The 56,126-nt window shown below is 64.5% G+C and carries 52 protein-coding genes (1 of these 52 running past the window's edge); 26 read left to right on the forward strand and 26 right to left on the reverse strand.

What is annotated here, in order from left to right; genetic code table 11:
* Positions 1-930, forward strand: a 930-nt coding sequence (locus tag WH303_RS22280; protein WP_339521146.1) for an N-acetylmuramoyl-L-alanine amidase, incomplete at its 5' end; no start/stop codon positions are given.
* Positions 931-1,002: 72 nt separating this feature from the next.
* Here the strand turns inward: WH303_RS22280 and WH303_RS22285 are convergent.
* The gene (locus tag WH303_RS22285; RefSeq protein WP_043340888.1) at positions 1,003-1,647 is read right to left on the reverse strand and encodes a VTT domain-containing protein; all 645 of its coding nucleotides are present in this window, start codon (positions 1,645-1,647) and stop codon (positions 1,003-1,005) included.
* Between the two features lie 193 nt (positions 1,648-1,840).
* Between WH303_RS22285 and mutL the strand changes: the two genes are divergently transcribed.
* The gene (gene mutL / locus WH303_RS22290) at positions 1,841-3,946 is read left to right on the forward strand and encodes a DNA mismatch repair endonuclease MutL (protein WP_339521147.1); all 2,106 of its coding nucleotides are present in this window, start codon (positions 1,841-1,843) and stop codon (positions 3,944-3,946) included.
* A gap of 80 nt (positions 3,947-4,026) precedes the next feature.
* Here the strand turns inward: mutL and WH303_RS22295 are convergent, their stop codons facing one another.
* The 4 genes from WH303_RS22295 to WH303_RS22310 form a co-directional block, all read right to left on the reverse strand.
* On the reverse strand, positions 4,027-5,595 hold the full coding sequence (locus WH303_RS22295) for a DHA2 family efflux MFS transporter permease subunit (protein ID WP_021027661.1): 1,569 nt from the start codon (positions 5,593-5,595) through the stop codon (positions 4,027-4,029).
* A 52-nt stretch (positions 5,596-5,647) separates the two neighbouring features.
* Entirely contained in the window at positions 5,648-6,886 is a 1,239-nt protein-coding gene (locus WH303_RS22300) for an HlyD family secretion protein (protein WP_312989783.1), read from the reverse strand.
* An 80-nt stretch (positions 6,887-6,966) separates the two neighbouring features.
* On the reverse strand, positions 6,967-8,502 hold the full coding sequence (locus tag WH303_RS22305) for an efflux transporter outer membrane subunit (protein WP_339521148.1): 1,536 nt from the start codon (positions 8,500-8,502) through the stop codon (positions 6,967-6,969).
* The gene (locus WH303_RS22310; RefSeq protein ID WP_339521149.1) at positions 8,499-9,125 is read right to left on the reverse strand and encodes a MarR family winged helix-turn-helix transcriptional regulator; all 627 of its coding nucleotides are present in this window, start codon (positions 9,123-9,125) and stop codon (positions 8,499-8,501) included. Before WH303_RS22310 ends, WH303_RS22305 begins: the two co-directional genes overlap by 4 nt.
* Positions 9,126-9,509: 384 nt before the next feature.
* On the opposite strand from WH303_RS22310, the gene gdhA reads away from it, so the two are divergent.
* The 4 genes from gdhA to WH303_RS22330 all read left to right on the forward strand — a co-directional run bounded on the left by gdhA (position 9,510) and on the right by WH303_RS22330 (position 14,601).
* Positions 9,510-10,856 carry an NADP-specific glutamate dehydrogenase gene (gdhA, locus tag WH303_RS22315; protein WP_339521150.1) on the forward strand — a complete coding sequence of 449 codons (1,347 nt, stop codon included), beginning with the start codon at positions 9,510-9,512 and terminating at the stop codon, positions 10,854-10,856.
* 131 nt (positions 10,857-10,987) lie between these two features.
* Entirely contained in the window at positions 10,988-12,859 is a 1,872-nt protein-coding gene (locus tag WH303_RS22320) for a M48 family metallopeptidase (RefSeq protein ID WP_339521151.1), read from the forward strand.
* Positions 12,860-13,017: 158 nt separating this feature from the next.
* On the forward strand, positions 13,018-14,043 hold the full coding sequence (gene miaA, locus WH303_RS22325) for a tRNA (adenosine(37)-N6)-dimethylallyltransferase MiaA (RefSeq protein WP_339521152.1): 1,026 nt from the start codon (positions 13,018-13,020) through the stop codon (positions 14,041-14,043).
* Between the two features lie 15 nt (positions 14,044-14,058).
* Positions 14,059-14,601: a DUF2867 domain-containing protein gene (locus WH303_RS22330; RefSeq protein WP_339521153.1), complete on the forward strand. Its 543-nt coding sequence runs from the start codon at positions 14,059-14,061 to the stop codon at positions 14,599-14,601.
* Here WH303_RS22330 and WH303_RS22335 read toward each other — a convergent pair.
* A complete protein-coding gene (locus tag WH303_RS22335) occupies positions 14,598-15,860 on the reverse strand; it encodes an MFS transporter (RefSeq protein ID WP_339521154.1) in 1,263 nt (420 codons plus the stop codon). The genes WH303_RS22330 and WH303_RS22335 overlap by 4 nt on opposite strands.
* A 97-nt stretch (positions 15,861-15,957) precedes the next feature.
* Between WH303_RS22335 and WH303_RS22340 the strand changes: the two genes are divergently transcribed.
* Entirely contained in the window at positions 15,958-16,389 is a 432-nt protein-coding gene (locus WH303_RS22340; protein ID WP_021027670.1) for a winged helix-turn-helix transcriptional regulator, read from the forward strand.
* Positions 16,390-16,417: 28 nt separating this feature from the next.
* Here the strand turns inward: WH303_RS22340 and cysE are convergent, their stop codons facing one another.
* Both cysE and WH303_RS22350 read right to left on the reverse strand, forming a co-directional pair.
* The gene (gene cysE / locus WH303_RS22345) at positions 16,418-17,197 is read right to left on the reverse strand and encodes a serine O-acetyltransferase (RefSeq protein WP_339521155.1); all 780 of its coding nucleotides are present in this window, start codon (positions 17,195-17,197) and stop codon (positions 16,418-16,420) included.
* 39 nt (positions 17,198-17,236) lie between these two features.
* Entirely contained in the window at positions 17,237-18,049 is an 813-nt protein-coding gene (locus WH303_RS22350; protein WP_339521156.1) for an RNA methyltransferase, read from the reverse strand.
* 162 nt (positions 18,050-18,211) lie between these two features.
* On the opposite strand from WH303_RS22350, the gene WH303_RS22355 reads away from it, so the two are divergent.
* The gene (locus tag WH303_RS22355; RefSeq protein ID WP_312989773.1) at positions 18,212-19,123 is read left to right on the forward strand and encodes an inositol monophosphatase family protein; all 912 of its coding nucleotides are present in this window, start codon (positions 18,212-18,214) and stop codon (positions 19,121-19,123) included.
* An 81-nt stretch (positions 19,124-19,204) separates the two neighbouring features.
* On the opposite strand, the gene WH303_RS22360 is transcribed toward WH303_RS22355, so the two are convergent.
* Positions 19,205-19,597 carry an RcnB family protein gene (locus WH303_RS22360; protein ID WP_339521157.1) on the reverse strand — a complete coding sequence of 131 codons (393 nt, stop codon included), beginning with the start codon at positions 19,595-19,597 and terminating at the stop codon, positions 19,205-19,207.
* 539 nt (positions 19,598-20,136) lie between these two features.
* On the opposite strand from WH303_RS22360, the gene mutS reads away from it, so the two are divergent.
* Both mutS and WH303_RS22370 read left to right on the forward strand, forming a co-directional pair.
* On the forward strand, positions 20,137-22,728 hold the full coding sequence (gene mutS / locus WH303_RS22365) for a DNA mismatch repair protein MutS (protein ID WP_339521158.1): 2,592 nt from the start codon (positions 20,137-20,139) through the stop codon (positions 22,726-22,728).
* The gene (locus tag WH303_RS22370) at positions 22,725-23,549 is read left to right on the forward strand and encodes a proteasome-type protease (RefSeq protein ID WP_021027676.1); all 825 of its coding nucleotides are present in this window, start codon (positions 22,725-22,727) and stop codon (positions 23,547-23,549) included. The genes mutS and WH303_RS22370 overlap by 4 nt, the downstream gene beginning before the upstream one ends.
* 43 nt (positions 23,550-23,592) lie before the next feature.
* Here WH303_RS22370 and WH303_RS22375 read toward each other — a convergent pair whose 3' ends face one another.
* Complete coding sequence (locus tag WH303_RS22375) at positions 23,593-24,393, reverse strand: IclR family transcriptional regulator (protein ID WP_339521159.1); 801 nt, start codon at positions 24,391-24,393, stop codon at positions 23,593-23,595.
* Between the two features lie 197 nt (positions 24,394-24,590).
* Between WH303_RS22375 and WH303_RS22380 the strand changes: the two genes are divergently transcribed.
* Together WH303_RS22380 and WH303_RS22385 are read left to right on the forward strand one after the other, a co-directional pair.
* Positions 24,591-25,526, forward strand: a complete 936-nt coding sequence (locus tag WH303_RS22380; protein WP_339521160.1) for a LysR family transcriptional regulator — start codon at positions 24,591-24,593, stop codon at positions 25,524-25,526.
* Positions 25,527-25,620: 94 nt separating this feature from the next.
* Positions 25,621-26,331 (forward strand): DNA/RNA non-specific endonuclease, encoded by a 711-nt coding sequence (locus WH303_RS22385; protein ID WP_339521161.1) that lies wholly within the window; start codon positions 25,621-25,623, stop codon positions 26,329-26,331.
* Between the two features lie 77 nt (positions 26,332-26,408).
* On the opposite strand, the gene WH303_RS22390 is transcribed toward WH303_RS22385, so the two are convergent.
* From WH303_RS22390 to WH303_RS22400, 3 genes are all read right to left on the reverse strand, one after another.
* Complete coding sequence (locus tag WH303_RS22390) at positions 26,409-27,551, reverse strand: CaiB/BaiF CoA transferase family protein (RefSeq protein WP_021026909.1); 1,143 nt, start codon at positions 27,549-27,551, stop codon at positions 26,409-26,411.
* A gap of 25 nt (positions 27,552-27,576) precedes the next feature.
* Complete coding sequence (locus WH303_RS22395) at positions 27,577-28,581, reverse strand: Bug family tripartite tricarboxylate transporter substrate binding protein (RefSeq protein ID WP_445228322.1); 1,005 nt, start codon at positions 28,579-28,581, stop codon at positions 27,577-27,579.
* Between the two features lie 90 nt (positions 28,582-28,671).
* The gene (locus WH303_RS22400; RefSeq protein ID WP_339521162.1) at positions 28,672-30,378 is read right to left on the reverse strand and encodes an acyl-CoA dehydrogenase family protein; all 1,707 of its coding nucleotides are present in this window, start codon (positions 30,376-30,378) and stop codon (positions 28,672-28,674) included.
* Between the two features lie 199 nt (positions 30,379-30,577).
* Between WH303_RS22400 and WH303_RS22405 the strand changes: the two genes are divergently transcribed.
* Positions 30,578-31,477, forward strand: coding sequence for a LysR family transcriptional regulator (locus WH303_RS22405; protein WP_339521163.1), 900 nt, complete (start codon positions 30,578-30,580; stop codon positions 31,475-31,477).
* Here WH303_RS22405 and WH303_RS22410 read toward each other — a convergent pair whose 3' ends face one another.
* Complete coding sequence (locus WH303_RS22410; protein ID WP_339521164.1) at positions 31,478-32,296, reverse strand: nucleotidyltransferase domain-containing protein; 819 nt, start codon at positions 32,294-32,296, stop codon at positions 31,478-31,480.
* Positions 32,297-32,505: 209 nt separating this feature from the next.
* On the opposite strand from WH303_RS22410, the gene bfr reads away from it, so the two are divergent.
* Entirely contained in the window at positions 32,506-32,970 is a 465-nt protein-coding gene (gene bfr, locus WH303_RS22415) for a bacterioferritin (protein WP_027010910.1), read from the forward strand.
* A gap of 99 nt (positions 32,971-33,069) precedes the next feature.
* Here the strand turns inward: bfr and WH303_RS22420 are convergent, their stop codons facing one another.
* On the reverse strand, positions 33,070-33,747 hold the full coding sequence (locus WH303_RS22420; RefSeq protein WP_021026915.1) for a 7-cyano-7-deazaguanine/7-aminomethyl-7-deazaguanine transporter: 678 nt from the start codon (positions 33,745-33,747) through the stop codon (positions 33,070-33,072).
* 268 nt (positions 33,748-34,015) lie between these two features.
* On the opposite strand from WH303_RS22420, the gene WH303_RS22425 reads away from it, so the two are divergent.
* Positions 34,016-34,309: a hypothetical protein gene (locus tag WH303_RS22425; protein WP_021026916.1), complete on the forward strand. Its 294-nt coding sequence runs from the start codon at positions 34,016-34,018 to the stop codon at positions 34,307-34,309.
* A gap of 116 nt (positions 34,310-34,425) precedes the next feature.
* On the opposite strand, the gene WH303_RS22430 is transcribed toward WH303_RS22425, so the two are convergent.
* The 6 genes from WH303_RS22430 to WH303_RS22455 all read right to left on the reverse strand — a co-directional run bounded on the left by WH303_RS22430 (position 34,426) and on the right by WH303_RS22455 (position 41,206).
* The gene (locus WH303_RS22430; RefSeq protein WP_339521165.1) at positions 34,426-34,875 is read right to left on the reverse strand and encodes a hypothetical protein; all 450 of its coding nucleotides are present in this window, start codon (positions 34,873-34,875) and stop codon (positions 34,426-34,428) included.
* A gap of 225 nt (positions 34,876-35,100) precedes the next feature.
* Positions 35,101-37,686, reverse strand: a complete 2,586-nt coding sequence (gene acnB / locus WH303_RS22435) for a bifunctional aconitate hydratase 2/2-methylisocitrate dehydratase (protein WP_339521166.1) — start codon at positions 37,684-37,686, stop codon at positions 35,101-35,103.
* 70 nt (positions 37,687-37,756) lie between these two features.
* Entirely contained in the window at positions 37,757-38,362 is a 606-nt protein-coding gene (locus WH303_RS22440) for a hypothetical protein (protein ID WP_021026919.1), read from the reverse strand.
* Between the two features lie 53 nt (positions 38,363-38,415).
* On the reverse strand, positions 38,416-39,402 hold the full coding sequence (locus WH303_RS22445; RefSeq protein ID WP_021026920.1) for an HpcH/HpaI aldolase/citrate lyase family protein: 987 nt from the start codon (positions 39,400-39,402) through the stop codon (positions 38,416-38,418).
* A 12-nt stretch (positions 39,403-39,414) separates the two neighbouring features.
* The gene (gene tam / locus WH303_RS22450) at positions 39,415-40,203 is read right to left on the reverse strand and encodes a trans-aconitate 2-methyltransferase (RefSeq protein ID WP_339521167.1); all 789 of its coding nucleotides are present in this window, start codon (positions 40,201-40,203) and stop codon (positions 39,415-39,417) included.
* Between the two features lie 16 nt (positions 40,204-40,219).
* Complete coding sequence (locus WH303_RS22455) at positions 40,220-41,206, reverse strand: malate dehydrogenase (RefSeq protein ID WP_339521168.1); 987 nt, start codon at positions 41,204-41,206, stop codon at positions 40,220-40,222.
* 277 nt (positions 41,207-41,483) lie between these two features.
* On the opposite strand from WH303_RS22455, the gene WH303_RS22460 reads away from it, so the two are divergent.
* The 8 genes from WH303_RS22460 (at position 41,484) to WH303_RS22495 (ending at position 49,466) form a co-directional block, all read left to right on the forward strand.
* Entirely contained in the window at positions 41,484-42,278 is a 795-nt protein-coding gene (locus WH303_RS22460; protein WP_339521169.1) for a GntR family transcriptional regulator, read from the forward strand.
* Between the two features lie 135 nt (positions 42,279-42,413).
* The gene (gene sdhC / locus WH303_RS22465) at positions 42,414-42,848 is read left to right on the forward strand and encodes a succinate dehydrogenase, cytochrome b556 subunit (protein ID WP_021026924.1); all 435 of its coding nucleotides are present in this window, start codon (positions 42,414-42,416) and stop codon (positions 42,846-42,848) included.
* A 43-nt stretch (positions 42,849-42,891) separates the two neighbouring features.
* Positions 42,892-43,257 carry a succinate dehydrogenase, hydrophobic membrane anchor protein gene (gene sdhD / locus WH303_RS22470; protein WP_021026925.1) on the forward strand — a complete coding sequence of 122 codons (366 nt, stop codon included), beginning with the start codon at positions 42,892-42,894 and terminating at the stop codon, positions 43,255-43,257.
* A gap of 22 nt (positions 43,258-43,279) precedes the next feature.
* On the forward strand, positions 43,280-45,085 hold the full coding sequence (gene sdhA / locus WH303_RS22475; protein ID WP_339521170.1) for a succinate dehydrogenase flavoprotein subunit: 1,806 nt from the start codon (positions 43,280-43,282) through the stop codon (positions 45,083-45,085).
* Between the two features lie 31 nt (positions 45,086-45,116).
* A complete protein-coding gene (locus WH303_RS22480) occupies positions 45,117-45,821 on the forward strand; it encodes a succinate dehydrogenase iron-sulfur subunit (protein WP_021026927.1) in 705 nt (234 codons plus the stop codon).
* 15 nt (positions 45,822-45,836) lie between these two features.
* Positions 45,837-46,130: an FAD assembly factor SdhE gene (locus WH303_RS22485; protein ID WP_021026928.1), complete on the forward strand. Its 294-nt coding sequence runs from the start codon at positions 45,837-45,839 to the stop codon at positions 46,128-46,130.
* Positions 46,131-46,150: 20 nt separating this feature from the next.
* Positions 46,151-47,461: a citrate synthase gene (locus tag WH303_RS22490; protein WP_021026929.1), complete on the forward strand. Its 1,311-nt coding sequence runs from the start codon at positions 46,151-46,153 to the stop codon at positions 47,459-47,461.
* Positions 47,462-47,579: 118 nt separating this feature from the next.
* Positions 47,580-49,466: a phosphoethanolamine transferase gene (locus WH303_RS22495; protein WP_339521171.1), complete on the forward strand. Its 1,887-nt coding sequence runs from the start codon at positions 47,580-47,582 to the stop codon at positions 49,464-49,466.
* On the opposite strand, the gene WH303_RS22500 is transcribed toward WH303_RS22495, so the two are convergent.
* Positions 49,463-50,656 (reverse strand): PA0069 family radical SAM protein, encoded by a 1,194-nt coding sequence (locus tag WH303_RS22500; protein WP_445228323.1) that lies wholly within the window; start codon positions 50,654-50,656, stop codon positions 49,463-49,465. The two genes, WH303_RS22495 and WH303_RS22500, sit on opposite strands and share 4 nt — an antisense overlap.
* Before the next feature lie 275 nt (positions 50,657-50,931).
* On the opposite strand from WH303_RS22500, the gene rnk reads away from it, so the two are divergent.
* A complete protein-coding gene (rnk, locus tag WH303_RS22505; protein WP_021026932.1) occupies positions 50,932-51,345 on the forward strand; it encodes a nucleoside diphosphate kinase regulator in 414 nt (137 codons plus the stop codon).
* A 33-nt stretch (positions 51,346-51,378) separates the two neighbouring features.
* Here rnk and WH303_RS22510 read toward each other — a convergent pair whose 3' ends face one another.
* Positions 51,379-52,563 carry an acyltransferase family protein gene (locus WH303_RS22510; RefSeq protein ID WP_339521172.1) on the reverse strand — a complete coding sequence of 395 codons (1,185 nt, stop codon included), beginning with the start codon at positions 52,561-52,563 and terminating at the stop codon, positions 51,379-51,381.
* Between the two features lie 210 nt (positions 52,564-52,773).
* Here WH303_RS22510 and WH303_RS22515 point away from each other — a divergent pair, with 210 nt between their 5' ends.
* Positions 52,774-53,358 (forward strand): GbsR/MarR family transcriptional regulator, encoded by a 585-nt coding sequence (locus tag WH303_RS22515; protein WP_339521173.1) that lies wholly within the window; start codon positions 52,774-52,776, stop codon positions 53,356-53,358.
* Positions 53,342-53,845 (forward strand): hypothetical protein, encoded by a 504-nt coding sequence (locus WH303_RS22520; protein WP_339521174.1) that lies wholly within the window; start codon positions 53,342-53,344, stop codon positions 53,843-53,845. Before WH303_RS22515 ends, WH303_RS22520 begins: the two co-directional genes overlap by 17 nt.
* On the opposite strand, the gene WH303_RS22525 is transcribed toward WH303_RS22520, so the two are convergent.
* From WH303_RS22525 to WH303_RS22535, 3 genes are all read right to left on the reverse strand, one after another.
* Complete coding sequence (locus WH303_RS22525) at positions 53,842-54,486, reverse strand: hypothetical protein (protein ID WP_339521175.1); 645 nt, start codon at positions 54,484-54,486, stop codon at positions 53,842-53,844. The genes WH303_RS22520 and WH303_RS22525 overlap by 4 nt on opposite strands.
* Positions 54,487-54,572: 86 nt before the next feature.
* Positions 54,573-55,562, reverse strand: coding sequence for an NAD(P)H-dependent flavin oxidoreductase (locus WH303_RS22530; RefSeq protein ID WP_133858571.1), 990 nt, complete (start codon positions 55,560-55,562; stop codon positions 54,573-54,575).
* A 107-nt stretch (positions 55,563-55,669) separates the two neighbouring features.
* Positions 55,670-56,126, reverse strand: the final stretch of a protein-coding gene (locus tag WH303_RS22535) for an acyl-CoA dehydrogenase (RefSeq protein WP_339521176.1). The gene runs 1,337 nt beyond the window's last position; 457 of the gene's 1,794 nt are visible here — the last part of the coding sequence; its start codon lies off the right edge, out of view; its stop codon occupies positions 55,670-55,672.

The following is a 56,126-nucleotide window of genomic DNA, read 5'->3' on the forward strand; positions in this document are numbered from 1 at the left end:
GCCCCACCCTCGCCAGCAGCCGCCGCCCAGGCTGCCGACCCGCTGGCCGAGCTGATTGCCAAGAGTGGCAACCGCCCGGTGGCACCCCCCGTTGCACCGGTCGCGCCGCCGCCCACCGTCGTGGCTGCAGCACCTCCTCCGCCCCCGCCGCCGCCTCCTCCTCCACCGCCCGCACGCGGCCGCCCGGCATCGCGCACCGACCGCCTCATCATCGTCGCGCTCGACCCCGGCCATGGCGGTGAAGACCCTGGCGCCACCGGCCCCAGCGGTATCCGCGAAAAAGACATCGTGCTCAAGATCGGCCACATGCTGCGCGAGCGCATCAACAACAGCAGCGTGGGCGGCAACCCGATGCGCGCGTTCATGACACGCGATGCCGACTTCTTTGTGCCGCTCAACACCCGGGTCGAAAAGGCCCGCCGTGTGCAGGCCGATCTGTTCATCAGCATCCATGCCGATGCGTTCACCAAGCCATCGGCCAATGGCGCCAGCGTGTTTGCGCTGAGCGAGCGCGGCGCGACCAGCTCGGCCGCGCGCTGGCTGGCCAACAAGGAGAACCAGGCCGACATGGTGGGCGGCCTGAACGTGGCCGGCGTCGGCAGCAGCGACGCCCATGTGCAGCGCGCACTTTTGGACATGAGCACCACCGCCCAGATCAATGACAGCCTCAAGCTCGGCACCCATGTGCTGGGCCAGTTGGGCCAGTTCGCCCGCCTGCACAAGCCCCGCGTGGAGCAGGCCGGTTTTGCCGTGTTGAAGGCGCCCGACATCCCCAGCGTGCTGGTCGAGACCGCCTTCATCAGCAACCCCGAAGAAGAAGCCAAGCTGCGCACCACCGCCTACCAAAACCAGCTCGCTGACGCCATCATGCGCGGCATCCAGGCCTATTTTGCGAAGAACCCGCCGCTGGCGCGCAACCGCACGGTATAAGCGTCAATCCAGCTTTGCAGCCACAAAAAAGGGACCGCCTCGGCGGTCCCTTGCTCATCGTGCAGTCGCTGCTCAGACGGTGCCAGCGGCCTTCTCGTTCCTGCCGGCGCGCCAGGCACCAAAGATGGCCAGCAGACCGGGCACGAGGATCAGGCCCCAGATGATCTTCTCCAAGTTGGCCTTGACCCAGGGCAGGTTGCCAAAGAAGTAACCCGCCGCGCAAATGCCAAACACCCAGATGGCCGCGCCAATCAGGTTGTAGGCAATGAACTTGGCACGGTTCATGTTGGCCACGCCCGCCACAAAGGGCGCAAAGGTGCGCACAAACGGCATGAAGCGCGCCAGGATGATGGTGATGCCGCCATAGCGCTCGTAGAACGCATGGGCCTTGTCAAAGGCCTTGCGGTTGAACCAGCGCGAGTTCTCCCACTTGAACACCTTGGGCCCCAAATGGTGGCCGATCTGGTAATTGCACTGGTCGCCGAGGAAGGCCGCCGCAAACAGCAAGCCGGTAGCCAGCGGAAAACTCATCAGCCCCGCACCGCACATGGCGCCGACGATAAACAGCAGCGAATCGCCGGGCAAGAAGGGCATCACCACGACGCCGGTCTCGACAAAGACGATCAGAAACAGCAGCGCATAGACCCACATGCCATAGGTCGTTACAAAAGCTTCCAGGTACTTGTCGACATGCAAGATGAAGTCGATCAGATGCATGCCCGCATCGATGAACCAGCTGAAGAATTCCAAAACACAACCTCTCTACACAAAAACCGCAGCAGCCCTGAGGCCCTGCGGCAAACCATCTTGATCACCACTTAGGCAGGCTAGAGAACTGCAGCCCCAGGGCCCAAAGTGGCGATTGCACACTTTACCCCGAATGCCAGGCGGCTTTGCCTAAAATCCCTGCATGACCGCAGATACCGCACCCGCCTCCCTTGACCCGGCAGACGCCCCCAACGATGCTTTGACGCCTGCAGCCCACAGTGGCAGCAGCGCTGCGCCCACGCGCCGTCCCATCCAGGATCTGCCCGATGAGCTGGTCAGCCAGATCGCGGCCGGCGAGGTGGTCGAGCGCCCCGCCTCCGTCGTGCGTGAGCTGGTCGACAATGCGCTCGATGCAGGGGCCACCAGCATCACCGTGCGCCTGCTCGCCGGTGGTGTGCGGCTGATCACCGTCGAAGACGACGGCTGCGGCATTCCGCGCGAAGAGCTGCCCATTGCGCTGCGCCGCCACGCGACCAGCAAGATCCGCAACCTGCATGACCTCGAATCGGTGGCCACCATGGGGTTCCGGGGCGAGGCGCTGGCAGCCATTGCCTCGGTCTCGGAGATGAGCGTGCTCTCGCGCCCCGCCCAGCAAGAGAGCGCCTACCTGCTCGATGCCCGCAGTGGCGAGCTGCGCCCCGCCGCCCGCAACCCCGGCACGACGATGGAGGTCAAGGAGCTGTTCTTCAGCACGCCTGCGCGGCGCAAGTTTTTGAAGACCGACGCCACCGAGCTGGCCCATTGCGTCGAGGCCGTGCGCCGCCATGCGCTCACCCGCCCCGGCGTGGGCTTTGCGATCTGGCATGAGGGCAAGCTGGTCGAGCAATGGCGCGCCACCCTGCCGCCCCGCAGCGATGCAGACCTGCCCGACGACGCCGCCTGGCAGCAGCTGGAGCAGCGCGCGATGGACAAGCGCCTGGCCGATGTGCTGGGCCCCGATTTTCTCGAGCAATCGATTGTCGTGAACTACCAGGCCGGCCATGTGCAGGTACGCGGCCGCGCGGGTCTGCCCGATGCCGCGCGCTCGCGTGCCGACCAGCAGTTCTGCTATGTCAACGGCCGCTTTGTGCGCGACAAGGTGCTCACCCATGCGGCCCGCGCCGCCTATGAAGATGTGCTGCACGGCCACCGCCAGCCCGTCTATGCGCTCTATATCAGCCTCGATCCGATGCGGGTCGATGTGAACGTGCACCCGACCAAGATCGAGGTACGCTTTCGCGATAGCCGCGAGGTGCACCAGGCGGTGCTGCATGGCGTGGAGAACGCACTGGCCGCCCCGCGCGCCCAGCAGCTGCTGGACGCTGCGGCCGCAGTGCCCACACCGGCAACGGCCGGCCAGCCGACCGCCTTGCCAGGCCAAGCCTATGCGCCAGCCCCCCAGGCGCAGACTGCGATGCGCTTTGAGGCCCCGCCCCGCGTCAACGGCCTGCAGGCGCTGCAGCAAACGGCTGCGCTCTGGGGCCAAGGTGGGGGCGCTGCAACGCCAGATGCAACGCTGGCAGGCATGTCCAGCAACACAGCCACCAGCATCGATGCCACGCCCTGGCAGGTGCAGGAAGCCAGCCCGCGCTGGAGCCCGCAACCCGCTGCCGGTGCGATGGCCGCCGGCGCGCCGCTGGTGCCCACCCTGCCCCCGGAATCTGCCGACAACCCCTGGCCGCTGGGCCGGGCCGTGGCGCAGATCCATGGGGTCTATATCCTCGCGGAAAACGCCCAGGGCCTGGTCATTGTCGATATGCATGCCGCCCATGAGCGCATCGTCTACGAGCGCCTCAAAAGCCAGCTCGATGACGGCGATGCCAGCAGCGCCATTGCCAGCCAGCCACTGCTGATTCCTGCGACCTTCTCGGCCACACCCGAAGAAGTGGCCACCGCCGAAGACCACAGCGAGACCCTGGCCCAGCTGGGGCTGGAGGTCGTGCCCTTCTCGCCCAAGACCCTGGCCGTGCGTGCCACGCCCACCACCTTGGCCCAGGGCAACCCCGTGGAGCTGGCGCGCAGCGTGCTGGCCGAGCTGGCGCAGCACGATGCCAGCACCGTCGTGCAGCGCGCCCGCAACGAGATCCTGGGGACGATGGCCTGCCACGGCGCCGTGCGCGCCAACCGGCAACTCACCATCGACGAGATGAACGCACTGCTGCGCGATATGGAGCACACCGAGCGCTCCGACCAGTGCAACCATGGCCGGCCCACTTGGCGCCAGCTGAGCATGAAGGAGCTGGACGCACTGTTCTTGCGCGGCCGCTAAACCGCGCCCCAGCGCCCAGACCGAAAAAAAGGAAGCCGAGGCTTCCTTTTTCCATGTATGCAGCCGTGTGCAGTGCTGGATCAGTGCGCAGCCGATGCCGCCTCCGATCCGCCGCCGCCCTGGCCCTTCTTGGGGCCCTTGGCCAGCCAGACCAGCGGGATCAGCAGCAGGAACAGCATCGACGAGGCCCAGAAAATATCATTGGCCGCCAGCATAAAGGCCTGCTGGTTGACCAGCTGGTCGACCCGGGCGAGCGCCTGCTGCAGCGTAAGCCCGCTGGCCTGCAGGCCTTGCACCACTTGCGCGGTGGGGCCATCGCCCAGGCTGATGTGCTCGACCAGTTGCGCGTGGTGCAAGGTGGCGCGGCGCTCCCAAAGGGTAGTGGCGACCGAGGTACCGACGGCACCGGCAGTGATCCGCACAAAGTTCGACAGGCCCGATGCGCTGGGCATTTTCTCGGGCGGGATATCGCTCAAGGTGATGGTCATCAGCGGAATGAAAAAGCCTGCCATGGCCGCGCCCTGCACGATGGTCGGGATCATGATGGTCGTCAGGTCCACCTGGGTGTTGAAGCGCGAACGCATCCACATCACCAGACCGAACACGATGAACGAGGCCGTCGCATAGCGCCGGGGATCGACCTTGTGGATGGTCTTGCCCACCACCGGCGAGAGCACCAGCGCCAGCAAGCCCACCGGCGCCAACACCAGGCCCGCATCGGTGGCGGTGTAGCCCATGAACTGCTGCAGCCACAAAGGCAGCAGCACCACATTGCCAAAGAACAGGCCATAGCCCACCGAGATGGCCAGGGTGCCGGCCCAGAAATTGCGGTTCTTGAACAGGCGCAGGTCCACCACCGGGTGCTTGTCGCCCAGCTCCCAGATCAGGAAGTACAAGAGGCCAACGACCGCAATCACCGCACAGGCGACCACCATCGGCGACTGGAACCAGTCGTGCTCCTTGCCGATATCCAGCATGATCTGCATCGCCGAGACCCAGACCACCAGCAGCCCCAGGCCAATCGCATCGATCGGCAAGGCCTTGCGCACCGAATCCCGGTTGCGGAAGATCGCCCAGGTAGCGCCCACGGACAGCATGCCGACCGGCACATTGATGTAGAAGATCCAGGGCCAGGACATGTTGTCGGTGATCCAGCCGCCCAGCAAGGGGCCCATCACCGGCGCGATCAGGGTCGTCATCGACCAGAAGGCCATCGCCGTGCCCGCCATCGCGCGCGGGTAACTGGCCAGGAGCAGCGACTGAGACAGCGGAATCATCGGCCCGGCGACAAAGCCCTGCAAGATACGGAACGCGATCAGGGTCGTCATGTTCGGGGCCAGGCCGCAAAGCCAGGACGAGATCACGAACAAGGTCACGCTGAGCATGAACAAGCGCACCTGGCCAAAGCGCATAGACAGCCAGCCGGTCAGCGGCACCGAGATCGCATTGGCCACGGCAAAGCTGGTGATCACCCAGGTGCCCTGGTTGGCGCTGACGCCCAGGTCACCGGCAATGGCCGGCAGCGACACGTTCGCGATCGAGGTGTCCAGCACATTCATGAACACCGCAGCCGACAGCGCCAGGGTGCCAATGAGGCGCGCCGAGCCTTCGAGCGGCGGGTGGGGTAGCGAGGGATTGGAAGTTGCCATAACGCATCCTTGGGGCCGCCCAGCGGGCAGCCCTGGTCAAAAGAAGGGGCGCTTACAGCTTCTTGCCGGCATTGCTGGCGATCACTTGCGCAATCACCGCATCGGCGCCTTCGTCCTGCACGTCATAGACATTGGTCTGCACCAGCGGCTCCTTGCGCGGCACATCGGCCAGCAGCTTGCCATCCTGGTTCTGGATGTCCACATCCACCAGCATCGACAGGCCCACGCGCAGCGGGTGCTCCTGCACCTGCTTGGGATCGAGCGCAATGCGCACCGGCACGCGCTGCACCACCTTGATCCAGTTGCCCGTCGCGTTTTGCGCGGGCAGCAGCGAGAAGGCAGCGCCCGTGCCCACGCCCAGGCCTTCAACCGTGCCGCTGTACTCGACCTTCTTGCCGTAAAGGTCGGCCGTCATCTTGACGGGCTGGCCCAGGCGCAGGTTGCGCAGCTGGTTTTCCTTGAAGTTGGCCTCGACCCAGAGCTGGTTCATCGGCACCACGGTCATCAGCGGCGTGCCGGGGGCCACGCGCTGGCCCACCTGCACCGAGCGCTTGCCCACCACGCCCGAGACGGGCGAGACCAGCTCGTTGCGCTGCATCGCCAGATAGGCCTCACGTACCTTGGCCGCAGCGGTCAGCACATTGGGGTGGTCGTTCACGCTGATGCCTTCGGTCAGCGACTGGTTGCTGGCCAGCTGCTCGCGCGCCGTGTTGACGGCGGCCTGCGACGCATTGACGGCCGCCTGGGCGGCATCGACCTGGCTTTGCGCATGGCTCAGCTCTTCCTTCGATACGGCGCCATTGCCCGTCAGTGCCTGGCGGCGCTTGAGGTCGCTTTGCGCGCGCACCAGGTCGTTCTTGGCCTTGGCCACTTCGGCCTGGCGCTGCGCGATCTGCGCGGTGTAGGAGCCATTGTTCACATACAGGGTGCGCACCTGGCGCACCGCCTGGGCCAGGTTGGCCTTGGCCTGCTCGAAGGCCACCTTGGCATCGGCCGGATCCAGGCGCACCAGGGCCTGGCCTTCCTTCACATAGTCGGTGTCATCGGCCAGGATGGACTGCACGGTGCCGGCGGTCTGCGGCGCGATCTGCACCAGGTTGCCCTGCACATAGGCGTTGTCGGTCTCTTCAAAATGGCTGTTGACCATCCAGTCATAGATGCCATAGGCGGCGCCCAGCACGATGACGAGGCCCGTCAGGCGCAGCAGCCATTTTTTGCGCGGCTGGGCTGCCGGTGCCTCAGGGGCAGCGGGCGCGGCGGAGGGAGAAGCGGAAGTGTTGTTGTTCGACATGGTATTGCGTAGCGAGTTATGTGACGAGAGGCTGGGCCTTCAAGGTCTTGCTTATGTGTGTTGCACGCGAGGTGGGCAGGTCAGCTCTTGGCGCTGTCCATCGGGGCGTTGGTCTGGGTGGGTGTGGTGCTGTCCGGGTTGGCGTTGCTGTCACTGCTGTGGATCTGCTCCTGGTAGCCACCACCCAAAGCCTGGGCCAGTGCGGCATTGCTCGACAGAATGCGGGCCTCGACATCCACCATCTGCTGGCGCTGGGTCAGCACATTGGTCTCGGCCGACAGCACATTCAAATAGGTGCCCAGGCCAGCGGCATAGCGCTGGTTGGCAATATCGAGCGCGCTTTGCGCGGCATCGGCGGCGCGGCGCTGCTCGGGCAGCTGGGCATGGGCCGAGCGGGCACTGGCGACCTGGTCGGCCACATCGTGCACCGCCGTGATCACCGCCTGGTTGTAGGCCTGCACGGCCAGCTCATAGTCGGCCGATTTGCCGCTCAGATTGGCCCGCAGCCGGCCCGAGTCGAAGATCGGCAGGCTCAGCGCCGGGCCCACGCCCCATTCGCGCGCGCTGCTCTTGGCAAAGTTGTTAAAGCCAATGCTCGACAAACCCAGGAAGGCCGTCAGGTCGATATCGGGGTAGAACTCGGCCTTGGCCTGGCGAATGCCTTGCTCGGCAGCTTCCACGCGCCAGCGCGCGGCCACGATATCGGCCCGGCGCCCCAGCAGGTTGGACGACAGCTGCGACGGAAAACGCGGCAGGCTCAGTTGGGCGATCGGCGAAGCCACCAGTTCCTGGGCGCGTGCGGGCTGGCCCATCAACGCGGCCAGCGCGTTTTGTGCCAGCTGCTTTTGCTCACGCACTTGCAGCAGCTGCACCTTGGCCTGGGGCACGCCGCTCTCGCTTTGGCGCACTTCCAGGGTGGTGTCCAGGCCCGCGTCATAGCGGTCACGCACCAATTGCAGGGTGTGGGCGCGCTGGTCAATGGCGCGCACGGCCACCTCTTCCTGCGCCTGCAGGCGGGACAGCTGCACATAGGCCAGCACCATATTGCTGGTCAGCAGCACGCGGGCCGCGTCCATGTCGGCCTGGGCCGCACGGGCCGAGCCCACAGCGGCATCGAGCGCTGCGCGGTGCTTGCCAAACAGGTCCAGCGACCAGCTGCCGTTGATGCGCGCCTCGGCCGTGCTGTAGTTGTTGCCGGCCAGGGGCGGCGGAATCATGCCATTGGCCGGCGCATGGTTGCGAGAGGCATTGGCCTGGCCATTGAGCTGCGGGCCCAGGGCCGATTCACTGACCTGCGCCAGCGACCAGGCCTTGCGGATGCGCGCCTGCGCCGATTGCAGGTTGGGGCTGTCAGCCAGCGCGGTGTCGATCAGCGCATTGAGCTGCGCATCGCCCAGCGCCTTCCACCACTGCGCATCGACCGGGGCCACGGTCGCGGCCTGGTCCGCCGCGGAAGGCTCGGTGAGCAAGCCGACAGACTGCGGTGAGCGCAGCTGGGCATGGGTATCGATGCCGCGCATATCGGCGCATCCGGCGATGAACGTGGTGGCCGCCAGCGCAATGGCTGACAGGGCCAGCCGGCGGTCGGCGCCCACAAATGAAAAACTGCTGGTCATAGTGCCCTCTCCTTGCCGGGCTGGTGTGCTGTGTTGTCGGAGTTATCGGAGTTGTCGGAGTTGTCGGTGGCGTCACCGGCGCAGCCATCGGGGGGCAGGCACATGTCCACCGACAAGGTGTTGGGCATGGCCTCATAGATGCGGCGCAGGTAACCGTGGAACTGGGTCAATTCATCGGGGGACAAAGGGCTGAGCGCGGCGCTGTTGACGCCCTTGACGATGTCGGGCACCTGCATCGCAGCGGCCAGGCCCTCGTCGGTCAACCGCAGGCTGACCACGCGGCGGTCGTCAGTGGAGCGTTCGCGCTCGATGATGCCCTTGTCCACCAGGCGGTCGACCAGGCGCGTCATCGCGCCCGGGGTCTGCAGGGTGCGGCGTGCCAGGTCGGCCGAGGTATGGGCCTTGCCGCTGGCCAGGTGCAGCACCGGAATCCACTGGGCCTGCGTCAGGCCCAGCGGCTCCATGCGGCGGTCCACCTCGGCACGCACCACGGTGGAGATGATGCGCATCAGCCAGCAGGGGAAATCCACCGGCCGGATGGCTTCAATCTCGGGAAAGCCGCCCGCCAGCGCTTCTTGCTCCTCGCCAGCAGACGCGGGATTTTCCTGGTGCGAATCGGTCATGCCGCAGGCCCTTTCTGAAATGGTTTACAAGGCAATGATTATCCAATCATTCATTGCCTAGGCAATTGTTGAAAAGGCAAAGACCACAATCGGCACACAGATTTTTGGCACTGCAGTAGCCGGGGTGACAACCAGCCATCACCCCCGCACAGCCCCATTTCAGGGCATGGCAGCCGGCCCGCAAAGCCGCGTGCGCCCTCAGAAAAGCACTAAAGCAGTGCAATCCACGGACTTATCAGGGTCATCGCATGTGGGTTTTATGCATTAACGCATGCACATTCGGCATAATGTCGGTTTTCGGCGCGATGGCGCACCATCGCTGTGCACTCCTCGGCCCTCGCACAAAATCAGTGCAAGCCGGCTTTAGACCTTGAAAGTTTGTCCATGCAACACCAATCCCTGGCCCAGTTTCTCGCTTACGTCGAACAGCGCAACCCCGGCCAGCCCGAGTTCTTGCAGGCCGTGACCGAAGTCATGGAAAGCCTGTGGCCCTTCATCGAGAAAAACCCCCGCTACGCCCAACACAGCCTGCTCGAACGCCTGGTGGAGCCCGAGCGCGTGGTGAGCTTTCGCGTCAGCTGGGTGGACGACAAGGGTGTGGTGCAGGTCAACCGTGGCTACCGCATCCAGCACAGCATGGCCATCGGCCCCTACAAGGGCGGCCTGCGCTTCCACCCCTCGGTCAACCTGTCGGTGCTCAAGTTCCTGGCGTTTGAGCAGACCTTCAAGAACGCGCTGACCACGCTGCCCATGGGCGGCGGCAAGGGCGGCTCGGACTTCGACCCCAAGGGCAAGAGCGATGCCGAAGTGATGCGCTTTTGCCAGGCCTTCATCAGCGAACTGTTCCGCCATGTGGGCTCGGATACCGACGTGCCCGCCGGCGATATCGGCGTGGGCGGCCGTGAAGTGGCCTTCATGGCCGGCATGTACAAAAAGCTGGCCAACCGCGCCGACTGTGTGTTCACCGGCAAGGGCCTGGCCTTTGGCGGCTCGCTGATCCGCCCCGAAGCCACCGGCTTTGGCACCGTCTACTTTGCGCAGGAAATGCTCAAGACCCGTGGCAAGAGCTTCGAAGGCCTGACGGTCTCGGTCTCGGGCTCGGGCAATGTGGCGCAGTTCGCCATCGACAAGGCCATGGCACTGGGCGCCAAGGTGGTGTCGGCCTCCGACTCCTCGGGCACCATCTACGACGCGGCCGGTTTTGACGGTGACAAGCTGGTCAAGCTGATGGACATCAAGAACAAGCAGTACGGCCGCGTGAGCGACTACGCCAAGCAAGTGCCGGGCGTGGAGTACTACGAAGGCAAGACCCCGTGGTTCATCAAGGCCGACGTGGCCCTGCCCTGCGCCACCCAGAACGAGCTGGAACTGGCCGATGCCCAGACCCTGATCAGGAACGGCGTGCTCTGCGTGGCCGAAGGCGCCAACATGCCCTGCACCATCGAAGCGGCCAAGGCCTTTGAGAAGGCCGGCGTGCTCTACGCGCCGGGCAAGGCATCGAACGCCGGCGGCGTCGCCACCTCCGGCCTGGAGATGAGCCAGAACGCGCTGCGCCTGAGCTGGCCTGCTGCCGAAGTCGACCAGCGCCTCTTTGAAATCATGGAAGGCATCCACTCGGCTTGCGTCAAGTACGGCCAGCGCGAAGACGGCTCGATGAGCTACATCGACGGCGCCAATATCGCCGGCTTTGTGAAGGTGGCCGACGCCATGCTGGCCCAAGGCGTGTTGTAAAAACGCCCGGGCGTAGCGCCCGGTCAGCACCCACTGCACAATGCCCCCAGCGTTCAGCGCGCTGGGGGCTTTTTGCTGCGCGCCAGAACATTACAACGACAACCACTACGACAAGGTATGAGGGGCGGGCCATGGAGCAAGCGGACTTTATCCATCTGGTGCGCGAGAGCGAGATCGAAAGCGCCAAAGACAGCGCCGCCTACCGGCGCAGCGTCATCCGGTTTGCGCTGCTGGGCTACCTCTGGGTGGTGGGCTGCCTGGTCCTGAGTCTGGCCATCCTCGCATTTGTCGTGACCCAGGCTGTGCGCGGCCAGTTTCGCGGCGGCTATGTGCTGGCGCTGGTGTTTGCGCTGGGCCTGCTGTGGACCAGTTTCAAGGCGCTGTGGACGGGCCCGGCCGACGAGCCCGAGGGCATTGCGATTACCGAGGCCGACGCTCCGGATCTGTTCAAGGCGCTCGATCGCATCCGCCGCAAGGTCAAGGGCCCGGCCATCGATGCCGTCTACCTGCAAGATGATTGCAACGCCGCCATCTGGCAGCGGCCCCGCTTTGGCATGCTGGGCGGCTCGGTCAACTACCTGATGATTGGCCTGCCGCTGCTGATGGCGCTCGACAAGGCCAGGGTGATGGCGGTGCTGGCCCATGAATACGGCCATCTGCGCGAGAACCACAACCGCCTCAGCGCCTGGGTGTACCGCTCGCGCCGCGCCTGGCTCAAGCTCTACTACAGCATGCGCGAAGATGACGGACCGATGGCCGCAGCCACCCGCTCGTTCCTGAACTGGTACTTTCCGCGCTTTGCTGCCAAGACCTTTGCGATGGCCCGGCAGGACGAGTACGAGGCCGACCGCATCGCTGCGAAGCTGCTGGGGGCCGACGTGGCGGCTGCCACACTGACCGAGCTGGAGGTCAAGGCCGCCTGGCTGAGCGATGCCTTCTGGGGCCAGCACTGGCGCAGCGCAGCCCAGCACCCGCTGCCCCAGGGGCCGTTCAGTGCCATGCAAGACATGCTGCGCCTCAAGCCCGAGCCGGCATTTGCGCAACAGGCCCTGCGCCAGGCGCTCGCGCGGATCAGCGATGTGGACGACACCCACCCGGCCTTGCGCGACCGGGTGAAGGCCATCAGTGGCGAGCGCCCAGGCCTGCCCAGCTGGTCCACCAAAGGTGCCGTCAGCCTGCTGGGCCCCAAGGCTGCGGAATGGATGCAGCAATTCGACGCCCGCTGGTGCAAGGACAATGCCAGCACCTGGAAGCAGCACCATGCACGCATGGCGCGCTGGCAGCTGCACGCCCAGCAGCTGCGTGCCAATGCGGCCCACTCCAGCAATGCAGAGCTGATCGAGCGCGCGCGCATTGAGCGCATGCTGGACCGCCAGGCCCCCGTGCGCCAGCTCTACGAGCAGGTGCTGGCCCGTGATGCGCAGCATCCCGGCGCGCTGGCCGGACTGGCCGCCTGCCTGCCCACCAGCGATACCGCCTTGCAGCAAAAATGCCTGGAGGCGCTGTGGCAGACCGCGCCCAGCTACCGTCCCTATGCCACGCGGGCAATGGTGGGCATGCTAGAAGCCCAGGCCAAGCAAAGCAGCTACGACGCTGGCGCAATGCGCCTGTGGCGTGACCGCGCCCGCGAGGCCGAGCTGCAGCAGCAAAGCTTTTTCGACAGCGTGCAGCAGGCCCCTGTGTTCCAGGGCACGCGCGTGAACGATTTGAGCGCGTTCGAGCTGGCCGATCTGCGCGGCGAGCTGGCGCTGTTCAAGCCCATCAGCCAGGCCTGGCTGCTCAGCAAACCAGAATCAAGCATGCCCGAGCTGCGCATCCATCTGCTGCTGGTGCAGGCACCTCGGCTGAATGAAGAACAACGCAGCGAGCTGCGCCGCGCGCTGTATGCCGATATCGACCTGCCCGGCATGCTGCTCGTGGTCTGCGTGGGCCCGGACGAGCCTGCCAGCGAAGAAAAGGCACGGCGCCATGCGCGCCAGCCCATTTACCTCGCCACCCTGTAGAACGAGCGTCAACCCTGCATCGAAAACTCCCGCCCAGCCTGTTGGCTTCGCTTTGGCCATACACTGGCGGGCAGTCATCACTCCTGTATTGATAGCTGTCTGCGCCAGCCCCCATGCCTGCATGGGGCCCTGCGTGACCAGCTCACCGCTTCTTTACCGTGCCATCCGCCGCAAGCTCTCCCCTCTGCCTGGGCCTGGCCGGCCCCACCGCCTCCGGCAAGACCGGCGCTGCCATTGCGCTGGCGCAGCAACTGGGCGCGGCGCGGCCCGTCGAGATCATCAGTGTGGACTCGGCCCTCATCTACCGGGGCATGGACATTGGCTCGGCCAAACCCAGCGTGCAGGAGCAGGCCGGTATTGTCCACCACCTGCTCGATATCCGCGACCCGCTGGACGCCTACAGCGCGGCCGAGTTTGTGCGCGATGCGCTGGCGCTGGTCGCGCAAATCCATGCGCGGGGCGCCATCAGCTTGCTGGTGGGCGGCACCATGCTGTATTTCAAGGCGCTGATGGATGGCATCGATGACATGCCTGCGGCCGACCCGGCGGTGCGCGCCCAGCTCGATGCCGAGGCCGCCCTCCATGGCTGGCCCCATATGCATGGGCTGCTGGCCCAGGTTGACCCGGTGACCGCGCAGCGTCTGGCGCCGGGCGACAGCCAGCGGGTGCAGCGCGCACTGGAGGTCTGGCGCATCAGCGGCCAGCCGCTGTCGCACTTCCATGCGCAGCAAAAGCGGCCGTCGCCACTGCTGCAGCTGGCGCCCAGTTTTCAGCTTTTCAGCCTGGAGCCCAGCGACCGCGCCTGGCTGCATGCGCGCATTGCGCTGCGCTACGACCAGATGCTGGCCCAGGGATTCTTGGCCGAGGTGCTGCAGCTGCGCGCGCGCGGCGATCTGCAGCTGAACCTGCCATCGATGCGCTGCGTGGGCTACCGCCAGATGTGGGAGATGCTCGACCGCTGCGCCCAGCAAGGCATTGCCGTGCAGACCGAAAGCGACGTGCCGCCCGCATTGTGGGCCGAGATGCGCGAGCAAGGCATTGCCGCCACGCGCCAGCTGGCCAAGCGCCAGATCACCTGGCTGCGCAGCATGCCCGCCCGCCAGGCGATTGCCTGCGATGCGCCGGGTGCGCTGGACCAATGGCTGCGCGCTGCCAGCGCCCGGCTCGCTGCTGCTGGCACCTAAACGCTGGTCCCCACCATGCCCACCCAACCGCAAGAGACCCGGCCGCCTGCGGGCAGCCGCATCGCCGAGCGCCTGGCCGGCGCGCATTTTCAGGATGCCTGGTGCATCCACACCGCGCAGACCGGCGAGCCGGCGCTGGCCTATTTTCTGGCCGCCGTCGCGCGCACGCCGCGCTGGATTGAGTGGTGCATGCAGGCCCGCAACCGGGTGGGCCAACTGGTGGGGCTCAAGGACCTGGGCACCCTCTCCCAGATCGACCCGCAGCGCCCTGCCAGCGCCTACCAGCCGGGCGAGCGCGTGGGCGTTTTTACGGTGCTGGAGAACAGCGCAGCGGAGGCACTGATTGGCGACAGCGACAAGCATTTGAACGTGGTGCTCAGCGTCCACCGCGCGCCTGTCGCCGGCCGCCAGGACCAGGTCGCCATCACCATCACAACGGTGGTGCATGTCCGCAACCTGCTCGGCCATTTGTACATGCTGCCGGTGGCGCCCATGCACCGGCGCATTGCACCTGCGGTGCTGGCCGCCTTGGGCCAGGCACAACCTGCCGCAGCCTAAGCGTTCGCAGCGGCGCGCGCAGGATCCGCACGCATCCAGTCGTGCGTGGCCCACCAAAACAGCAGCGCGGCGCCACTGACCACCGCACCCAGTGCGCATACACCCAGCCAACCCGCATAGGCATAGACGCTGGTGGCGCTGATGGCACCCAGCCCGCTGCCTACTGCATAGAACAGCATGTAGACGGCGACCACGCGGCTGTGCGCATCGCTGCTGCGCGCAAAAATGAGACCCTGGTTGCTGACATGCAAGGCCTGGCCACCCAGGTCCAAGAGCACAATGCCCAACACCAAGGCTGCGATCGCCCAGCGCGGATCGGGCAGCCCGCCCAAACCGGCCAAGGGCAGCCAGGCCAGCAGCAGCGCCAGCAAGGCCCACAGCGATGCGCGCTGCGCCTGGCCCCTGTCCACCCAGCGGCCCGCCACCGTGGCCGCCAAGGCACCAGCAGCGCCCACGAGGCCAAACAGGCCAATGGCGCTGTGCGAAAAACCAAAGGGCGGCGCGCGCAGCGGCAGCACCAGGCTGCTCCAGAAAATACTGAACGCGGCAAACATCAATAGCGCCAGCACGCCACGCACCTGCAGGACCCGGTCGCGCCGCAGCAGGCGGCCCATCGATACCACCAGTTGGCGATAGCCCAGGCTGGATGGCCGATGCGCCAGCACCGGCAGCCAGCACCACAGCGGCAGCGCCATCGCCAGCATCAACGCCGCCGAGGCCATATAGACGCTGCGCCAGCCCCAGGCATCGCCCACGGCCCCGGCCAGTACCCGCGCCAGCAGCAGGCCGATAAAGACCCCGCTTTGCGCGCCACCCACCACCCGGCCCTGGGCATCGGGCGGCGCCGCACTGGCGGCATAGGCGATCAGGCCCTGGGTCATCGCCGTGCCCAGCAAGCCCACCGCCAGCATCGCCGCCATCAACCAGGGCGCAGACGGCGCCCAGGCTACGGCCAGCAGCGCCAGCACCAGGGCCAGCAATTGCCAGGCCATCAAAGGCCGCCGGTTGACCCGGTCGCCCAAGGGCACCAGCAGCAGCAACGCAAGCGCTGATCCCAGTTGCGTGGCGGTGATCACGCCGCCGACGGCGGCCAGCGGTATGCCCAGGTCCAGCGCCACCGCATCGAGCAGCGGCTGGGCGTAGTAGACATTGGCCACGCTGGCGCCAGCGGCCACGGCAAACAGCCAGACCAAACCCACCGGCACAGCAGGATGCTGGACCTGCCGGCCCGGGGTATCGACACAGGAAGAGGAAGTCATCGAGTCATCACCAATCTAGTTTTAATTTAAAACCAGATGAATTCTAGGCATTCCAGTTTTAAAATGCAACTCGATTGGAAAACTTGGAGAACACCGCATGACCCAGCACCAGCCCTGCCCCGTTGCACGCGCCTTGGATGCCATTGGCGACCGCTGGTCGCTGCTGATCGTGCGGGATGCCTTTGATGGCGTGCAGCGCTTTGGCGATTTGCAGCGCAATCTGGGCATGGCACGCAATATCCTGAGCGACCGGCTGCGCAAGCTGGTGGATGCGGGTGTGCTGCAGACGCAGCCCGCATCGGACGGCAGTGCCTATCAAGAATATGCGCTGACGGCCAAGGGCCTGGGCCTGTTCCCGGTGGTGGTGGCGCTGCGCCAATGGGGCGAGGACCAGCTGTTTGCACCGGGCGAGGCGCATTCAAGCCTGGTGGAAAAAGCCAGCGGCCAGCCGGTGGCGCGCATGCAGCCGCAGACCGCCGATGGCCAGGTGCTGGCGCCCAGTGCCGCCATGGTGCGCAAGCTGGGCTAGCCGCTTATTGGCAAGACAGGCCTGGGCCTTACTTGCCGACCAGGTCGCTCAGCTTCTGGGCTTCGAACTCGGCTTCGCGCTGCGCATCGCAAGGCACGCAATCGCCCAGCTTGCTTTGCACCGACAGCTTCTCGATCGCAGCCCAGAGCATGGTGATCTGCTGCTCATGGCCGGCCGCGCTGTCGATGATGCCGCGCATGGCCTTGGACAGCGGGTCGTCTTCCTGCGTCACGCCGTAGGCGGCAAACTTCTGCTCGGGCTGGGCCTCGGTCACATCGGCACTGGCGCCTTGGCGCGAGGCAATGATGCGGGCGGGGATGCCCACCGCCGTGGCACCGGCTGGCACCGGCTTGATGACCACGGCATTGCTACCGATCTTGGCACCATCGCCCACCTCAAAGCCGCCCAACACCTTGGCACCCGCAGCCACCACCACGTTCTTGCCCAAGGTGGGATGGCGCTTGGCGCCCTTGTAGAGCGTGGTGCCGCCCAGGGTGACGCCGTGGTAGATGGTGCAGCCGTCACCGACGACCGCCGTCTCGCCGATCACGACACCCATGCCATGGTCGATAAAGACATTGCGGCCAATCTGCGCGCCGGGGTGGATCTCGATGCCGGTCAGCCAGCGGGCCATGTGCGAGATGAAACGGCCCGTCCATTTGAATCCATGGCTCCAGCACCAGTGCGCGGGACGCTGCATCCAGATCGCATGCAGACCGGGATAACAGGTGATGACCTCCCAACGGCTGCGGGCGGCAGGATCGCGGTCGAGGATGCACTGAATATCGGAGCGCAGGCGGTCAAGCATGGAAACAATGGTTATATAAGTATTCGAGGGCCCGCCAGTCTAGCGTTTTGTGGCCTCGGCCGTGCGCAGCATGGCCTTGGCAACACCTCTGAGGATATGGATTTCCTCCTGGGTCAGTTGCGCGCGGTTGAACATCTGGTTGAGCCGGGGCATCAGCTTCTTGGGCGCATCCAGGTCCAGAAAACCGATCTCGGCCAGCGCCTGCTGCCAGTGCGCCAGCATGCCCGCCACCTGCTGCGCATCGGCCCGCTCGCCCCGCGCCGCCACATCGCTCACGCCATAGCCGCCCAGCGCCTGGCGCCAGTCATAGGCCACCACCTGCACGGCCGAGGCCAGGTTGAGCGAGCCAAAATCCGGATTGGTCGGAATCGACAGCGCCACATGGCAGCGGTACACATCCTCATTGGCCATGCCATAGCGCTCGCAGCCAAACAAAAAGGCCACGCCGCTCTCGCCGCTGGGGTTGGCGGCTGCGGCGTCGCTGGCTGCGGGGCTGCTGTCTTCATGCAGCCGATCTGGCCCAGCCTGGGCGGCCAGCGCGCCTTGCAGCAGCAGCGCAAAATGCTCACGCGGCGTGCGCGCGGGGGGGCCAAAGTCACGCGGGGTCATCGCCGTGGCGCAGAGGTGGCTCATGCCATCGAGCGCTTCCTCCACGGTGGCCACAATGCGGCAGTTGGCCAGCACATCCAGTGCGCCGCTGGCGCGTTGGATGGTTTCTTCCTTGCGCAGCACATTGCTCCAGCGCGGGCGCACCAGCACCAGGTCATCGAAACCCATGGTCTTGATGGCGCGGGCGGCGGCGCCCACATTGCCGGCGTGGCTGGTTTCGATCAGAACAAAACGGGTTTTCATAGACAGGTCGAGCAAAAATGGACATGCACCAGCGAAAAAAATCGACCGCAGGTACAATCTAGCCCCTATTGTCGCTGCCGCATCGCCGGCCGCGATCTACAAGCCGCTCTTGCCCCAGCGTTTCGCAGCGTTTTTGCTGCCCCACTTACGCCCACACAATTTATGTCGTCCTCCTCCCTGCACCCCATGCTCAACATGGCCATCAAGGCCGCTCGCGCTGCTGGCGCCATCATCAACCGTGCCGCGCTTGACGTGGAATCGGTGCGGGTATCGACCAAACAGGTGAACGACTTTGTGACCGAAGTGGACCAGGCCTCCGAGCAAGCGATCATCGAGACCTTGCTGACTGCCTACCCGGACCACGGCATCCTCGCTGAAGAATCGGGCAACGAATACGGCAACCCCCGCTCCAACCACATCTGGATCATCGATCCGCTGGACGGCACCACCAACTTCATCCACGGCTTCCCCGTCTACTGCGTCAGCATCGCGCTGGCCGTGAACGGCCGCATCGAGCAAGCCGTGGTGTACGACCCCACCCGCAACGACCTGTTCACCGCCACCCGTGGCCGTGGCGCCTTCCTCAATGAGCGCCGCATCCGCGTGTCCAAGCGCACCCAGCTGCGCGACACCCTGATCACCACCGGCTTCCCCTTCCGTCCGGGCGACAACTTCAAGCAGTACATGGCCATGCTGGGCGATGTGATGCAGCGCACCAGCGGCGTGCGCCGCCCCGGCGCAGCGGCACTGGACCTGGCCTATGTGGCCGCCGGTTTCAGCGATGGTTTCTTTGAAACGGGCCTGAGCATCTGGGATGTGGCAGCGGGCTCGCTGCTGGTGACCGAGGCCGGTGGCCTGGTCGGCAACTTCACCGGTGAAGCCGACTTTCTGGAGCAACGCGAAGTACTGGCCGGCACGCCCCGCATCTACGGCCAGCTGGTGCCCATCCTCGCCAAATACAGCAAGTTTGCCAGCGCGGGCGACAAGGCTGCCGTGCGCCAGGCGCTGAACGACGACGGCGCCGAGCCCGCTGCAGACACCCCGGCCGAGCCCGACGCCGAGCAAGCCGAGTAAATCTCCGCGCTCTCCTACGACAAAGCCCACAGGCCATGCCTGTGGGCTTTGTCTTTGGCCGATCAGAAAACCGACGGTCTATCAGTTGCCAAACACGATCTGCGCAACCACGCCAGAGGCAATGGCCACCAGCAGGTAGTCACCGCCATTCTGGATCCAGTGGTAGCCGCGCGGGGGTGAACTCAGGCGGTGGCCGCGCCAGTCATTGACCACATAGCCATGCGCCCGGTACTGGGGCGGCACACGCGAGCCCTTGACCCAGCGGTGGTCCGGTCCCGCGCCCCGGTGGTTGCGCGCATCGGGCCGGTGCGCATCATGGCGGCGATCGGGCTGCGCACGGCCCCGGTCATCATGGCGCTGCACATCCTGCGGCGGGCGCGGTTGCGCTTGCACGCCGACGGCGCCAGCCCCCATCGTAGCCACCAGTGCAGCGGCGGCGATACGGCGCATCCATGTTGTCGTTGCGTTTGTCATTGAGGACCTCCTATCCTTGTAGAGCACAAGGCAGAACCGCCTTGCTTGCAGCCCATGATGGCGCAAGCCGCCGTGCAAAGCGGTAGGAAACAGCCAGCTTTACCGAGATTTTCAAGGCGCTGCGATGGGCTTTACATTCGCATCGGGGTGTTAAATCTCTTCAAAAATAGCGGCGCTTGCCGCTGCGGTGCCCGCCCGCGCCGAAAACCCCTTGCAGGGCGGATCTACCAGATATTTCCTTGCGCTGCATGCGAGTGGCCGCCAACTTGATGGGCCAATTGCGTTAATATGCACACCCCGCCCAGGCCGATGGCCCCCCAGCCAGCCTTGTATGATGCGCATAGCGGCCAGACGCACACAGGCGCAGCCACCCTGCCCCCTGGTGCCCCGCCGGTTATGCCCGCCTTTATGGGCCCGGTGCCAACCCCATCACCCATGCCATGCCAAGTTGGATGCATACCAACCCATACCAATAGATGAGTTCAAACCCAATGGAAAATCCAACGCTGACAAAAGCCGATTTTTCATCGCATACCCCAATGATGCAGCAGTACCATGCTGCCAAAGTTGAGCACCCCAACACCTTGCTGTTCTACCGCATGGGGGATTTTTACGAGCTGTTCTATGGCGATGCCGAGAAGGCCGCGCAGCTGCTCAATATCACCTTGACCCAACGCGGCCAGTCGGCCGGCCAGCCGATTCCGATGGCGGGCGTGCCCTTCCATGCGCTGGAGAACTACCTGGGGCGCTTGCTCAAGCTCGGCGAATCGGTGGCGATTTGCGAGCAGGTGGGCGAAGTGGGGGCCAGCAAGGGCCCCGTCGAGCGCAAGGTGGTGCGCGTGGTCACGCCCGGCACGGTGACCGACAGCGAGCTGATGAGCGACAAGGCCGAGGCCATGCTGCTGGTGGTGCACCAGGCCCAGCGCGCCCGCTGCGGCCTGGCCTGGCTCAGCGTCACCCAGGGCAAGATTTTTCTGGCCGAGTGCACGCATGAAGAGCTGCCCGCCTGGATTGCGCGCATTGCGCCCAGCGAAGTGGCCTACAGCGCCGGTGCCTCGCAGCGCTTTGAACAATCGCTCTACCAGCTGCGCAGCAGCGGTGTGCTGACCTGCCCGCTGGCGCTGCGCCCCGACTGGCAGTTTGATGAAAAGCTGGGCGAGCGCAAGCTGCTGGAACAACTGGGCGCAGCCAGCCTGCAGGCCTGGAATGCACAGACCCTGTATGCCGCCCACGCAGCGGCTGGCGCGCTGCTCACCTATGCCGAGCACACCCAGGGCCGCAACCTGCCCCATGTGCAGACCATCCATGTGGTGCGCGATGACGCACTGATCGACCTGCCTGCGACCACACGCCGCAATCTGGAGCTGGTCAAGACCTTGCGCGGCGAGGACGGCCCGACCTTGTTCTCGCTGATCGACACCTGCCAGACGGGCATGGGCAGCCGCTTGCTCAAGAGCTGGTTGCTCGAACCCAGCCGTGACCGCAGCGACGCGCGTGCGCGCCTGGGCGCCATCGCCGTGCTGCGCGGCGACAGCGATACGCTCTCGGCCGCGCCGTGGCAGATTCTGCGCACCGAGCTCAAGGGCGTCTCCGATGTGGAGCGCATCACCGCCCGCATTGCGCTGCGCCAGGTGCGCCCGCGCGAGCTCGTCGCGCTGGGTTTGACCTTGCAAAAAGCGCAGCAGCTGGCGCGCAATGCCGCTGCGCCCGCGCCACTGCTGGGCGAGATTTTTGAAGCGCTGCAGCCGCCCTTGGAGGCGATGGAGCTGCTGATCCGCTCCATCGACCCCGAGCCTGCCGCGCTGGTGCGCGATGGCGGCGTGATTGCGAACGGTTTTGATACCGAGCTCGACGAGCTGCGCGCGATCCAGACCAACTGCGACGCCTTTTTGCTGGACCTGGAGACGCGCGAAAAAGCGCGCACCGGCATCAGCAACCTGCGCGTGCAGTTCAACAAGGTGCATGGCTTCTATATCGAGGTCACCAGCAGCCACAAGGACAAGGTGCCCGACGACTACCGCCGCCGCCAGACCTTGAAGAACGCCGAGCGCTTTATCACGCCCGAGCTCAAGACCTTCGAGGACAAGGCGCTGTCGGCCCAGGAGCGCGCGCTGCAGCGCGAGAAATGGCTGTACGAGCAGGTGCTCGACCAGCTGCAGCCGCATGTCAGCGCCCTCACCCGCGTGGGCCAGGCGATTGCCTCGCTCGATGCGCTGTGCGCGCTCGCCGAGCGCTCATTGACCCTGAACTGGTGCGCGCCGCAGTTTGTGCCCGAGCCCTGCATCGACATCGATGCCGGCCGCCACCCGGTCGTGGAAGCGCGCCTGGCCGAGACCTCCAATGCGTCCTTCATCGCCAACAACACGCGGCTGTCGAGCCTGCAGCGCCTGCAGATCATCACCGGACCCAATATGGGCGGTAAATCGACCTATATGCGCCAGGTGGCACTGATTGCGCTGCTGGCCAGCATGGGCAGCTATGTGCCGGCCACGCGCTGCCTGCTCGGGCCCATCGACGCGATCCACACCCGCATCGGCGCGGCCGATGACCTGGCCAACGCCCAGTCCACCTTCATGCTGGAGATGACCGAGGCCGCGCAGATCCTGCACAGCGCCACGCCCAACAGCCTGGTGCTGATGGACGAGATCGGCCGGGGCACCAGCACCTTTGACGGCCTGGCACTGGCCAGCGGCATTGCCACCCAGCTGCATGACAAGACCAAGGCCCTGGCCTTGTTCGCCACCCATTACTTTGAGCTGACCGAGCTGCCGGCCAAGGCCAAGCATGCGATCAACATGCATGTGGCCGCGACCGAAGCGGGCAGCGACATTGTGTTTTTGCATGAACTGCAACCGGGCCCGGCCAGCCGCAGCTATGGCGTGCAGGTGGCCAAGCTCGCCGGCATGCCCGCGCCCGTGCTCAGCCATGCCCGCCATGCACTGGCTGCGCTGGAAGCGCGCCAGCAGGCGGGCGACTCCCAGGTGGACCTGTTTGCCCAGCCGGCCTCGGCCGAGACCCCCACTCCCAGCGCCGTCGAGGCGCAATTGCGCGAGCTGCAACCCGATACGTTGACACCGCGCGACGCCCTCGATCTACTGTATTCACTCAAGCGACTCGCTGACAAGTCATGACCTATTGTGTAGCCATCAAGCTGAACGCCGGCCTGGTGTTCCTCTCCGACTCCCGCACCAATGCGGGCCTCGACCATATCAGCACCTTCCGCAAGATGATGGTGTATGAGAAGCGCGGCGAGCGCTTCATGGTGCTGCTGTCTGCCGGCAATCTGTCGATCTCGCAATCGGTGCGCGAGATTTTGCAGACCCAGCAGCTCGAAGACGAGAACGGCGGCCCGCCCATCACCATCTGGAACGCCAAGAGCATGTTCGATGCCACCCGCGTGCTGGGAGCTGCCGTGCGCCATATCCAGGAGCGCGATGGCAAGGCGCTCGAGCGCGCGGGTGTAGATTTCAACTGCAGCCTGGTGTTTGGCGGCCAGATCGCTGGCGAGAGCCCGCGCCTCTTTCAGGTCTACTCGGCCGGCAACTTTATCGAGGCCACGGCCGAGACGCCCTACTTCCAGATTGGCGAGGCCAAGTATGGCAAGCCTGTGCTCGACCGCGTGCTGACGCCCAAGACCCCCCTCAATGAAGCGGCCAAATGCGCGCTGGTCTCGATGGACAGCACGCTCAAATCCAACCTGTCGGTGGGCCTGCCGCTGGACCTGGTGGTGTACGAAACCGACCAGCTCGCCTGCGACAACATCGCCTGCATCGACGAGTTCAACGAGTACTTCCGCATGGTGCGCAACACCTGGGGCGACAAGCTGCGCCAGGCCTTTGACAGCATCGACGACCCGCACTGGGACAGCGGTGACACGGCCGCATCCATCCAGCCGGACAACAGCGCCATCCGGCCGGTCAAAAAAATCACCAATTCAAATGTGATGCTCTAGAGCGGTAGTTGGTGCGGAGTGCGCCAGCCCTGCGCACAAACTATCAGCCATGCACCAGATTGGGGTTTTGCGCCAGCTGCTGGGCAATCGCGCGGCAGGTGCGCAGCAGCGGCTGGATATAGGCGGCCTGCACATCTTCGCGCTGGCGGAACAGCAAGGTGCTGACGCTGATGGCGGCCACGGGGCTGCCGTCCGGCCCCAGCACCGCAGCGCCAAAGCAGTAAATGCCCTCTTCATTCTCTTGCGCATCGGTGGACCAGCCGCGTTGGCGCACTGCGTCCACCTGCTGCTGCAGCGCCTGCGCATCGCCCACCGTCTGCGCCGTCAGCGGCGTATAGCTCAGCTCGGCCATCAGCGCGCTGGCATCGGCAGGCGGCAGCGCGGCCAGGTAGGCCTTGCCGACGGCGGTGGAGTACAGGTTCACGCTGGTGCCAATGCGCGATGACATCTGCACGGCGCTGTCGCTCTCCAACTTTTCGATATAGACCATGCTGTGGCCCGAGGGCACGGCGAAATGGATGGTCTCCTGCGTGGCATCGCGCAGATCACGCAGCGCCTGGGTCGCTGCCATGCGCAGGCCCGAGCGGCTCCAGCTGCGGCTGGCCAGTTGTACCAGGCGCGGGCCCAGGGTCCAGCAGCGCGTGCTCCCCACTTCCACCAGCATGCGCTCGGCCTGCAGCGCCGCCACAATGCGGTGCACCGTCGGGCGCGGAAAACCCGTTGCCTTGGCCATCTCGGCAATGCCCAGCGGCTCGCTGCCATCTGCCACCAGCTGCAGCACGCGCATGAACTTGGAAAACGCTGCCGTGCCGGCAACACTGCTTTCAGAAGACGAAGTAGCCATGCGCCGTAGCATACCCCAGCGCAGCGGGGTTAGCGGTCGCCAGCTGCATGCACTGCGCGCTCTCCTGCCATTCGACGCATACCAAGGCCAAAGCATTCTTCTTTTCCATAGGAATGCGCCTCGATCCCTTCAACGGTGATGCCTTCCGAATGATCCCTATGGAAAATCCATAGCCAGCATCGCGGCAGACCGCTACCATGGCGCATTCCCCACGACACCGCTTCCCGCCCGCCATGCGCTTTGACCTGCAAGACCTGCGCCTTTTTGTCCATACGCTGGAGTCCGGCACCATCACCCAGGGGGCCGAGCGCTGCCATATCACCTTGGCATCGGCCAGCGAGCGCATTCGCGGCATGGAGACGGTGCTGGGCGCGCCCTTGCTCCACCGCAGCAAGCGCGGGGTGACAGCGACCGAGGCGGGGGCCGTGCTGCTGCCCCATGCGCGCCGCATGCTGCTGCAGATGGAGCAGCTCGCTGGCGACATGCAGGCCTTTGGCCAGGGCCTGGGCACGCGCATCGAGCTGCTGGCCAACACCTCGGCGATCAGCGAGCACCTGATTGCGCCGCTGGGCGCCTTTATGCAGGCCAACCCGCAGCTGCGCCTGGAGCTGCGCGAATGCACCAGCGATGCGATTGCCCGCGCGCTGGTGGCAGGCGAAGCTGATATGGGCGTGCTCTCCAACGCCGTACCTGCAGGCAGCCTGCACACCCAGGTCTGGCGCGATGACCCGCTGGTGCTGCTGGGCACAACGCGCCTTTTGGCCGCCCTGCCCCAGGATGTGCAGCTGCACCACCTCAAGGACATTGCGCTCTTGGGCCTGCTGCCCCAGCATGCGCTGCACCAGCTGATGGCCGCGCAGGCGCTGCAGGCGGGCGTGGCGCTGCGCTACCGCGCACTGGCGCCGCACCTCGAAGCCCTGTGCGACTGGGTCGCGATGGGCCTGGGCGCTGCACTGGTGCCGCGCACCGCTGCCGAATGCGCCACCCTGCGCTGGCCCCAGGCCCGGCTGCGCCTGCGGCCGCTGAGCGCCGACTGGGCCGCGCGCCAGCTGGTGCTGGCCTGCCGCGACCCGGCCCAGCTGCCGCCCCAGGCGCTGCAGCTGTGGACTTTTTTGCAGGAAGCGGCCCACTAGGCATCGCAGCGAGCGCCATGCACCGCCCGCATAGCCGACGGCCTGCCCGGCCTTTGTCCCCGGCGGGTCCATCTTGTGCAACACTTGCGCGCTTATGTTTTCCCGCCTCTCTGTTTACCTGGCGCCAGCGCTGCTGTGCGCCGCCGCCCCTGCCCTGGCTGCAGGCTTTGATGACTGCCCGCAGTTCTTCTCGGGCAAGCCGCCCAGCACCAGTGCCTACGGCCAATTGCGTCCTTTGTGTTTTGAAGAGTTTGCCGTGCTGCATTCGGGCCAGACCAAGACGCCGATCTTTGTGGCCCAGCGCCTCAATGCCCGCATGCTGTACCAGGCCAAGGACTTGAAGCGCAGCGACAAGTTCTACGAAGAAGCCCGCCTGCCCGCGCGCGAACGCGCGCAGCTGTCGGACTACCGGCGCTCGGGCCTCAGCCGTGGCCATATGGCTGCCGCCGGTGACATGAGCACCAAGTTCGGCAAGGCCCAAAGCTATTCGCTGGCCAATATGGTGCCGCAGGACCCGACGCAAAACGGCAAGCCCTGGTCGCAGATCGAGCAGGACACGCGCCGCTATATCCGCCGCGCCAAGGGCGATGTGTTTGTCATCACCGGCCCGGTTTTTGGCAAGCAGCACCGCACCATCGGAGACGGCCAGGTCTGGGTGCCCGATGCCGTGTTCAAGATGGTATATGACCCAGCGACCGGCCAGCGCTGGGTGCATCTGCAGGACAACCAGCCATCGACCAAGGCGGGCAAGCCCATCAGCTACTCGGAGTTTGTGCAGCGCACGGGCATTCGCCTGCTGGACTGAGCACAGTCCCTGGCGCAGAAAAATGGCCCATGCTGCAGAGCGCAGGCATGGGCCTCTTTGCGGGTGAATGGTGCGGGTCAGTGGTCGTTGGCCGCGTCCAAGAACGCCGTGCCTTCGGTCAGCGGCGCAAAGCGGTAGGACGCGGGCGTGCGGCTGAGTTTGACCGGGGCGCCCAGGCCGGTGTAGTCGCCCATCTTCACAACCATCTCGCGGTGGGCGGTATGCGGGGCTTGCAAGGCCTGCTCCACATTCAGCACCGGCGCGGCGGGCACGCCAATGGCCATCAGGTCTTCGGCCAGTTGCACGCCGTCATGCGCGGCAAAGGCCTGCTCGAGCAGCGGCTTGAGCACATCGCGGTTCACCGAGCGCTGGCCGGCCGTGGCAAAGCGCGTGTCATCGGCCAGGGCCTCCTGCCCCAGGTGCTGGCACATCAGGCGGAACTGGCGGTCATTGCCCACGGCCAGAAAGATCGGCGCCTTGCCGGTGTTCACCACATCGTAGGGGTAGATGTTGGGATGGGCATTGCCGGAGCGGCCGGGGATCTTGCCGTTCATGAACCAGTTGGCCGCATGCGGGTGCAAGAGCGAGATGCCCGCGTCGTACAGCGAGGCATCGACCAGCTGGCCCAGGCCGCTGCGGCCGCGCTCATGCAGCGCCAGCAGCACACCAATGACGGCATTGAGGCCGGTGACCATGTCGACCACCGGCAGGCCCACACGCAGCGGGTCGCGGTCGGCCTCGCCATTGATGCTCATCAGCCCGGCCATGGCCTGGATGGCCGCGTCGTAGCCCGGCAGGCTGCCCAGCGGGCCATCGGCACCAAAGCCGGTGACGCGGCACCAGACCAGGTGCGGAAACTCCTGCTGCATCTGCTCGTAGCCAATGCCCCATTTCTCCATCGTGCCGGTCTTGAAGTTCTCGACCACCACATCGGCCTGCGCCATCAAAGCGCGCACCTGGGCCTGGCCTTCAGCGCTGGCCAGGTCCATGAACTGCACGCGCTTGTTGCGGTTCAGACCCAGGTAGTACGAGGCGACGCCATCGCGGAACGGCGGGCCCCAGCTGCGCGTATCGTCACCTTGCGGCGGCTCGACCTTGAGCACATCGGCGCCATGGTCGCCCAGGATCTGGCCGCACAGCGGCCCGCCCAGAATGCGCGAGAGATCGAGCACCTTGATGCCCTGCAAAGCGCCTGCTTGGGCCGCCTGTGTTGTTGTCATGGTCCGTTTTCCGTTTTCCGTTGGATCAGTCCAGCGTCACACCCGACTGCTGCACCACTGCCTGCCATTTGTCCACTTCGGTGGCGATAAAGCGCCCCAGGTAGGCAGGCGACCGGTCCGGTGATGCCTCCAGGCCCTGCGCGGCAAAGGCCTTTTTCACACTGTCCGAATCCAGCGCCTTGGAGAAGGCTTGGTTGAGCACCTGCACGCGCTCGGGCGGCGTGCCCTTGGGGGCGACGACACCGAAGAAAACACCCACGTCATACCCGGCCATGCCCTGCTCGGCCACGGTGGGAATGTCAGGCAAGGCGCTGGAGCGGCGCGCGGTGGCCACGCCCAGCGGCTTGACCTTGCCAGCCTTGATATAGGGCATGGCCGTGAGGATATCCGTAAAGCTCATGTCGACCTGTCCCGCCAGCAAATCATTGAGCGCCGGGCCCGTGCCCTTGTAGGGAATGTGCTGCAGCTTGGTGCCGGCCAGGTTGTTGAACATGACCCCGGCCAGGTGCGACGAAGCGCCATTGCCCGATGACGCGAAATTGAGCTTGCCGGGATGGGCCTTGTCCAGCGCGATCAGGCCCTGCACGTTGTCGGCCGGCAGGCTGGCCTTCACCACCAGGATATTGGGCAGGTAGCCCACATAGATGACGGGCGCGTAGCTGGTGCGCGGGTCGTAGCTGATGGACTTGTAGAGGCTCTTGTTGATCGCCAGCGGGCCCGAGGTGCCGAACATGATGGTGTAGCCATCGGGCTTGGCACGCGCCACATACTCGGCGCCGATATTGCCGCCCGCGCCCGCGCGGTTCTCCACCACCACGCTCTGGCCCAGCTCGCGCGTCAGCTCCGTCGCCAGAATGCGCGCCATCGCATCGGTGGGGCCGCCGGGTGGGAAGGGCACGGTGAACATGATCGGGCGGTCGGGGAATTTGTCAGCGGCTTGCGCCGAGGCCATACCCACGCCACCCACGCCACCCAGCCCGGCCAGACAAGCGAGGGCGAGCGCCGCCGCGTTCAAGGAAAATTTTTGCATGTTTGTCTCCATGTATTGAGGGGTGCAGGTCTGCTGCCTGCGTGTTGATGGGGCTGTCGCTGCCGGTCTGCGGATCTGCGAATCTGCGAATCAGGCCAGCCAATCTTGCGGAATGGCGTCGCTGGCGAGCGGATCGCGCGGCAGCACGCGGTGCAGCAGCACCAGCTGCGACAGACGCAGGCGCTCGGCTGAGTCGATCTGGCCGGCTTCCCAGGCCATCGCAATGGCGGTGGTGCAGTTGTACAGACCGGTAGCAGCCTGGCGGGCCAGCACCGCGCCGCCGTCTTGCGCGGCACGCTCGGCCAGCGCGCTGGCGCGGGCCAGTGCGGCATCCAAGGCCTGGCGGTAGCCTGCGCTGATGCGACAGTCCGCCAGCAGGCCTTGCAGATAGGCCTGCAGCACCGGCAGCGAGCCTTCGCGCTGAATGGCGCGCACGACATCGAGCGCAACGATATTGCTGGTGCCTTCCCAGATGGAACCCAGGTGGGCATCACGCACCAGGCGCGGGTCGGTCCATTCCTCGATATAGCCACAGCCGCCGCGCACTTCCATCGCATCACCGGTTACCTTGCGCGCATCGCGGCAGGCGCGGAACTTGATCATCGGCGTCAGGATGCGCAGCAGCGCATAGGCCTCCTTGTCGCCTGCGTCCGAGCGCATCAGGGTCTGCGCGGTCTGGAACACCATCGACCGCGCCTGCTCGGCGGGCACGCGCAGCTTGTCCAGCTGGCGCTGCATCAGCGGCATGTCCTGCAGGCGCTTGCCAAAGGCCACGCGCTCGCTGGCGACAAACTCGGCCTCGGCGACCGCGCGGCGCATCATGCCGGCCGAGCGCACACCGTTGGACAGGCGTGAGTTGTTGACCATATCGGCCATCTGCACAAAGCCCCGGCCCTGCTCGCCGATCAGGTAGGCCGTGGCGCCTTCCATGCGGATCTCGCCGCTGGCCATCGACTTGGTGCCCAGCTTGTCCTTCAAGCGGATGATGCGGTAGTGGTTCTGGCTGCCATCGTCCAGCTTGCGGGGCAGCAAAAAGAGCGAGATGCCCTTCATGCCAGCGGGCGCGCCTTCGACACGGGCCAGCACCATTGCAAACTCGGCATCGGGGTTGGAGCAGAACCACTTGTCGCCCGTCACCCGCCAGCTACCATCGGCCTGCGGCTGGGCCAGGGTCTGGGTGTTGGAGATGTCGGAGCCGGCCGCCTGCTCGGTCATGAACATGGCGCCCTGGGCCTGGCTGTCCCAGTCCAGCGACAGCAGCTGCGGCAGGTACTTGGCGACCAGTTCTGGCGCGCCGAACTTCTTCAAGGTGCGGGTCAGCGAATCGGTCATCGACAAGGGGCAGCACAGGCCAAACTCGGACTGCACAAACAGATAGGTCAGCGCATATTTGACGATGGGCGGCATCTTGCCCTGCCAGCCCAGCATGTCGTCGCGGTGCGAGATCGCCTGCAGGCCGAACTCGCCATAGGCAATGCGTTCGAGCTCTTCATAGGCCGGGTGCTTGATGATGCGCTGGCGGTCTTCACCGGCGCGGCTGCGGTGCTCCAGGGTGGGCGGGTTCTTGTCGGCAATGCTGGCCAGCTCGTCGATGCGGCCGCCGGCCAGCTCACCCATGCGCTGCAGATAGGGCTGCAGATGGGCCAGCAGATCGGCGGGCAGGTAGAGCTGCAAGAGCTGCTGCAAAGCCGGGTCGGTGCTGTAGAAATTGCTGCCGTGGCGATCGGGCACGGGGTGGGCATGGGCTTGTGCCACCTGCGCCATGGCGCTGCGCTGGGATGGGTCCGGTGCGGACATGCGGGTCTCCTGATGGCGGGGCTGGCAGCGAGGTGCTCCGGGAGGGACTGCGCTGCCGGCCCGCGTAGTTACGCGTGTTTTGTGCGTGGGTTCGCGCTCGGGTCGCGGGGTTTTGCGCCATTTCAGCAGCCGCGGCTATTCGCGTCAAATATTATTAAAATCTTTATCGATACGTATTAAATATAGATAGGAGTGCCCCATGGAGCTGCGGCTGCTGAACTACTTTGCGACGCTGGCCGAAGAGCTGCACTTCAGCCGGGCGGCCCAGCGCCTGTCCATCTCGCAGCCGCCGCTGTCGGTCGCCATCCGCCAGCTGGAGGAAGAAATCGGCGCCGCGCTGTTTGAGCGCAGCAGCAAGGGCGTGCGCCTGACCGCAGCTGGCGCCCACCTGCTGCCACGCGCACGCCAGCTGTTGGCGCTGGCCGGGCAGGCGGCGCAGGAGACGCGGGATGTGGGCCAGGGCGTGCGCGGCCATCTGCGCCTGGGTTTTGTCGGCTCAGCGCTGTACCGGGGGGTGCCCCAGGCGCTGGCCCATTTTCAGAACGCGCATCCGCAGGTGCGCATCGACATGCGCGAGCTCAACAGCGCCGAGCAGCTGCTGGGCCTGCAGCAGGCCGAGCTGGACATGGGCCTGGTGCATTCGGTGATGCTGCCCGAAGGCCTGCGCAGCCAACTGCTGATGCAGGAGCCCTTTGTGGCCTGCCTGCCGCGCCAGCATGCGCTGGCCGGCCATGCGGTGCTGGATTTGGCGCAGCTCAAGCATGAGCGCCTGGTGCTGTTCTCCAGCGCCGTCTCTCCGCTCTACCACCAGCGCATCTACCAGATGTGCATGGCCCATGGCTTTGCGCCCGAGGTGCGGCATGAGGTGCGGCACTGGCTGTCGGTGCTGTCGCTCGTGTCGCTGGGCCAGGGCTCGGCCATTGTGCCGGCCGCGCTGCAGCGCGTGGGCATGCCCGATGTGGTGTTCATCCCGCTCTTGGGCGAGCAGCCGCAGTCCGAGCTGCTGGCGGTCTGGCGCAGCCAGCCGGACAATCCGCTGGTGCACAAGCTGCTGCTCAGCCTGCAATCAGCCGTGCAGGCGGTAGCGCAAGGCGCTTGATCAAGCCGTGTGGCCGCTCAGCACGGTGCGCAGCAGCAAATCATCGAGCGGCGCAAAGTCCACGCTCGGTGTCTGCGGCGCGGGGGCGGCTTCCAGCTGCGCCAAGGTCGTCTCGATAAAGGCATTGAGCACCGGCATCGCGGCACCATGCTCGGACTCCTTGGCCGCGCGCTTGACCACCAGCAGCGCCGCAATCGCGTCAAGCACCGCCGGGTCAACGACGGTGCCATCGACCAGATCCTGAAAGCGCATTGGCGCCACGCCCCGGCCCTCGGCCACCCACAGGCAGGCCAGCAGCGGGCGCAGCACATAGAGGTATTTCTTGAGCCGCACCGTCTCACCCTGCAGGTACTCGCGGTAGTTTTTGCGCGCCATGTGCAGGTAGTGGTAGTGCGTGCGCTCGGGCAGGTGCACGCGCTCGATGGCGGCGCGCATGTCGGCCACAAACAGCGGATCGGCCTGGTAGACCACGGGAGAATCAAACCATTCGATCAAGGTGGCATTGCCCTTTTTGAGCAGGCCCAGCGCCTTGCGCAGCTCCCAGCCGTTGACATCGAAGACATCGGAGATAGGCAGCTCGATCACATCGCGCTGCTCGCTCACGCTCAGGTACCAGGGCAGGCGCGGTGCATAGATGAAGCGCACATCGTAGTCACTGTCGGGCGATGCAAAACCCCAGCCCCGGCTGCCGGACTCGCAGGCAAACAGAATGCGCACCTGGTGCTCGATCTCGATCTGCGCCAGCTTGGCCTCGATGTCGGCGCGCACTGCCGGGTCGATGGGGTGCACTTGCGCTTGCCAGGCTTCGGATGGGTTCATGCTCGCTCCCTTCAAAACCTCTGATCTTGCCAGAACTATCGCGGCCCATCCCCTGCCCGCCTCCGCGCTGGCGGCATAGGCAATGCGAATGCATCTGCTTACAGCCCGCATCCAGAGCGGTGCTACATGGGCATTTGGCTGCTTTCGCAACCAAGCGCACGCAGACACGCGATACTGCAGGCTTCGCAAACTCACCCGAGAACAAGAACATGCAAGGCCATCCCGACGTCGTCGACTACCTCAAGGACCTGCTGCGTGGCGAATTGGCCGCACGCGACCAGTACTTTGCCCACTCGCGCATTTACGAAGACCAGGGCTTTAGCAAGCTGTTCACCCGCCTGGACCATGAGATGCAGGAAGAGACCCAGCATGCCGACGCACTGCTGCGCCGCATCCTGATGCTGGGCGGCCGCCCCGACATGCGCCCCAAGGAATTCACGCCCGGCGCGACCGTGCCCGAGATGCTGCAAAAGGACCTGGACACCGAATACGAAGTGCGCGCCGGCCTGCGCCAGGGCATGGAACTGTGCGAGAAGCACAGCGACTATGTGAGCCGCGACATTCTGCTGGCCCAGTTGCGCGATACCGAAGAAGACCATGCCTACTGGCTGGAAAAGCAGCTCAGCCTGATCAACATGATGGGCCTGCCCAACTACCTGCAAAGCCAGACCTGAAGCTAAACAGCGCCCATGCAAAAGGCCGCCAGATTTGATTCTGGCGGCCTTTTGTTTGGTGACAATCCCGTCAGCCCCTCGGCCCAACGGATCTACCGGTCAGGGCGCAGCAGTCGCTGCCGCCGGCATGCGCATCGAGCGCACCAGCGCGGCCAGCACCACGCCATAGGCGGGCACAAACAGCAGCAGGCTCACCGCCAGCTTGATGACATAGTCCACCAGTGCAATCTCCACCCAGTTGGCGGCCATGAAGGGGTCGGCACTGCGCCAGAAGGCGATGGAGAAAAAAGCGGCGGTATCGAGCGCCTGGCCAAACACCGAGGCGGCAGCGGGTGCCATCCACCAGGCATGGCTCTTTTGGCGAATGCGGTCAAACACCTGGATGTCGAGCAGCTGGCCCAGCACATAGGCGGCAAAGCTGGCCAGCGCAATGCGGAAGACAAAACTGTTGAAGGTCTGCAGCGCCTCCCAGCCGTTGAACCGCCCTTCATGGAAGATGACGCCAACGATATAGGACACCAGCAGCGCTGGCAGCATGGCCCGGGTGATGACGCGGCGCGCCTCGGCCTTGCCAATGAGACGCACGGTCAGGTCGGTGGCCAGGAAGATAAAGGGAAAGCTGAAAGCCCCCCAGGTGCTGTGAAAACCCAACAGCGAGATGGGCAGCTGCACCAGGTAGTTGCTGGCAATGACGATGGCGATATGAAAGGCCACCAGCAAGGAGAGATAGAAAGGCACGCGCGAGACAGGGGTCTGCACGGCATGAGCGGAGTTCATGACATTCCTTTTTGGTCAATGGGGGCGAGGGAACCCATGGCTACGAAAAGTGGCCCAAGAACAATGCGGCGTTCCCAGGCACAAGGGGCCCGTATTGTATACGCGCTGCGCAAACCCGGGTGGCCGCTGGGCCCAAGGCCGGCCCACCCGCGTGGCCAGCGCGGCGCAGCCGATGCACACATCCAACGACTGCCGCAATAAAAAACTGTACAAATAAACAGTTAGCAGAGATACTAGACACTGTTTATTTAAACAGTCACCCTAATCTATGGAAGTCTCTACCCCGATCGCCATCAGCCTGCAGGATTGCCACGGCATTGATCCCGCCCTCAAGCACCGCGCAGAAGCGCGCTTTGCCAGAGAGATCGGCAAGTTTTTCCCCGATGAACAAGACATGCTCGAAGCGCTGAGCGCCTTTACCGATGCCGCCGAAGGCGGTGAAATCTCTGCCCAGCAGGAAGTGCTGGCACGCGCCTGGCTCAAGGCTTTTGACAAGGCGCGGCAGGCGGGCTTTCAGGGGATTGGCGTGGAAGAGGCGTATTTCGACGTGCGCCTAGGCTAGGCGACACGCCCTGGCGGCCTGGGCAGCCTGGCTTCATAGGCTGCCCAAGGCTTCAGGTTGGTCAGTCCCACAAAGGCGGGCGTTTGGCGCTTAGGCGCCCTGCCCGCTGCGCTCTATCAGCGCGCGCAGCTCAGTGATTCGCGCCAGCTGGGCTCGCTCACCATGCGCTTTTGCGACTGCAAGGTGTCGCGGCAGAGGTTTTCCAGGGTGCCTCGGTTGCCCGGGTCATTCCAGTCCCAGGGGCTGGTGCCGGCAAAGGCCAGCGCCTGCTGCGCGCGCGGGCTTTGGCTGCGCACATCCTGCTCGATGCCCTGGTGCGCGGCCAGAAAATCGGCGCTGCTCTGGGCAATGTCTTCGGGCAGCAAGAAGCCCGCGCTTTCGCAGCGTTGCACCTGGTACCAGTTGTCCAGCGCATACATCACCGCGCCGTCGCAAGGCGTCGCCTGCGCAGTTGTCACCTCGGCAGAGGCTGCGCTGTCCGTGGCGCCACTCTGCACCTGCGCCAGGCTGGCACTGGCCATCACACCAGGCACCAGCAGCGCCACCACATATTTCCACATCTTCATCGGACTCATTTCTCCAGTCGGGCATTTCAAAACTTGGGCGCGCAAACCTGGCGCAGCCAGGCGCGCGAGCGCACAGGCGCCAGCCTGCGGCCAGCGAACATTGTGCATACCTCCGTTTTTTCTGCACAGGGCAGCACGCATAACCTGGATACATGGCATAAAAAAACCCGCCGAAGCGGGTTGCAAGGGCAGAGGCTGCAAACCCCTGCACGCAGGCCAAAAGGCTTAGATCTTCTCGGCAACCTCGGCGTATTCCGAGATTTCGTTGAAGTTCATGTAGCGGTAGACGGAGGCCTTGTCGGCATCGATCACGCCCATTTCCTTGAGGTACTCTTCCTTGGTGGGCAGCTTGCCCAGGCGCGATGCGATCGCGGCCAGCTCGGCCGAGCCCAGGAACACATTGGTGTTCTTGCCCAGACGGTTGGGGAAGTTGCGGGTCGAGGTCGAGATGACCGTCGCGCCCTCGCGCACCTGGGCCTGGTTGCCCATGCACAGCGAGCAGCCGGGCATTTCGGTGCGGGCGCCGGCGGTACCAAAGGCGGCGTAATGGCCTTCCTTGATCAGCTCGCTCTGGTCCATCTTGGTGGGAGGTGCCACCCACAGTTTGACGGGGATGTCACGCTGGCCGCCCAGCAGCTTGGCTGCAGCGCGGAAGTGGCCGATGTTGGTCATGCACGAGCCGATGAAGGCTTCATCGATCTTGGTGCCGGCCACGTCGGACAGGAACTTGGCGTCGTCCGGGTCGTTGGGGCAGCAGACGATAGGCTCCTTGATGTCGGCCAGGTCGATCTCGATGATGTGCGCGTATTCGGCGTCCTTGTCGGCTTCGAGCAGATCGGGCTTGGCCAGCCAGGCTTCGACCTTCTCGATACGGCGCTGCAAGGTCTTGGCATCGGCATAACCGTCGGCGATCATGTTCTTCATCAGAACCACGTTCGAGGTCAGGTATTCCTTGATCGGCTCAGGGTTGAGCTTGATCGTGCAGCCAGCGGCAGAGCGCTCGGCGGACGCGTCGGACAGCTCGAACGCTTGCTCGACCTTCAGGTCTGGCAGGCCTTCGATCTCCAGGATGCGGCCGGAGAACTCGTTGATCTTGCCGGCCTTGGCGACGGTCAGCAGACCGGCCTTGATCGCGTACAGCGGAATCGCGTGCACCAGATCGCGCAGGGTCACGCCCGGCTGCATTTCGCCCTTGAAGCGCACCAGCACCGATTCAGGCATGTCCAGCGGCATCACGCCAGTGGCAGCACCGAAGGCCACCAGGCCCGAGCCTGCAGGGAAGGAGATGCCGATAGGGAAACGGGTGTGCGAGTCACCGCCGGTGCCCACGGTGTCAGGCAGCAGCAGGCGGTTGAGCCAGCTGTGGATCACGCCATCACCAGGACGCAGGGCCACGCCACCACGGTTGCTGATGAAGTTGGGCAGTTCGCGGTGGGTCTTGACGTCCACTGGCTTGGGGTAGGCGGCCGTGTGGCAGAAGGACTGCATCACCATGTCGGCGGAGAAGCCCAGGCAAGCGAGGTCCTTGAGCTCATCGCGGGTCATCGGGCCCGTGGTGTCTTGCGAGCCCACGGTGGTCATGCGCGGTTCGCAGTAGGTACCGGGGCGCACGCCCTGGCCTTCTGGCAGACCGACAGCGCGGCCAACCATCTTTTGCGCCAAGGTGAAGCCGGCCTTGGATTCGGCAGGCGCCTGGGGCAGACGGAACACGGTCGATGCGGGCAGACCCAGCGCTTCGCGGGCCTTGGCGGTCAGCGAGCGGCCAATGATCAGGTTGATACGGCCGCCGGCGCGCACTTCGTCAAACAGCACATCGCTCTTGAGCTGGAACTCGGCAACGGTCTCACCGTTCTTGAGGATCTTGCCGTCGTAGGGCAGCACGTCGATCACGTCGCCCATCTCCAGCTTGGAGACGTCCACTTCAATCGGCAGCGAGCCCGAGTCTTCCTGGGTGTTGAAGAAGATCGGAGCGATCTTGCCGCCCAAGGTCACACCACCAAAGCGCTTGTTGGGCACAAAGGGAATGTCCTGGCCGGTGGCCCAGACGATGGAGTTGGTTGCCGACTTGCGCGAAGAGCCGGTGCCGACCACGTCGCCGACGTAGGCCACCAGGTGGCCCTTTTTCTTCAGGTCGTCGATGAACTGCATCGGGCCGCGCTTGCCGTCTTCTTCGGGCTTGAAGGCCGCGTCAGGACGCGTGTTCTTCAGCATGGCCAGGTAGTGCAGAGGGATGTCGGGACGGCTCCAGGCGTCTGGTGCGGGCGACAGGTCGTCGGTGTTGGTCTCACCGGGCACCTTGAACACGGTGACGGTGATCTTCTTGTCGACTTCGGGGCGCGAGGTGAACCACTCGGCGTCGGCCCAGCTTTGCACCACTTCCTTGGCCTTGGCATTGCCGGCCTTGGCCTTGTCGGCGACGTCATTGAAGAAGTCGAACATCAACAGCGTCTTCTTGAGCGCATCGGCAGCCACGGCGGCCACGTCTGCGTCATCGAGCAGCTCGATCAGCGGATGAACGTTGTAACCACCTACCATGGTGCCCAGCAGCTCGGTGGCCTTGGCCTTGGAGATCAGCGCCACTTTCAGGTCGCCATGTGCCACGGCAGCCAGGAAGGAAGCCTTGACCTTGGCGGCATCGTCCACGCCTGGCGGCACGCGGTGGGTCAGCAGATCGAGCAGAAATGCTTCTTCACCGGCAGGCGGGTTCTTGATCAGCTCGATCAAGTCAGCGACCTGCTTGGCATCCAGCGGCAGTGGGGGGATGCCCAGAGCGGCACGCTCAGTCACATGGTCGCGGTAGGCTTTCAACATACGTTCTCCGGTTCTCTATTTCAATGGTGGGGCGCTCGCAAGGCGTGGGGCAGCCGCGCCGCTGTTCTTATCAGCGGCCGTTGCCTTCAAACAGTGCGGCAGGTGGGTTTTTCTTGATGGCTTCGGCAACCTGGTTTTGCTCAGGGCTCATGCATTCGTCGGCCAGGCGCTGACCGAGCTTGCGGTTGATCAGCATCGACTTGTTGGCCACTTGCAGCCACATGGCGCCAGCGTGCTGGTCTTCCAGGCGGATGGTGCCGGTGGAGGTGGCCACCGGGGCCATGTGGTACTTGAAGCCCTTGCCTTCAACGAAGAAGTAGCCGGGGTTGACCGAATCCTTGGCGATATTGATCGAGGCACCCAGCTCGCAGCTGATGCGGCCTTGGTAGACCTGCTCGGCAATCGCCAGCTCGGCGGGGGTCAGGGTCTGCTGGGCAGGAATGGACGCGGCCGCAGCGGCTGCGCCGGCACCAGCGGCAACCGCTGCGCCCTTCTTGGCGGTGGATGCACGCTTGGCAGGGGCCTTTTTGGCCGGTGCCTTCTTGGCGGCGGTGGTTTTGGCCGCTGCGGCCTTGGCAGCAGGCTTGGCCGCCGTCTTGTCTTGCGCCTGCACACTGCCCATGGCCAGAGTCAGCGCAGGAACCAAGACCAACAAAGAAATCACGCGATTTTTCATAACAACTCCCGCGACACAACGCAAGAAACAGGAAAAGGGCTGGACCCGGATGGTTACAGCCACTCCCGCACTGTACCCGGCAACGGGCAACCCGTCTGCGCGGCACGCTCCAAAATTTGCCAAAAGTAACGATAACTTGCACGGTCATGCAAGACCCCGTCGACGCTGATCGGCGCCCATTGCGCGTCGGCCGCTGCCCGCACGATACGGGCCGCTTCATCGACCTGGCTCTGCGTGGGCGCGAAGGCCTGCAAGATGGGGCGGATCTGCGCGGGGTGGATGCTCCACATGCGGGTGTAGCCCAGCTCGCCATAGGCGCGGCGGGCTGCCTGCTCCATCGCATCGGGGTTCTTGAACTCGGTCACCACGCAGTGCGACGGCACTTTCCCGTAAGCATGGCAGGCAGCGGCAATCTCCAGCTTGGCGCGCAGCACCAGCGGGTGCGTGAACTGGCCTTGCACGCCCATGGCGCTGGAGGGGATCGCGCCCCCATGGGCAGAGACAAAATCCATCAGGCCAAAGCTGATGCTTTGCACGCGGGGGTGGGCCGCAATCTCGAAAGCGCGGTGCACGGCCTGGGGCGACTCGATCAGCGCATGCAGCGGCACCGGGGTGCTGGTGGCCGCCTGCAGCAAGCGGTCAACCTTATCGATGTCATCGACCGACTCGACCTTGGGCACCATGATGTGGCAGAGCTGCTCGCCCGCCTCGCCAGCGATGGTGGCGATGTCTTCGGCCAGCGCGGCGTGGTCGGCCGCATGCACGCGGGCAGCGACCCGGGCGCCGGGCGCGGCGTTCTTGGCGAGCGATGCGACCAGCTGGGCATGGGCCTTTTCCTGGCCGACGGCCGCGCCGTCTTCGCAGTCCAGGGTCACATCGAACACGCAGCGGCCGAACTCTTGCATCATCTGTGCCTGCAAGGCCAGGCTTTTGCGCATGCGGTCTTCCACGCCACTGTAGTGGTCGCAGACCGGCAGTGCCAGGGCCCCAGACTGGGCGCCCAGCAGTACCTGTGCGGGATGGATGGCGGAGACACTCATGGCTACTAATCGTCAGATGGGGCGGCGGGCCACCAAAAACAAGCGGGGGAAGGCCAGCAGGCGCCGGCCATCGCTGCGCAGGCCGTAGGCGGCATCGATGCGGCGGGTGTATTCGGCCACAAAGCTGGTTTGCAGCTCGGCACGCAGAGGCTGGAGAAAGGGCCTGAGACCCGTGCCACGAACCCATTGGACAATCGCCTCCGCACTGTCCATTGGGTGCTGGTACGCCGTACGCCAGGCATCCACCTGCGCACCACGGGCCAACACATCGTAGTAATCATTCAAGGCGAGCAAATCCGTGCGCAAGGCATGCGGATCGCCGATTTCTGCAGCCCAGGGCTGCAGCGCTGCCACCTCGCGCATCAGGCGGTGGGTGGGCTCATCGCGGTTGTCCGGCATCTGCACGGCCAGTACGCCACCGGGCGCCAACATGCCCATCAAGCGGGGCAGCAACTGCGCGTGGTCTGGCACCCATTGCAGGGCCGCATTGGCAAAAATCAGGTTGGGCAAACGCCCGTTGTGCGGTGGAGCCTGCCATTGGGCGATGTCGCCCTGCTCAAAATGCACCTGCGCAAGACGCTGGCGCGCAGCGGCCAGCATGTCTTGCGACTGGTCGATACCCAGCACCCGTGCCTGCACGAAGCGCTGGGCCAGCAGCTCGGTGGAATTGCCCGGCCCGCAACCCAGATCCACCACATAGGCGGTATCGCTGGGCAGGGCCACGCGCGCCAGCAGTTCGGCGGCCGGGCGCGTGCGCTCGTCCTCGAACCGGCTGTAGAGCTGGGCATTCCATGCAAGCATGCGGGTCGGCCTTGGATTACAGCAGGTGCTTGACGCCGTCTTGCTCGCCTTGCAGCTCAGCCAGGGTCTTGTCGATGCATTCTTGCGAGAACGCGTCGATCTCCAGACCTTCGACGATCTTGTATTCGCCGTTTTCGGTGGTCACTGGGAAGCCGAAGATGATGCCCGCTGGGATGCCGTATTCGCCGTTCGAAGGCACGCCCATGGTCACCCATTCGCCAGCCGAGCCCAGGGCCCAGTCACGCATGTGGTCGATGGCGGCGTTGGCAGCCGATGCAGCCGACGACAGGCCGCGTGCAGCAATGATGGCGGCGCCACGCTTGCCCACGGTTGGCAGGAACACGTCCTTGTTCCAGGTCTGGTCGTTGATTGCGTCCTTGACCGACTTGCCGTCCACGGTCGCGAAGCGGTAGTCAGCGTACATGGTGGGCGAGTGGTTGCCCCAGACGGTCAGCTTGCGGATGTCGCCGACCTTGAAGCCAGCCTTGGCAGCCAGTTGCGAGGCAGCGCGGTTGTGGTCCAGACGCAGCATGGCGGTGAAGTTCTTCGCTGGCAGGTCGGGAGCCGACTTCATCGCGATGTAGGCATTGGTGTTGGCAGGGTTGCCGACCACCAGCACCTTGACGTTGCGCGAAGCGACAGCGTTCAGGGCCTTGCCTTGGGCGGTGAAGATCTGGGCATTGGCAGCCAGCAGGTCAGCACGCTCCATGCCTGGGCCGCGAGGACGGGCACCCACGAGCAGTGCGTAGTCGGTGTCCTTGAAGGCTTGCAGCGGGTCGCTGTGGGCTTCGATACTGGCCACCAGAGGGAAAGCGCAGTCTTCCAGCTCCATGATCACGCCCTTGAGCGCGTTCTGTGCCTTCTCGTCAGGAATTTCCAGCAGTTGCAGGATGACAGGCTGGTCCTTGCCCAGCATTTCGCCCGAAGCGATGCGGAACAACAGGGCATAACCGATTTGACCAGCGGCACCGGTAACGGCGACACGTACGGGCTTCTTGCTCATGGGAAAACTCCAGAAAATAGAAATGAGGTGTCCAAGCAGGCCAGCATCGGAGAGGGTGTCAAACGACTGGAATCAGCGATCGGGATTCCCCGATGGCAGGTCTGTAAACAGCGCATAAGTGTACTCTTGAACAGATCACTCAGTCAATTTGTCTTATGTCTTATATAAGATATGATTGACCCCTGATGCGCTATACAATGCGCGCTGTAAATTTGAACCGTTGGATGTCACATCCACTGTGACACCCGAGAGATTGAATCTCTCCCAAGACAAGCGCATGACATCTTCCACCCCCAATGCAAACGACACCGGAATCACGTCCGCTGGCGACAGCGTGGGTGGTGCGACCCCGGCATTCAGCCCCCTCTACCAACAAATCAAGGGCCTGATCCTGCAAAGCCTGGAGGCTGGCGCCTGGAAACCGGGCGAGATGATCCCCAGCGAGATGGAGCTGGCCGCCCGCTACCGCGTCAGCCAGGGCACCGTGCGCAAGGCCATCGACGAGCTGGCTGCCGACAACCTGCTGCTGCGCCGCCAGGGCAAGGGCACCTTTGTCGCCACCCATGCCGAGCGCAATGTGCAGTACCGCTTCTTGCGTCTCCTTCCGGACAGCGGTGACCGCAACGAAGAAGGTCCGGCGCAGCGCAACATCATCTCCTGCCGCAGCATCAAGGGCGCCAGCGAGATCTGCAAGCTGCTGCAGGTGCCCACGGGCGAGTCGCTGATCCATGTGCGCCGCGTGCTGGTGTTTGCCGGCATTCCCACGATTGTCGAAGACATCTGGCTGCCCAGCAGCAGCTTCAAGGGCCTGACGGCCGAGCAGATGCGCGACTACCCCGGCGCCACCTACGCAATGTTCGAGGTGGAGTACGGCGTGCGCATGGTGCGCGCCCAGGAAAAACTGCGCGCCGTGCTGCCCGATGCGGCACAGGCCCAATTGCTCGATATCGACGGCCAGACCCCCCTGCTGAGCGTCGAGCGCGTCGCTTACACCTATAACGATGTTCCCATGGAATTACGACGAGGTCTTTATCGGACGGACACCCACCATTACAGCAATACCCTGAGCTAATGCACCGGTCAAGTCTGAGTAGTCACCACGGGGTTAAAGAGAAACCCTTAGACCTGCGCGCTGCATTGCAATAAAATTTTGCAGGTTTGAGCCTAGCGATTACATAGCAGTTACATCCACGAAAGATTTCACACCATGACAGATACCACGAAGAAGCGGCCTGAGTTTCGCAATATCAACATGCTGACGGACCTGCCGGGCTACCGTTTCCCGGTGGCAGCCATCCTGTCGATCCTGCACCGCGCCAGCGGCCTGGTGATGTTCTTCCTGCTGCCCTTTGTGGTCTGGCTGCTCGACACCTCGATCTCCTCCGAATTCTCCTACGCCCGCTTCACGGCCGCCTTCAACACCGGCGCCGGCATCTTTGCGGGCTGGTTCATCAAGCTGGCCGTGCTGGCGCTCATCTGGGCCTACCTGCACCACTTCTGCGCTGGCCTGCGCCACATCTGGATGGATGTCTCGCACAAGTCGGTCAACAAAGAATTCGGCAAGAGCTCGGCCATCGTCTGCTTTGCCATCAGCCTGGCGCTGACCGCCATCCTGGGTGCCAAGCTGTTTGGCCTGTACTGATCGCCCGCGACTGCATTTACTGATAAATAAGAAAGGATTCCCCATGTCCGTCAATTACGGCTCCAAACGCGTCGTGACCGGTGCGCACTACGGTTTGCGCGACTGGCTGGCCCAGCGCATCACCGGCTTGCTGATGGCCTTGTTCACCGTGGCCCTGCTGGTCCAGGTGCTGATGATCAAGGGCCCTATCGGCTACGAGCAGTGGGCAGGCATCTTCTCCCACCAGTGGATGAAGTTCATCACCGTGGGCACCCTGGTGGCCTTGGCCTACCACGCCTGGGTGGGCATGCGTGAAATCCTCATGGACTACGTCCAGCCCGTCGGCCTGCGCCTGGTGCTGCAGATTTTTGTGCTGGTCTGGCTGGTGGGCTGCCTCGGCTGGGGCCTGCAGGTTCTGTGGCGTCTGTGATACCCGCGATTGAAAGAGAACAATGAGCTATACAAAAGAGAACATCACCAAGCGCAAGTTTGATGTCGTCATCATCGGCGCAGGCGGCTCCGGTCTGCGCGCTGCGCTGGAACTGTCCAAGGCTGGCCTGTCCGTGGCTGCCTTGTCCAAGGTTTTCCCCACCCGCTCGCACACCGTGGCAGCGCAAGGTGGCGTGTCCGCCTCGCTGGGCAACATGTCGCCCGACAACTGGGAATGGCACTTCTACGACACCATCAAGGGCTCGGACTGGCTCGGTGACCAGGATGCGATCGAGTTCATGTGCCGCGAAGCACCCAAGGTGGTGTACGAGCTGGAACACTTCGGCATGCCTTTCGACCGCAACCCCGATGGCACGATCTACCAGCGCCCCTTCGGCGGCCACACCGCCAACCATGGCGAAAAACCCGTGCAACGCGCTTGCGCAGCGGCTGACCGTACCGGCCACGCGATGCTGCACACGCTCTACCAGCAAAACGTCAAGTCCAAGACCAACTTCTTCGTCGAGTGGATGGCCCTCGACCTGATCCGTGACGAATCCGGTGATGTGATCGGCGTGACCGCCATCGAGCTGGAAACCGGCGACCTGTACGAGCTGCACGCCAAGGCCGTGCTGCTGGCCACCGGCGGCGCAGGCCGCATTTTCCAGGCATCGACCAATGCCTTCATCAACACCGGCGACGGCCTGGGTATGGCTGCACGTGCAGGCATTCCGCTGCAGGACATGGAGTTCTGGCAGTTCCACCCCACCGGCGTGGCCGGCGCGGGCGTGCTGCTGACCGAAGGCTGCCGCGGTGAAGGCGCTATCCTGCGCAACAGCGATGGCGAGCGTTTCATGGAGCGCTATGCGCCGACCCTGAAGGATCTGGCGCCACGCGACTTCGTGTCGCGCTCGATGGACCAGGAAATCAAGGAAGGCCGTGGCTGCGGTCCGAACAAGGACTACATCCTGCTGGACATGACCCACCTGGGTGCAGAAACCATTCGCAAGCGCCTGCCTTCGGTGGAAGAAATCGGCCACAACTTCGCCAACGTGGACATCACCAAGGAACCGATTCCCGTGGTGCCCACCATCCACTACCAGATGGGCGGCATCCCCACCAACATCAACGGCCAGGTCGTTGTCTGGGATGGTGAAGAGAACAAGGTCGTCAACGGTCTCTACGCAGTGGGCGAATGCTCATGCGTGTCGGTGCACGGCGCCAACCGCCTGGGCACGAACTCGCTGCTGGACCTGCTGGTCTTTGGCAAGTCGGCCGGCAAGCACATCGTCAACTACGTCAATGGCTACGGCGAATTCAAGCCCATGCCCGACAACGCCTCGGACTTCTCGCTGTCGCGTCTGAACAAGCTCGACGAGTCGACCAGCGGCGAGTACGCACAAGACGTGGCCAACGACATCCGCGCCTGCATGCAGCTGCACGCCGGTGTGTTCCGCACGCAAAAGAGCATGGACGAAGGCGTCCAGAAGATCGCCGACATCCGCGCCCGCGTCGGTGGCGTGACCCTGAAGGACAAGTCCAAGGTCTGGAACACCGCCCGCATGGAAGCGCTGGAAGTGGCCAACCTGATCGAAGTGGCACAGGCCACGATGGTCTCGGCCGCCGCCCGCAAGGAATGCCGTGGCGCCCACACCGTGGATGACTACGAGCACCCCGCTGATGATCCCAAGTACCCACTGGGCCGCAATGACATCGACTGGCTCAAGCACACCCTGTGGTACAGCGCTGCCAACAGCCTGGAGTACAAGCCAGTGCAACTCAAGCCGCTGACCGTGCCGTCGGTACCGCCCAAGGTCCGTACCTTCTAAATCCACGCAGCCCACGAAAGAACATCCCAAAATGAAGCGTACTTTCAAAATCTATCGCTACGATCCCGATAAAGATGCCAAGCCGTACATGCAAACCGTGGAGGTGGAGCTCGACGGTCATGAGCGCATGCTGCTGGACGCCCTGGTCAAGCTCAAGGAACTCGATCCATCGATCTCGTTCCGCCGCTCCTGCCGCGAAGGCGTGTGCGGTTCGGACGCGATGAACATCAACGGCAAGAACGGCCTGGCGTGCCTGACGAACATGAACACCCTCAAGGGTGACATCGTCTTGAAGCCCCTGCCCGGTCTGCCCGTGATCCGCGACCTGATCGTGGACATGACCCAGTTCTTCAAGCAGTACCACTCGATCAAGCCCTACCTGATGGCTGACAGCTTTGTCGCCAACGAGAAGGAGCGCCTGCAGTCCCCCGAAGAGCGCGAAGAGCTCAACGGCCTGTACGAGTGCATTCTGTGCGCCAGCTGCTCGACCAGCTGCCCCTCTTTCTGGTGGAACCCCGACAAGTTCGTGGGCCCCGCCGGTTTGCTGCAGGCCTACCGCTTCATCGCCGACAGCCGCGATGACCACACCGGTGAGCGCCTGGACAACCTGGAAGACCCCTACCGTCTGTTCCGTTGCCACACCATCATGAACTGCGTGGATGTGTGCCCCAAGCACCTCAACCCCACGAAGGCGATTGGCAAGATCAAGGAACTGATGGTTCGCCGTGCGGTGTAAGAACCAGATTGAGCAATGATGGAAAACGAACTGCTGGATGAACGTGCGCGCGATCTGCTGCGCTGGCGTAGTCGCCGAGGCCTGGTGGAGAACGACATCTTCGTCGAGCAGTTCTTCCGCACATACGGAGCAAGCCTGAATGTCCGCCAGGCGCAAGGGCTGACCACTTTGATGAACCTGTCGGACAACGACCTGCTGGACTTGATGCTCAGGCGCAAGGAACCAACAGGCGACCTCGACACGCCAGATGTTCATGAAGTGCTGGAGATGCTGCGCAGCCGAAAACCACGTGCATCTCTTGCGGACTAACTCGAGAAGGAACCAGTTTTATGAAACTAGCAGACAACAAAGCCACGCTATCGTTTAGCAACGGCGCAGCAAGCGTAGACCTTCCGGTTTACCAGGGCTCGATCGGCCCGGATGTCATCGACATCCGCAAGCTGTACGCGCAGACCGGCATGTTCACGTACGACCCCGGTTTCCTCTCGACGGCTGCCTGCCAGTCGGCCATCACCTATATCGATGGTGACAAGGGCGAGCTGCTGTACCGCGGCTACCCGATCGAGCAGCTGGCCAAGAACTGCAACTACCTCGAAACCTGCTACCTGCTGCTGTACGGCGAGCTGCCCAATGCAACGCAGAAGGCCGAGTTCGAAGACACGGTGACCAAGCACACCATGGTCAACGAGCAGATGCAGTTCTTCCTGCGTGGTTTCCGCCGCGATGCGCACCCCATGGCCGTTCTGACGGGCCTGGTGGGCGGCATGTCGGCCTTCTACCACGACAGCACCGACATCACCAACCCCGAGCACCGCAACATTGCGGCGATCCGCTTGATCGCCAAGCTGCCGACCCTGGTGGCCATGGCTTACAAGTACGGCACGGGCCAGCCCTACATGTACCCGAAGAACGACCTGTCCTACGCAGGCAACTTCCTGCGCATGATGTTCGGCAACCCTTGCGAAGAGTATGTGGTGAACCCGGTGGTGGAGCGCGCGCTCGACCGCATCTTCATCCTGCACGCAGACCACGAGCAAAACGCGTCGACCTCGACCGTGCGCCTGTGCGGCTCCTCGGGCACGAACCCGTTTGCAGCCATCTCCGCTGGTGTGGCATGCCTTTGGGGCCCTGCCCACGGCGGCGCCAACGAAGCCTGTCTGAACATGCTGGAAAACATCCAGGCCAACGGCGGCATCGCCAAGGTCGGTGAGTTCATGGAGCAGGTCAAGGACAAGTCCAGCGGCGTCAAGCTGATGGGCTTTGGCCACCGCGTCTACAAGAACTACGACCCACGCGCCAAGCTGATGCAGGAAACCTGCAACGAGATCCTGGCCGAACTGGGCCTGGAAAACGATCCGCTGTTCGCCCTGGCCAAGCAAGTCGAGAAGATCGCTCTGGAAGACGACTACTTCGTCTCGCGCAAGCTGTACCCGAACGTGGACTTCTACTCGGGCATCGTGCAACGCGCCATCGGCATCCCTGTGAAGCTGTTCACCGGCATCTTCGCACTGGCCCGCACCGTCGGCTGGATCGCCCAGCTCAACGAGCAAATGGCCGATCCCGAGTACAAGATTGGCCGTCCACGCCAGCTGTACACCGGCTCGGTGGCCCGCGACGTGCAGCCTATCGGCAAGCGCTGATCGCAGCGGCCAGGCACTGCCTGCGCCAGCACTGCTCCCCAAAAACCCGCTTCGGCGGGTTTTTTTATGGTTTTGTCATATTAATCACTTGTTAAGCTTGCCTGCCGACCATGGCGGGATGAATTTCTTTGCCCGGTTTATCACCCCCACAGGCAAGGCCGTCACGCGCCGCGGCGCTGCCGCCCAGCCTGCAGCCACCGCACCCTCCCCATCCGACGGCCATCTGCCCTTCAGCGCCGATCTGGCCACCAGCACCTCGCAGCCGCCCGCGCGGCCCGTGTGGCTGTGGAGCCTGGTTGTCAGCCTCTGGCTGGCCAGTGTGGGCAATCTGGCCTTGTGGAAGACGATCTCGCAGGCAGACGGGCTGAGCAGCACGCAGCAGTGGGTCCTGGGGCTGAGCCTGGGTCTGGCCATTGCCTGCGCCTGCTGGGCGCTGTTGACCCTGATCAGCTGGGGCCGGGCCGCCAAGCCGGTGATGATCGCGCTGTGCTGGGTCGCCGCCTTTGCCGCCTGCTTCATGCTGAACTACGGCATCGCCATTGATGCCTCAATGCTCACCAATGTGCTGCAGACCGATGTGAAGGAAGCGGCCGACCTGCTGCACTGGAGCCTGGTGGTTACCGTGGGCGCCATCGCGATTCCCCCGACCTGGTGGATCTGGCGCCAGACCCTGGCCCAGCGCCCAGGCTGGCGCCCGGTGCTCAAGCAGCTGGGCATGGTGCTGCTGGCCGTGCTGGTCATGGTGGTCGTCGTGATGGCGGGTTTTCGCCCCATCTCGTCGGCCATGCGCAACCACACCAGCCTGCGCTACATGATGAACCCGCTGTCCACCGTCTATGCCGCTGGCAACCTGGTGGCCCAGCAAATCCAGCACCGCGACACCACGCTCTACCCGATTGGCGAAGATGCCAAGCTGGGGGCCAGCTATGCCGGCCAGACCAGCTTCCCGATCTATGCGCTGGTCGTCGGCGAGACCGGCCGCGCCGGCAATTTTGGCACCAATGGCTATGGGCGCCCCACGACGCCTTTGCTGTCCGCCCGCCAGGACCTGGCCGTGGCCACCAATGCCTGGTCCTGCGGCACCAGCACCGCCGTGTCGGTGCCCTGCATGTTCTCCCACCTGGGGCGCAGCAGCCAGGACAGCGGTAAATCCTATGAAAACCTGCTCGATGTGCTGCAGCGCGCTGGCCTGGCCGTCCTCTGGGTCGAAAACCAATCGGGCTGCAAGGGCGTTTGCGCCCGCGTGCACAACGCCAACACCGAGACCGACCTGCCCGCTGCGGCCCGCAAGGCGCTGTGCCAGGACGGCGAATGCGTGGACATGGCCTTGCTCGAAGGCCTCGATGAGCGCATCAATGCGCTGCCCGCCGAGCAGCGCGCCAAAGGCGTGGTCGTCGTGCTGCACCAGATGGGCAGCCATGGCCCGGCCTATTTCAAGCGCTCGCTGGGCCAGGACAAGCGCTTCAGCCCCGAGTGCAACAACGTCAATCTGCAGGCCTGCGACCGCGCCTCGCTGATCAACGCCTATGACAACAGCGTCGTCGCCACCGACCGCATGCTCGGCGGCCTGATCGACTGGCTGGCCAGCAAGGGCCAGCGCCAGCCCACGGCCATGATGTATGTGGCCGACCATGGCGAGTCGCTGGGCGAGAACAATATCTACCTGCACGGCCTACCCTATTCCGTCGCCCCCGATGTGCAAAAGCATGTGCCCTGGATCACCTGGCTCTCGCCCGCCATGCAGCAACGCATGGGCATGAGCACCAGCTGCCTGCAGCAGGCCGTGGGCACGGCCCGCATCAGCCATGACAACCTGTTCCACTCGATGCTGGGCCTGACCGATGTGCAGACCGCGCTGCACCAGGCCGATCTGGATATTTTTGCCAGCTGCAAGGGCCGCTCTGCGCCACCTGCCACTTTGGCGCAGCTGGCGTCTGCTTCTGTGCCGGCAAGCGTTGCAGCGCAGCCGCCGACCACGGTCGCTGCTGCACGCAAGCGCGGCTAAAACAGGTTTCCCTGCCCAGGGTGCGGCGCCTGCGCGGCGCCTCCCTGGCGCACGGCCTGCTGCACCTGTTGCGCGCGCCAGGCCTCAAAACCGCGCCAGTCCATCTCCTGCCGCTCGCGCCCATAGCCCAGCTGCGCGCAGGCCCGCACAAAGCGCTGGCGCACCAGGTCCGCCCACAGGCCCTGGCCCTTCATGCGGCTGAAGGACTGGCTGTCATAGCTCTTGCCGCGCAGCCGGTCGGCCTCGCTGATCTGGTGCAGGTCGCGCACCCGCTGCATCACCCGGGCGGCGCGCTGTGGGTAATGGGCCTGCAGCCACTGCTGGAACACGCCATTGAGTTCCCAGGGCAGGCGCAGCACGGTGTAGAAGGCGGTGGTGGCGCCGGCCTCGCGCGCGGCTGCCAGCACCTCTTCCATGTCTTCGGTCAAAAACGGAATATGCGGCGCCACGCTCACCCCGACCGGAATGCCGGCCTCCGTCAGCCGGCGTATCGTGCGCAGCCGCCGGTGCGGCGCCGCAGCCCGGGGCTCGAGCAGGCGGGTCAGCTGTGGGTCCAGACTGGTGATCGTGATGTAGACGGCCGCGGCGTTCTTGCGCGCCGCTGCGGCAATCAGGTCGGTATCGCGCTCCACCGCGCTGCTCTTGGTGATCAGCGAGAACGGGTGCTCGGCCTCGCTGAGCACCTGGATCAACTGCCGCGTCAGGCCCAGTTCCCGCTCAATCGGCTGGTAGCAATCGGTGGCGGAGCCGATATTGAGCGAGGCCGGCTGGTAGCGCGGGCGGCTGATCTCGGCCTTGAGCACCTGGGCAATATTGGTCTTGGCAAACAGCTGGGTTTCAAAATCCAGCCCCGGCGAGAGGTTCAGGTAGCTGTGGTAGGGCCTGGCATAGCAGTAGATGCAGCCATGCTCGCAGCCCCGGTAGGGGTTGACCGAGTGATCAAAGAAGATATCGGGTGAGTCGTTTTTCTGGATCGCGCTGCGTGCCTGCTCCTCGTGCACCTGGGTCGGCAGGCTCTCGGCGTCCTGCTGCCACCAGGCGCCTTCTTCCAGGTTCAGATCTGCATCGCCAGCCACAGGCGCCTCAGCGGCTGCAGGGGTCCAGCCATCGTCAGCCCATTCCCGCACATCGCTGGCAAAACGGTGGCGGGGTACACCGACCGCACCGCGCCCCTTGCGGGCCACCGGCAGCGGCACGCGCACTGGCACAGGCCCATCCAGGTCGTCCGCGCAGCGCTGCAGGGCCTGCGGGTCGTCTAGCGGGGCAGTGTCAACGGTGTGGATGGAGGGATGGCGGGCAGGCATACTAACGGATGATGACTGTTTTTATATACAGTATTTCATGCATTGTCCGCCATCCCGGCAGCCTCTGCAAGCGCCGCGCACACCAGGGCTATTCGCACCGTTTTGGTGCGAAATGGGCCATGGCCTACATTCGGGGATTACATACTCCGGAGGAAGTTTTCATGTCTCGCAAACCCCAACTCATCCTGTCATCCCTGGATGTGGACCGCCTGGAAGCGCTGCTGGAGGCCATGCCGGCCAGTGCCTTCCCCGGCAAGGCGGATCTGGAGGCCGAGATTGCCCGCGCCGATATCGTGGAGCCCAGCGATATTCCGCCGGATGTGGTGACGATGAACTCCACCGTGAACTTTGACATTGCCGAATCGGGCAAGCAGTTCCAGCTGACCTTGGTCTACCCCAAGGACCTGGACGACACGAGCAGCAAGATTTCGGTATTTGCACCCGTGGGCAGTGCGCTGCTGGGCCTGGCGATTGGCGATGAGCTGGCCTGGCCGTCCGTGGGCGGAAAGACCATGACCGTGCGTGTGACCGGCATCAGCTACCAGCCCGAGCGCGCCGGCGATCTGCACCGCTGAGCGGCCAACCGACAAGCGCCGGCAAGGGCCTGCCTACATCGACAAGCGCGCCCCCACCAGGGTCACCAGCAGGCCGCCCCCGACCAGGCCCAGCTCCCAGCGGGCAACAGAGCGCAAGCTGGGCGTACGCGCCTCCACCCCCAGGTAGAGCGCGCGCCCGGCCAGCAGCGACAGCGCAAAGGCCAGACCCATGCCCAGCCAGTTCAGCCAGGGCTGGCTCGGCCAGACATGCGAGACCACCGCGTTGCACAGCACCACGATGGAAAAGTGCACCAGAAACACCGAGTAGCCCATTTGGCCCAGCGACTGCAGCCAGCGCACGGGCGCCTGGCGGCCCAGCCAGTCGACCAGGCGGCTGTCTGCCGGCAGGCGCATCAGCCACAGCAGCGCGACGGCGCCGCACAGCGCCACCGCAATGCGCAGGCGGAAATCCACTTCCAGTGACACGAGGCCAAAAGCGAGCAGGCAGGCCGTCCAGGACCAGGGTTTGGCGCTTTGGCTGCCCCAGAAAGCCAGCATGCCCATGCCATAGGCACCGATAAAGTAGACAAACCACATGTCCAGCTCGCTGTGGCGGTTGAACACCAGGAGCGACAAGGCCGTGAGCGCCAGCACGACCCACTGGCCCAGTTGCAGGCCCAGCCATTGGCGGGCCCAGCGGCGGCTCCATGCAAACAGCAAGGTGACGGCGGCGAACAGCTGAAAATCGATCGCCACATACCAGACACCGGCCGACAGCGCATCTTCGCCGCTGATGTCCTGCAGCATCAGCGCATTGGCGATCAGCTGCTGCCAGGTAGGCTCGGCGGGTACGGATTCATGGGCAAACCAGGGCCGCACCAGCGCTGCGATGAACACAGCCAGCAACAGCGCGACGGAATAAGGCGCGAGCAGGCGTAGCGCGCGCTGGCCGATCTTGGCCAGCGGGCTGCCAAAGCGGGCCACACCTTGCGGGGCCAGGCTGGCCGCCGACAGAAAGCCGCCCATGACCAGGAAAATCTGCACGGCAATGCGCGCATATTCCGCCAGCCAGTCAATGATGCCGGGGGTGACTTGCGCTGCGACATCCGACATCGGGCCGTAGAAAGCCAGGTGGTGCCAGACAATGGCAGCACAGCAAGCCCCTTTGGTCATGTCCAGCCACAGATTTCGTTTGTTATGGGTTGTTGTGGTAGGCAAGATAGTCTCTGGCCAGCGGCCCCGCAATGGGCAAGCCATTGCAAAGCAGGCTGGCAATGTTCTGACAAGGGTGTGGCACCGCGCGCGCAGTGCCACTCCATATGTAACGCCGTTGTTTCTGCCTGCGTTGACGGGGCGGCCCCGAGGACCGAGCGAAATATGCCGTCTTTACAAAGCGCGGTGGGCTGCGCTCCAGGCCATCGCAGCCTGGCGTTTCAGCTTTTCCAGAAAAAACCGATAATCAGCGCCATGAAACAAGCCCCCACCCCGCTGCCCGAGCTCACCCGCCAATTCGTGTCACATTTTGGCGAGATGGGCAGCCGCTGGGGCATCAACCGCACCGTGGGCCAGATCTATGCGCTGATCTTTCTCTCGCCCCAGCCGATCAATGCCGACGAGATTGCCGAGGGCCTGTCGTTCTCGCGCTCCAATGTCAGCATGGGCTTGAAGGAGCTGCAATCCTGGCGCCTGGTGCATATGCGCCACCAGCCAGGCGACCGGCGCGAATACTTTGAAGCGCCGGCCGATGTCTGGGAGATCTTCCGCACCCTGGCCGAAGAGCGCCGCCGCCGCGAGATCGAACCCACGCAGTCGATGCTGCGCTCCGCCCTGCTGCAGGAAACCCATTCCGCCGACGAGCAGTACGCCCAGCAGCGCATGCAGGAGATGTACGACCTGATCGACAAACTGATGACCTGGTTTGACGATGTGCAGCGCCTCAACCCCGACACCGCCCTGCAGCTGATGGGCATGGGCAGCGCCGTCACCCGGGTGCTGACCATCAAGGACCGCTTGACCGGCAAATCGCCCGCCCGCAATGAAGGCAACGACTGAGATGCTGGCGCTGCAAGCCCCGGCCGCCATTGCCGAGCGGCTCTGGCCCGGCAGCCCCTGGCCTGCTGTGGTGCCTGGCCTGATGCCCGGCCATGGCCTGCCCACGACCGAGATCGCCGGCGATTTTGTGCTGCTGGACCACCTGGCCGCTGCCCAGGAAACCTGGGGGCGCGATGCCCCGCTGGCCAAGCTGGGCCAAGACTGGTGGGTGTTTGCCTGCTCGGGCAGCGGCGATGCCTGGTTGCTGAGCCGTGACCAGCAGCAGGCCGTTGCCTTTCTGGACCACAGTGCCGGGCCTGATGCCCTGCCCCAACCGCTGGGCATCGATGCCGGGCAATGGCTGCAACTGGCCGATCTGATGGCCCAGCTGGAAGCGGCGCAAGACCAGGGGCTGGACCAGGGGCAGGATGTGGCGCTGCAAGCCTTGGCGCTGATGGAGCAACTGGCGCCGGGCCTATCCGTCCACTATCCCTACACGCTGGCCTAACGCGCTGGCGCAGCAGTGGCCGTTTTGGGCGCCAGCACAATGCGCAGGCCTTGCTCCTGCACCTCCATGCGCTCCACCGTATAGCCCAGGCCTTGCAGCAGCATGCGCTGGCTGGCGGGCAGCTCATAGACCAGCAGGCCTTGCAATACCTGCTCGGCCAGGCGGGGTGCATAGGTCTGGAACATGCCCTGGTAGGCAGCGGGCACGCCCTGCATCTGCAGCTGCTGCACATGCACGTTGTGCAGGCGGATGCTGGCATCGGCATCCTGGAAGGTCAGGCCAAAGTCCAGGGTCATCTGGCCGGGGTATTCGTTGCCCATCAGCTTCTCGGTCACCCAGATATCGAAGGCGGCGCGCAGGCTGTTGCTGGCTGCCAGCAATTGCACACTGGGCTTTTGCAGCTGGATGACGACCATGCCCTGCCAGGAGCGGGCCAGTGGAAACTTGGCAGCGACGGCCTGCTGCAGCTGTGCCTGGCTGATGCTGATGCTGCGCGCGCCAGCAGGTAGTGGGGTATCGGCAGCCTGTGCCGCCGTGGTCGCAAAGCCTGCGCCAGCCACCAAGCCAGCGGCCGCCCACACCAGGCAGCGGCGGCGCTGCAGCGGCTGGGCGGGCCCTTGGGCAAAAAACAGATTCTCCATCGCATCACACCGTAGCCGTCAAGCGCCGTTGGACAGCGCCGCAGGGCCAAAGTTCAGCCTCGGCGGCCGGTGTTGGTATCTGCGCGTTACGCCGCCTGTGCAGGGGCCGTTGCGCGGCTCGGGCTGCTGGCCAGCAGCGCATCGCGGGCCTCAAAGTACTCGCGCTTGAGCCGGGCCACCAGCTCGGCAGCGGGCACCACCTGCTTGACGGCGCCAATGCCCTGGCCACTGCCCCAGATGTCTTTCCAGGCCTTGCGGTCCTTGCCAAAGCTCATCGAGCTGGGGTCGGAGACCGGCAGGTTGTCCGGATCCATGCCGGCAGCGCGGATCGAGGGGCTCAGGTAGTTGCCGTGCACGCCGGTGAAGAGGTTGCTGTAGATGATGTCGTCCGAGTTGGAGTTGACGATCATCTGCTTGTACTCTTCCACCGCACGCGCCTCGTCGGTGGCGATAAAGGCCGAGCCGATATAGGCAAAGTCGGCGCCCATGGCCTGGGCGGCCAGCACGGCACGGCCATGCGCAATGCTGCCCGACAAGGCCAGCGGGCCGTCAAACCATTCGCGGATTTCCTGCACCAGCGCAAACGGGCTCTTGATGCCCGCATGGCCACCGGCACCAGCGGCCACGGCGATCAGGCCATCGGCGCCCTTGTCGATGGCCTTGTGGGCAAAGCTGTTGTTGATGATGTCATGCATCACCACACCACCCCAGGAATGGGCGGCCTGGAACACATCCTCACGCGCACCCAGCGAGGTGATCAAAATGGGCACCTTGTACTTTTCGCACAGCGCCATGTCATGCTCCAGGCGCTCATTGGTCCGGTGCACGATCTGGTTGATCGCAAACGGCGCAGCGGGCTGGTCAGGGTGGGCGCGGTTGTGTGCCGCCAGGGTTTCGGTGATTTCGGCCAGCCAGTCATCGAGCTGCTCGGCCGGGCGGGCATTGAGCGCGGGCATGGAGCCGACGATACCGGCCTTGCACTGCGCAATCAGCAACTGGGGGTTGCTCACGATGAACAGCGGCGAGCCGATGACCGGAAAAGGCACGTTCTGCAACGCGCCGGGAAGCTTGGACATACAAGGTCTCCTTCAAATGGCAAAAGCCTTCTGCGCTGCTGGGGCGGCGCAGACTCCAGGCGCCTTGGCCAAGGCGCGAGAGGGGCTTCAGATGGGGGGCATGGCGCTCAGAAACTGTCCTGCGGCAGCGCCATCACCGGGGCCGCACCATGCAGAACTTCTTCGCGCAATGCCGAGGTTTTTACCAAAATATGCGTGGCATAGAAATGCGCGGTTGTCACCTTGGCTTCGAGAAACGCCTTGTCGCCCGCGCCTTGGCTCAGTTGCTGCTCGGCCGCCAGCAAGGCCCGGCCCATCTGCCAGCCTGCTACCAGATTGCCTGCCAGCATCAGGTACGGCACGCTTGCCGCAAACACATCATTGGGCGCGGTCTTGCTGCCCGCCACCACGTAGTCGACCACCGCCAGAAAGTCCTGCCGTGCCTGCGCCAGTGCGCGTGCAAACGCCTGGGCTGAGCCCGAGCTGCTGGCCTTCAAGGCCTGCTCGGTCTGCGCAATCTGGCTGGCGATGCCACGCGCTGCCTGGCCGCCATCGCGCGCGGTCTTGCGGCCCACCAGGTCATTG

Origin of the sequence: Comamonas sp. MYb69 (genome assembly GCF_037479315.1) — a bacterium.
GTDB lineage: Bacteria > Pseudomonadota > Gammaproteobacteria > Burkholderiales > Burkholderiaceae_C > Comamonas.

Excerpts from the sequence above, each read along its gene's own strand:
- WH303_RS22405 (WP_339521163.1), top strand. The coding sequence starts at position 30,578 with ATGGAGCTGCGGCTGCTGAACTACTTTGCGACGCTGGCCGAAGAGCTG.
- sdhD (WP_021026925.1), top strand. The coding sequence starts at position 42,892 with ATGTCCGTCAATTACGGCTCCAAACGCGTCGTGACCGGTGCGCACTAC.
- WH303_RS22285 (WP_043340888.1), bottom strand. The coding sequence starts at position 1,647 with ATGCATCTGATCGACTTCATCTTGCATGTCGACAAGTACCTGGAAGCT.
- mutL (WP_339521147.1), top strand. The coding sequence starts at position 1,841 with ATGACCGCAGATACCGCACCCGCCTCCCTTGACCCGGCAGACGCCCCC.
- WH303_RS22410 (WP_339521164.1), bottom strand. The coding sequence starts at position 32,296 with ATGAACCCATCCGAAGCCTGGCAAGCGCAAGTGCACCCCATCGACCCG.
- WH303_RS22340 (WP_021027670.1), top strand. The coding sequence starts at position 15,958 with ATGACCCAGCACCAGCCCTGCCCCGTTGCACGCGCCTTGGATGCCATT.
- WH303_RS22490 (WP_021026929.1), top strand. The coding sequence starts at position 46,151 with ATGAAACTAGCAGACAACAAAGCCACGCTATCGTTTAGCAACGGCGCA.
- mutS (WP_339521158.1), top strand. The coding sequence starts at position 20,137 with ATGATGCAGCAGTACCATGCTGCCAAAGTTGAGCACCCCAACACCTTG.
- acnB (WP_339521166.1), bottom strand. The coding sequence starts at position 37,686 with ATGTTGAAAGCCTACCGCGACCATGTGACTGAGCGTGCCGCTCTGGGC.
- WH303_RS22460 (WP_339521169.1), top strand. The coding sequence starts at position 41,484 with ATGACATCTTCCACCCCCAATGCAAACGACACCGGAATCACGTCCGCT.
- WH303_RS22380 (WP_339521160.1), top strand. The coding sequence starts at position 24,591 with ATGGCGCATTCCCCACGACACCGCTTCCCGCCCGCCATGCGCTTTGAC.
- WH303_RS22400 (WP_339521162.1), bottom strand. The coding sequence starts at position 30,378 with ATGTCCGCACCGGACCCATCCCAGCGCAGCGCCATGGCGCAGGTGGCA.
- gdhA (WP_339521150.1), top strand. The coding sequence starts at position 9,510 with ATGCAACACCAATCCCTGGCCCAGTTTCTCGCTTACGTCGAACAGCGC.
- WH303_RS22495 (WP_339521171.1), top strand. The coding sequence starts at position 47,580 with ATGAATTTCTTTGCCCGGTTTATCACCCCCACAGGCAAGGCCGTCACG.
- WH303_RS22375 (WP_339521159.1), bottom strand. The coding sequence starts at position 24,393 with ATGGCTACTTCGTCTTCTGAAAGCAGTGTTGCCGGCACGGCAGCGTTT.
- WH303_RS22305 (WP_339521148.1), bottom strand. The coding sequence starts at position 8,502 with ATGACCAGCAGTTTTTCATTTGTGGGCGCCGACCGCCGGCTGGCCCTG.
- WH303_RS22330 (WP_339521153.1), top strand. The coding sequence starts at position 14,059 with ATGCCCACCCAACCGCAAGAGACCCGGCCGCCTGCGGGCAGCCGCATC.
- WH303_RS22510 (WP_339521172.1), bottom strand. The coding sequence starts at position 52,563 with ATGGCTTGCCCATTGCGGGGCCGCTGGCCAGAGACTATCTTGCCTACC.
- WH303_RS22525 (WP_339521175.1), bottom strand. The coding sequence starts at position 54,486 with ATGGAGAATCTGTTTTTTGCCCAAGGGCCCGCCCAGCCGCTGCAGCGC.
- WH303_RS22320 (WP_339521151.1), top strand. The coding sequence starts at position 10,988 with ATGGAGCAAGCGGACTTTATCCATCTGGTGCGCGAGAGCGAGATCGAA.
- WH303_RS22300 (WP_312989783.1), bottom strand. The coding sequence starts at position 6,886 with ATGTCGAACAACAACACTTCCGCTTCTCCCTCCGCCGCGCCCGCTGCC.
- WH303_RS22445 (WP_021026920.1), bottom strand. The coding sequence starts at position 39,402 with ATGAGTGTCTCCGCCATCCATCCCGCACAGGTACTGCTGGGCGCCCAG.
- WH303_RS22295 (WP_021027661.1), bottom strand. The coding sequence starts at position 5,595 with ATGGCAACTTCCAATCCCTCGCTACCCCACCCGCCGCTCGAAGGCTCG.
- bfr (WP_027010910.1), top strand. The coding sequence starts at position 32,506 with ATGCAAGGCCATCCCGACGTCGTCGACTACCTCAAGGACCTGCTGCGT.
- WH303_RS22335 (WP_339521154.1), bottom strand. The coding sequence starts at position 15,860 with ATGACTTCCTCTTCCTGTGTCGATACCCCGGGCCGGCAGGTCCAGCAT.
- WH303_RS22420 (WP_021026915.1), bottom strand. The coding sequence starts at position 33,747 with ATGAACTCCGCTCATGCCGTGCAGACCCCTGTCTCGCGCGTGCCTTTC.
- WH303_RS22530 (WP_133858571.1), bottom strand. The coding sequence starts at position 55,562 with ATGTCCAAGCTTCCCGGCGCGTTGCAGAACGTGCCTTTTCCGGTCATC.
- tam (WP_339521167.1), bottom strand. The coding sequence starts at position 40,203 with ATGCTTGCATGGAATGCCCAGCTCTACAGCCGGTTCGAGGACGAGCGC.
- rnk (WP_021026932.1), top strand. The coding sequence starts at position 50,932 with ATGTCTCGCAAACCCCAACTCATCCTGTCATCCCTGGATGTGGACCGC.
- sdhA (WP_339521170.1), top strand. The coding sequence starts at position 43,280 with ATGAGCTATACAAAAGAGAACATCACCAAGCGCAAGTTTGATGTCGTC.
- WH303_RS22395 (WP_445228322.1), bottom strand. The coding sequence starts at position 28,581 with ATGCAAAAATTTTCCTTGAACGCGGCGGCGCTCGCCCTCGCTTGTCTG.
- WH303_RS22385 (WP_339521161.1), top strand. The coding sequence starts at position 25,621 with ATGTTTTCCCGCCTCTCTGTTTACCTGGCGCCAGCGCTGCTGTGCGCC.
- sdhC (WP_021026924.1), top strand. The coding sequence starts at position 42,414 with ATGACAGATACCACGAAGAAGCGGCCTGAGTTTCGCAATATCAACATG.
- cysE (WP_339521155.1), bottom strand. The coding sequence starts at position 17,197 with ATGCTTGACCGCCTGCGCTCCGATATTCAGTGCATCCTCGACCGCGAT.
- WH303_RS22310 (WP_339521149.1), bottom strand. The coding sequence starts at position 9,125 with ATGACCGATTCGCACCAGGAAAATCCCGCGTCTGCTGGCGAGGAGCAA.
- WH303_RS22440 (WP_021026919.1), bottom strand. The coding sequence starts at position 38,362 with ATGAAAAATCGCGTGATTTCTTTGTTGGTCTTGGTTCCTGCGCTGACT.
- WH303_RS22355 (WP_312989773.1), top strand. The coding sequence starts at position 18,212 with ATGTCGTCCTCCTCCCTGCACCCCATGCTCAACATGGCCATCAAGGCC.
- WH303_RS22350 (WP_339521156.1), bottom strand. The coding sequence starts at position 18,049 with ATGAAAACCCGTTTTGTTCTGATCGAAACCAGCCACGCCGGCAATGTG.
- WH303_RS22370 (WP_021027676.1), top strand. The coding sequence starts at position 22,725 with ATGACCTATTGTGTAGCCATCAAGCTGAACGCCGGCCTGGTGTTCCTC.
- WH303_RS22520 (WP_339521174.1), top strand. The coding sequence starts at position 53,342 with ATGAAGGCAACGACTGAGATGCTGGCGCTGCAAGCCCCGGCCGCCATT.
- WH303_RS22515 (WP_339521173.1), top strand. The coding sequence starts at position 52,774 with ATGAAACAAGCCCCCACCCCGCTGCCCGAGCTCACCCGCCAATTCGTG.
- WH303_RS22480 (WP_021026927.1), top strand. The coding sequence starts at position 45,117 with ATGAAGCGTACTTTCAAAATCTATCGCTACGATCCCGATAAAGATGCC.
- WH303_RS22485 (WP_021026928.1), top strand. The coding sequence starts at position 45,837 with ATGATGGAAAACGAACTGCTGGATGAACGTGCGCGCGATCTGCTGCGC.
- WH303_RS22425 (WP_021026916.1), top strand. The coding sequence starts at position 34,016 with ATGGAAGTCTCTACCCCGATCGCCATCAGCCTGCAGGATTGCCACGGC.
- WH303_RS22430 (WP_339521165.1), bottom strand. The coding sequence starts at position 34,875 with ATGAAGATGTGGAAATATGTGGTGGCGCTGCTGGTGCCTGGTGTGATG.
- WH303_RS22455 (WP_339521168.1), bottom strand. The coding sequence starts at position 41,206 with ATGAGCAAGAAGCCCGTACGTGTCGCCGTTACCGGTGCCGCTGGTCAA.
- WH303_RS22360 (WP_339521157.1), bottom strand. The coding sequence starts at position 19,597 with ATGACAAACGCAACGACAACATGGATGCGCCGTATCGCCGCCGCTGCA.
- WH303_RS22390 (WP_021026909.1), bottom strand. The coding sequence starts at position 27,551 with ATGACAACAACACAGGCGGCCCAAGCAGGCGCTTTGCAGGGCATCAAG.